Source organism: Cohnella sp. GCM10020058 (assembly GCF_042683485.1).
Lineage (GTDB): Bacteria > Bacillota > Bacilli > Paenibacillales > Paenibacillaceae > Cohnella.
The window spans coordinates 692058-749728 of sequence record NZ_JBHUJV010000001.1; the positions used below are offsets into that span (position 1 = coordinate 692058).

General features: G+C 57.4%; 54 protein-coding genes and 1 pseudogene (2 of these 55 cut by a window edge). 51 read left to right on the forward strand and 4 right to left on the reverse strand.

Annotated features, from left to right (window positions below):
* From ACFSR7_RS02680 to ACFSR7_RS02700, 5 genes are all read left to right on the forward strand, one after another.
* Nucleotides 1-56, forward strand: partial view of an S-layer homology domain-containing protein gene (locus tag ACFSR7_RS02680; RefSeq protein WP_378158870.1) — the 3' end only. It extends 4162 nt beyond the left edge of the window; 56 of the gene's 4218 nt are visible here — the last part of the coding sequence; the start codon falls outside the window, past its left edge; the stop codon is at nucleotides 54-56.
* A 146-nt stretch (nucleotides 57-202) separates the two neighbouring features.
* On the forward strand, nucleotides 203-2365 hold the full coding sequence (locus tag ACFSR7_RS02685) for a beta-galactosidase (RefSeq protein ID WP_378158872.1): 2163 nt from the start codon (nucleotides 203-205) through the stop codon (nucleotides 2363-2365).
* A 295-nt stretch (nucleotides 2366-2660) separates the two neighbouring features.
* Nucleotides 2661-4691 carry a right-handed parallel beta-helix repeat-containing protein gene (locus ACFSR7_RS02690; RefSeq protein ID WP_378158874.1) on the forward strand — a complete coding sequence of 677 codons (2031 nt, stop codon included), beginning with the start codon at nucleotides 2661-2663 and terminating at the stop codon, nucleotides 4689-4691.
* A 633-nt stretch (nucleotides 4692-5324) separates the two neighbouring features.
* The gene (locus ACFSR7_RS02695; protein ID WP_378158876.1) at nucleotides 5325-7562 is read left to right on the forward strand and encodes a GH92 family glycosyl hydrolase; all 2238 of its coding nucleotides are present in this window, start codon (nucleotides 5325-5327) and stop codon (nucleotides 7560-7562) included.
* A complete protein-coding gene (locus ACFSR7_RS02700; protein WP_378158877.1) occupies nucleotides 7549-9627 on the forward strand; it encodes a hypothetical protein in 2079 nt (692 codons plus the stop codon). The genes ACFSR7_RS02695 and ACFSR7_RS02700 overlap by 14 nt, the downstream gene beginning before the upstream one ends.
* 665 nt (nucleotides 9628-10292) lie before the next feature.
* Here the strand turns inward: ACFSR7_RS02700 and guaD are convergent.
* Nucleotides 10293-11657: a guanine deaminase gene (gene guaD / locus ACFSR7_RS02705; protein ID WP_378158879.1), complete on the reverse strand. Its 1365-nt coding sequence runs from the start codon at nucleotides 11655-11657 to the stop codon at nucleotides 10293-10295.
* 159 nt (nucleotides 11658-11816) lie between these two features.
* On the opposite strand from guaD, the gene ACFSR7_RS02710 reads away from it, so the two are divergent.
* The 44 genes and pseudogenes from ACFSR7_RS02710 to ACFSR7_RS02925 all read left to right on the forward strand — a co-directional run bounded on the left by ACFSR7_RS02710 (nucleotide 11817) and on the right by ACFSR7_RS02925 (nucleotide 53754).
* Nucleotides 11817-12353, forward strand: coding sequence for a hypothetical protein (locus ACFSR7_RS02710; protein WP_378158880.1), 537 nt, complete (start codon nucleotides 11817-11819; stop codon nucleotides 12351-12353).
* 607 nt (nucleotides 12354-12960) lie between these two features.
* A complete protein-coding gene (locus ACFSR7_RS02715) occupies nucleotides 12961-13635 on the forward strand; it encodes a sensor histidine kinase (RefSeq protein WP_378158882.1) in 675 nt (224 codons plus the stop codon).
* Between the two features lie 41 nt (nucleotides 13636-13676).
* Nucleotides 13677-14348, forward strand: a complete 672-nt coding sequence (locus ACFSR7_RS02720; protein WP_378158883.1) for a response regulator — start codon at nucleotides 13677-13679, stop codon at nucleotides 14346-14348.
* A gap of 211 nt (nucleotides 14349-14559) precedes the next feature.
* The gene (locus ACFSR7_RS02725) at nucleotides 14560-15312 is read left to right on the forward strand and encodes a YveK family protein (RefSeq protein WP_378158884.1); all 753 of its coding nucleotides are present in this window, start codon (nucleotides 14560-14562) and stop codon (nucleotides 15310-15312) included.
* The gene (locus tag ACFSR7_RS02730) at nucleotides 15293-15937 is read left to right on the forward strand and encodes a CpsD/CapB family tyrosine-protein kinase (protein WP_378158885.1); all 645 of its coding nucleotides are present in this window, start codon (nucleotides 15293-15295) and stop codon (nucleotides 15935-15937) included. The genes ACFSR7_RS02725 and ACFSR7_RS02730 overlap by 20 nt, the downstream gene beginning before the upstream one ends.
* Nucleotides 15938-16416: 479 nt before the next feature.
* Nucleotides 16417-17316, forward strand: coding sequence for a UTP--glucose-1-phosphate uridylyltransferase GalU (gene galU / locus ACFSR7_RS02735; RefSeq protein ID WP_378158886.1), 900 nt, complete (start codon nucleotides 16417-16419; stop codon nucleotides 17314-17316).
* Nucleotides 17300-17992: a sugar transferase gene (locus ACFSR7_RS02740; protein ID WP_378158887.1), complete on the forward strand. Its 693-nt coding sequence runs from the start codon at nucleotides 17300-17302 to the stop codon at nucleotides 17990-17992. The genes galU and ACFSR7_RS02740 overlap by 17 nt, the downstream gene beginning before the upstream one ends.
* 12 nt (nucleotides 17993-18004) lie before the next feature.
* A complete protein-coding gene (locus ACFSR7_RS02745; RefSeq protein ID WP_378158888.1) occupies nucleotides 18005-19264 on the forward strand; it encodes a glycosyltransferase in 1260 nt (419 codons plus the stop codon).
* A gap of 56 nt (nucleotides 19265-19320) precedes the next feature.
* Nucleotides 19321-20601: an O-antigen ligase family protein gene (locus ACFSR7_RS02750; RefSeq protein WP_378158889.1), complete on the forward strand. Its 1281-nt coding sequence runs from the start codon at nucleotides 19321-19323 to the stop codon at nucleotides 20599-20601.
* The gene (locus ACFSR7_RS02755; RefSeq protein ID WP_378158890.1) at nucleotides 20598-21821 is read left to right on the forward strand and encodes a glycosyltransferase family 4 protein; all 1224 of its coding nucleotides are present in this window, start codon (nucleotides 20598-20600) and stop codon (nucleotides 21819-21821) included. Before ACFSR7_RS02750 ends, ACFSR7_RS02755 begins: the two co-directional genes overlap by 4 nt.
* Nucleotides 21822-22877: a glycosyltransferase gene (locus tag ACFSR7_RS02760; protein WP_378158891.1), complete on the forward strand. Its 1056-nt coding sequence runs from the start codon at nucleotides 21822-21824 to the stop codon at nucleotides 22875-22877.
* Nucleotides 22874-23758: a glycosyltransferase gene (locus ACFSR7_RS02765; RefSeq protein WP_378158893.1), complete on the forward strand. Its 885-nt coding sequence runs from the start codon at nucleotides 22874-22876 to the stop codon at nucleotides 23756-23758. Before ACFSR7_RS02760 ends, ACFSR7_RS02765 begins: the two co-directional genes overlap by 4 nt.
* Complete coding sequence (locus ACFSR7_RS02770; RefSeq protein ID WP_378158894.1) at nucleotides 23755-25119, forward strand: lipopolysaccharide biosynthesis protein; 1365 nt, start codon at nucleotides 23755-23757, stop codon at nucleotides 25117-25119. The genes ACFSR7_RS02765 and ACFSR7_RS02770 overlap by 4 nt, the downstream gene beginning before the upstream one ends.
* Nucleotides 25120-25147: 28 nt before the next feature.
* Entirely contained in the window at nucleotides 25148-25708 is a 561-nt protein-coding gene (locus ACFSR7_RS02775; RefSeq protein WP_378158896.1) for an acyltransferase, read from the forward strand.
* A gap of 102 nt (nucleotides 25709-25810) precedes the next feature.
* A complete protein-coding gene (locus tag ACFSR7_RS02780; RefSeq protein ID WP_378158898.1) occupies nucleotides 25811-26788 on the forward strand; it encodes a polysaccharide pyruvyl transferase family protein in 978 nt (325 codons plus the stop codon).
* Entirely contained in the window at nucleotides 26785-28215 is a 1431-nt protein-coding gene (locus tag ACFSR7_RS02785; RefSeq protein WP_378158900.1) for a sugar phosphate nucleotidyltransferase, read from the forward strand. Before ACFSR7_RS02780 ends, ACFSR7_RS02785 begins: the two co-directional genes overlap by 4 nt.
* Nucleotides 28212-29552, forward strand: coding sequence for a UDP-glucose dehydrogenase family protein (locus tag ACFSR7_RS02790; protein WP_378158902.1), 1341 nt, complete (start codon nucleotides 28212-28214; stop codon nucleotides 29550-29552). Before ACFSR7_RS02785 ends, ACFSR7_RS02790 begins: the two co-directional genes overlap by 4 nt.
* Nucleotides 29553-29580: 28 nt before the next feature.
* Nucleotides 29581-32511 carry a chitobiase/beta-hexosaminidase C-terminal domain-containing protein gene (locus ACFSR7_RS02795; protein WP_378158904.1) on the forward strand — a complete coding sequence of 977 codons (2931 nt, stop codon included), beginning with the start codon at nucleotides 29581-29583 and terminating at the stop codon, nucleotides 32509-32511.
* 14 nt (nucleotides 32512-32525) lie between these two features.
* Nucleotides 32526-33824, forward strand: coding sequence for a sulfotransferase family protein (locus ACFSR7_RS02800; protein WP_378158905.1), 1299 nt, complete (start codon nucleotides 32526-32528; stop codon nucleotides 33822-33824).
* Nucleotides 33821-35764 (forward strand): asparagine synthase-related protein, encoded by a 1944-nt coding sequence (locus tag ACFSR7_RS02805; RefSeq protein ID WP_378158907.1) that lies wholly within the window; start codon nucleotides 33821-33823, stop codon nucleotides 35762-35764. The genes ACFSR7_RS02800 and ACFSR7_RS02805 overlap by 4 nt, the downstream gene beginning before the upstream one ends.
* 66 nt (nucleotides 35765-35830) lie before the next feature.
* Entirely contained in the window at nucleotides 35831-35959 is a 129-nt protein-coding gene (locus ACFSR7_RS02810) for a paeninodin family lasso peptide (RefSeq protein ID WP_282909749.1), read from the forward strand.
* Nucleotides 35960-36243: 284 nt separating this feature from the next.
* Nucleotides 36244-37206 carry an aldolase gene (locus tag ACFSR7_RS02815; RefSeq protein WP_378158908.1) on the forward strand — a complete coding sequence of 321 codons (963 nt, stop codon included), beginning with the start codon at nucleotides 36244-36246 and terminating at the stop codon, nucleotides 37204-37206.
* Nucleotides 37203-37508, forward strand: a complete 306-nt coding sequence (locus tag ACFSR7_RS02820; RefSeq protein ID WP_378158910.1) for a lasso peptide biosynthesis PqqD family chaperone — start codon at nucleotides 37203-37205, stop codon at nucleotides 37506-37508. Before ACFSR7_RS02815 ends, ACFSR7_RS02820 begins: the two co-directional genes overlap by 4 nt.
* Nucleotides 37508-37996 (forward strand): lasso peptide biosynthesis B2 protein, encoded by a 489-nt coding sequence (locus ACFSR7_RS02825; protein ID WP_378158911.1) that lies wholly within the window; start codon nucleotides 37508-37510, stop codon nucleotides 37994-37996. Before ACFSR7_RS02820 ends, ACFSR7_RS02825 begins: the two co-directional genes overlap by 1 nt.
* The gene (locus ACFSR7_RS02830) at nucleotides 37974-39146 is read left to right on the forward strand and encodes a nucleotidyltransferase domain-containing protein (RefSeq protein WP_378158913.1); all 1173 of its coding nucleotides are present in this window, start codon (nucleotides 37974-37976) and stop codon (nucleotides 39144-39146) included. The genes ACFSR7_RS02825 and ACFSR7_RS02830 overlap by 23 nt, the downstream gene beginning before the upstream one ends.
* A 15-nt stretch (nucleotides 39147-39161) precedes the next feature.
* Nucleotides 39162-40970, forward strand: coding sequence for an ABC transporter ATP-binding protein (locus tag ACFSR7_RS02835; RefSeq protein ID WP_378158915.1), 1809 nt, complete (start codon nucleotides 39162-39164; stop codon nucleotides 40968-40970).
* A gap of 43 nt (nucleotides 40971-41013) precedes the next feature.
* Complete coding sequence (cysC, locus tag ACFSR7_RS02840) at nucleotides 41014-41706, forward strand: adenylyl-sulfate kinase (RefSeq protein ID WP_378158916.1); 693 nt, start codon at nucleotides 41014-41016, stop codon at nucleotides 41704-41706.
* Between the two features lie 29 nt (nucleotides 41707-41735).
* Nucleotides 41736-42251, forward strand: coding sequence for a VanZ family protein (locus tag ACFSR7_RS02845; RefSeq protein ID WP_378158918.1), 516 nt, complete (start codon nucleotides 41736-41738; stop codon nucleotides 42249-42251).
* 665 nt (nucleotides 42252-42916) lie between these two features.
* Nucleotides 42917-43486 (forward strand): hypothetical protein, encoded by a 570-nt coding sequence (locus tag ACFSR7_RS02850; RefSeq protein ID WP_378158920.1) that lies wholly within the window; start codon nucleotides 42917-42919, stop codon nucleotides 43484-43486.
* A 513-nt stretch (nucleotides 43487-43999) separates the two neighbouring features.
* Complete coding sequence (yqeK, locus tag ACFSR7_RS02855) at nucleotides 44000-45169, forward strand: bis(5'-nucleosyl)-tetraphosphatase (symmetrical) YqeK (RefSeq protein ID WP_378158921.1); 1170 nt, start codon at nucleotides 44000-44002, stop codon at nucleotides 45167-45169.
* A 336-nt stretch (nucleotides 45170-45505) separates the two neighbouring features.
* Entirely contained in the window at nucleotides 45506-45982 is a 477-nt protein-coding gene (locus ACFSR7_RS02860) for a GNAT family N-acetyltransferase (RefSeq protein WP_378158923.1), read from the forward strand.
* A 24-nt stretch (nucleotides 45983-46006) separates the two neighbouring features.
* Nucleotides 46007-46333, forward strand: a complete 327-nt coding sequence (locus ACFSR7_RS02865; RefSeq protein WP_378158925.1) for a DUF3024 domain-containing protein — start codon at nucleotides 46007-46009, stop codon at nucleotides 46331-46333.
* 38 nt (nucleotides 46334-46371) lie between these two features.
* On the forward strand, nucleotides 46372-46887 hold the full coding sequence (locus ACFSR7_RS02870) for a DUF3841 domain-containing protein (RefSeq protein WP_378158926.1): 516 nt from the start codon (nucleotides 46372-46374) through the stop codon (nucleotides 46885-46887).
* Between the two features lie 525 nt (nucleotides 46888-47412).
* Nucleotides 47413-47838 (forward strand): NUDIX hydrolase, encoded by a 426-nt coding sequence (locus ACFSR7_RS02875; protein ID WP_378158928.1) that lies wholly within the window; start codon nucleotides 47413-47415, stop codon nucleotides 47836-47838.
* 78 nt (nucleotides 47839-47916) lie between these two features.
* The gene (locus ACFSR7_RS02880) at nucleotides 47917-48504 is read left to right on the forward strand and encodes a metallophosphoesterase family protein (RefSeq protein WP_378158930.1); all 588 of its coding nucleotides are present in this window, start codon (nucleotides 47917-47919) and stop codon (nucleotides 48502-48504) included.
* Between the two features lie 124 nt (nucleotides 48505-48628).
* Nucleotides 48629-49507, forward strand: a complete 879-nt coding sequence (locus ACFSR7_RS02885) for a class I SAM-dependent methyltransferase (protein WP_378158932.1) — start codon at nucleotides 48629-48631, stop codon at nucleotides 49505-49507.
* Between the two features lie 26 nt (nucleotides 49508-49533).
* Nucleotides 49534-50169, forward strand: coding sequence for a histidine phosphatase family protein (locus ACFSR7_RS02890; protein ID WP_378158934.1), 636 nt, complete (start codon nucleotides 49534-49536; stop codon nucleotides 50167-50169).
* A gap of 27 nt (nucleotides 50170-50196) precedes the next feature.
* Entirely contained in the window at nucleotides 50197-50697 is a 501-nt protein-coding gene (locus tag ACFSR7_RS02895) for a 2,4'-dihydroxyacetophenone dioxygenase family protein (protein WP_378158936.1), read from the forward strand.
* A gap of 60 nt (nucleotides 50698-50757) precedes the next feature.
* Nucleotides 50758-51012 (forward strand): annotated as a pseudogene (locus tag ACFSR7_RS02900) (hotdog family protein).
* A 123-nt stretch (nucleotides 51013-51135) separates the two neighbouring features.
* Nucleotides 51136-51708, forward strand: a complete 573-nt coding sequence (locus ACFSR7_RS02905) for a hypothetical protein (protein ID WP_378158938.1) — start codon at nucleotides 51136-51138, stop codon at nucleotides 51706-51708.
* 18 nt (nucleotides 51709-51726) lie between these two features.
* Nucleotides 51727-52173 (forward strand): GNAT family N-acetyltransferase, encoded by a 447-nt coding sequence (locus tag ACFSR7_RS02910; protein ID WP_378158939.1) that lies wholly within the window; start codon nucleotides 51727-51729, stop codon nucleotides 52171-52173.
* 18 nt (nucleotides 52174-52191) lie between these two features.
* Complete coding sequence (locus ACFSR7_RS02915) at nucleotides 52192-52560, forward strand: VOC family protein (RefSeq protein ID WP_378158941.1); 369 nt, start codon at nucleotides 52192-52194, stop codon at nucleotides 52558-52560.
* A 53-nt stretch (nucleotides 52561-52613) separates the two neighbouring features.
* Nucleotides 52614-53021 carry a DUF1801 domain-containing protein gene (locus ACFSR7_RS02920; RefSeq protein ID WP_378158942.1) on the forward strand — a complete coding sequence of 136 codons (408 nt, stop codon included), beginning with the start codon at nucleotides 52614-52616 and terminating at the stop codon, nucleotides 53019-53021.
* A gap of 10 nt (nucleotides 53022-53031) precedes the next feature.
* A complete protein-coding gene (locus ACFSR7_RS02925; RefSeq protein ID WP_378158943.1) occupies nucleotides 53032-53754 on the forward strand; it encodes an alpha/beta fold hydrolase in 723 nt (240 codons plus the stop codon).
* Between the two features lie 301 nt (nucleotides 53755-54055).
* On the opposite strand, the gene ACFSR7_RS02930 is transcribed toward ACFSR7_RS02925, so the two are convergent.
* The 3 genes from ACFSR7_RS02930 to ACFSR7_RS02940 all read right to left on the reverse strand — a co-directional run bounded on the left by ACFSR7_RS02930 (nucleotide 54056) and on the right by ACFSR7_RS02940 (nucleotide 56876).
* Nucleotides 54056-55030: a glycosyltransferase family 2 protein gene (locus ACFSR7_RS02930; protein ID WP_378158945.1), complete on the reverse strand. Its 975-nt coding sequence runs from the start codon at nucleotides 55028-55030 to the stop codon at nucleotides 54056-54058.
* Between the two features lie 264 nt (nucleotides 55031-55294).
* Nucleotides 55295-56509, reverse strand: coding sequence for an MFS transporter (locus tag ACFSR7_RS02935; protein WP_378158946.1), 1215 nt, complete (start codon nucleotides 56507-56509; stop codon nucleotides 55295-55297).
* Between the two features lie 85 nt (nucleotides 56510-56594).
* The gene (locus tag ACFSR7_RS02940) at nucleotides 56595-56876 is read right to left on the reverse strand and encodes an ArsR/SmtB family transcription factor (RefSeq protein ID WP_282909720.1); all 282 of its coding nucleotides are present in this window, start codon (nucleotides 56874-56876) and stop codon (nucleotides 56595-56597) included.
* A 170-nt stretch (nucleotides 56877-57046) separates the two neighbouring features.
* Between ACFSR7_RS02940 and ACFSR7_RS02945 the strand changes: the two genes are divergently transcribed.
* The gene (locus ACFSR7_RS02945; protein WP_378158948.1) at nucleotides 57047-57613 is read left to right on the forward strand and encodes a VanZ family protein; all 567 of its coding nucleotides are present in this window, start codon (nucleotides 57047-57049) and stop codon (nucleotides 57611-57613) included.
* Nucleotides 57614-57667: 54 nt separating this feature from the next.
* Nucleotides 57668-57671 carry the beginning of a glycoside hydrolase family 13 protein gene (locus ACFSR7_RS02950; protein ID WP_378158949.1) on the forward strand. It continues 1628 nt past the right edge of the window, so the window shows 4 of its 1632 coding nt (coding positions 1-4); the start codon lies at nucleotides 57668-57670; its stop codon lies off the right edge, out of view.

The window sequence follows — 57671 nt, forward strand, 5'->3', positions numbered from 1 at the left end:
GGCTGACGACGCGCGCCGAAGCTGCGGCCGTCGTGTACCGGCTCTTGGGGCTCTGACCATCGGAACAGGTTAACAAACGATTTCGCAGGCTTGCCGTCTGTCGGCGCGAAGCGGCGCAGTGCTATCATGAACCCAGGGCCCGCCTGCAAACGCTTCAAGGCGGCCGGCCCGAATCAACGACAAGCAGCGAGGTGCGATATCATTGCGGGAACAGGCATTTCTTCCGTTCGGCTTTCAATATTACAGATCTCCGACGCCTTATCGGGACCAGTGGGAATCGGATCTTAGGCAAATCGCCGAGATGGGCTTTAACTGCGTCAAGTACTGGGTGCAGTGGCGGGCGAGCTCGCCGACTCCGGGCGCTTTCGTTTTCGACGATATTCTGGAACTGATGGACCTGGCGCACAAGTACCGGTTGAAGGTCGTGCTGAACGTCATTTTCGACGTGGCGCCGGCCTGGTTTTACAAGCAGTATCCCGAATCGAAGATGATCGCGGCAGACGGCTCCGTCGTGGAGCCGCGCGCGCTCAGCTACAGGCAAATCGGCGGCGCGCCCGGCCCCTGCTATCATCACGAGCCCGCCCAGACCGAAAAGGATCGCTTCCTGGCCGCTGCCGTACAGGCGCTGTCGCACCATCCGGCGCTGTGGGTTTGGGATCTGTGGAACGAACCCGAGCTGACGACGGGCATCAAGCGCCAGCTTAGCTTTGACAATATGGTATGTTATTGCGACGCCTCGCTGAGCGAATTCGGAGCGTGGCTGGCGCGCAAATACGGCGACATCCAAGGGCTGAACGACGCTTGGCAGCGCAATTACGCGTATTGGTCCGAGATCGAGCCGCCAAGAGGGCAAGCCGTATTCAACGATCTCGTCGACTGGCGCCTGTTCATGTCCGACGCGCTGACCGACGATTTGAAGCGGCGGGCCGCCGTCGTGAAGCAGTACGACCGGGCGCATCCGGTCATGGCCCACACGGTGCCGTCGCCGATTTTTAATCTTATTACGGCGGGCTCCGACGACTTCAAGCTGGCGGAGCCGTGCGATCTGTTCGGCAACAGTCTGGGCTCTTCGGCCTGGTCGGCGGATCTGCTGCTGTCGGCGGCCAAAGGCAAAAAGGTCATCAACTCCGAGATTCACGCATTGCCCGGACACACGGCCATGAAGCCCAAAAAGCTTGAATTCCGCGAGCTGAAGCGGCACATTCTGATTCCGCTCGCGCGGGGTATTATGGGCTTCCTGTTCTGGCAGTACCGGCCAGAAGTCCTGGGACATGAAGCGCCGGCCTGGGGCAGCACGTATCTGGACGGCAGCGAGACGCCTTGGCTAAGAGACATGGCCGAGCTGAACCGAATTCTGCAGGACAACCGGGAAGCGATCGGGCAAGCGTCGCGGCCGTCGGACGGGATCGCGATCCTGTTCAGCCCGGACAACCAGATCGCGAACTTCGCCGCGCACGCGCATTTGGATACCTACAATGATTCGGTCCAGGGCGCGCACCGCCTGCTGCACGATCTGAACTACAAAGTCGAGTTCATCCACGAGCATGACGTGACGAGCGAAGGACTGTCGGCGTACCGCTGTCTCTGGATGCCTTATCCCCTTTACCTGAACGAACGGGTAACCGGCGTCATCCGCGAATGGGTGAAGGCCGGCGGGCTGCTCATCTCCGAATGCTCCTTCGGCGCGCTGACAGCGGAGAACGGCAGCCACAGCTACCAGGTGCCCGGCTACGGCTTCGACGAAGTGTTCGGCGTGCGCGAGACGTGGATTCACTCCGTGGAGCATCTGGATCACAGCTACCACAACGTGACGATCGAGTCGTCCGCATCCATTCCACTCGTGGGCAGACTGGCCGCCGGGGACGACGGCGACGCCGTTCAAGGGCACGGTTCCTATTACAAGACGGATATCGCGTTAAAAGAAGGCGTCAAGGTGCTGGCCGACTTTGCGGAGGACGGATCGCCCGCGATTACCGTCGCGTCCTTCGGTCAAGGGAAAGCCGTCTGGATCGGCACGCTGCTGGCCGCATCCTATCGGCAGGACGGACTGGCAGGCACGCTAAGTTTGATTCAAAGCCTGCTGACCGAAGAGCTGGGCCTTCGACCGTACGTCGAAGCGCGCGGCGGCACGATTCGGGCCGACATCTCCTCGTGGGCGGAGAACGGGAGCGCGCAAAGCCTGTTGTTCGTACACAATTGGGGAGAAGGGACATCGGAGGCGGAGGTCATCCTGCCGGGGGCCTTTGGCAGCGCGGTTCCATGGTTCGAGGATGGTGCGGTCGCGCTGGCGGCGAGCGAATCGGATCCCGCGAAGCTTCGCGTCCGCCTTGATGCCGGCGATTTCCAAGTTTACCGTCTGTCGTAGTCCGCAGCAGGCGAGCCCGTTCGTAACGTTAGCCCGAAATGTTCGGCCTTCGGTCAGAAGGTCCGGCTTTCGGGCTTTTTGCTTCTTCCTCCACCATTTCGCAGCATTGCCACCCCCAGAAACAAGGTGTCGACTAACCATTTCGCAGCATCGTCCCCTAACGAAAATGCGAGGAAGCGTTTACATTTTAAAGGCGCGAACCGTTGCGTTCGCCGCGCTTCATTCATTTGCAGACGGAAGGAGGGAGCAAGGCAGGGCAGCTTCGTCGAAGTTAAATATGAAGGAGGCCGAATCTATGTTCAAATCTATGCAAACGCGTAAAAGCTGGCTGCTCGCGCTCGTCGCGATGCTGATCGTGGCAGCCTTGCTGCCAGTGCAGGCTGGCAAGACGTATGCGGCCAACACGACGTATTACGTCGATTCGGCTTCGGGAAGCGATGCCGCGATCGGCACGAGCACGGGGACGGCGTGGAAAACGCTGGCGAAGGTGAACGGCGTCACGTTTCAGCCGGGGGACAAGATTTTGTTCAAGCGCGGGGGCGTCTGGAACGGACAATTGCATCCGCTCGGCTCGGGCAGCGCCGGCAACCCGATCACGATCGACGCGTACGGCACCGGCAGCCGTCCGCTCGTCAACGGCGGCAGCCTAGCCTCGGGCGCGGCCGTCTACCTCGTCAACCAGCAATATTGGGTCATTCAGAACCTGGAGGTGACGAACGACTCCGGCACCGACAACTCGGGCACGGCCACGACGGGCGGCGCGCCGCGCTACGGCATCTATATCGAGTCGAACGGCGCCGGCAAGCTCAATTCGTTCCGCATTGCCAACAATTACGTGCATAACGTCAACGGCTGCTTCAACTGCGGCGCGGTCGCGCCGCACACGAACGGCGGGATCAGCATGTTCGCGGCTGGGGCGAGCGACGGCTTCAACGGCGTCGTCGTGGAGGGCAACACGGTCGACCATGTCGGCCGCAACGGGATCAACATCTGGGACGCCAGCTACCATACGGGCGACCAGACGGTCGTCGTCGCCTCCCAACTCAGCACGGGGCTGACCGTCCAGAATAACAGCGTATCCTATACGGACGGCGACGGCATTCTCGTTTTCGGCTTCAAGGATTCGCTCATTCAGTACAACGTCTCGAACGGCGCGGGACAGAAGATGATCGCGGGCTTCAATATGAACGCCAGCGCCGGCATCTGGCCGACCCGCTCGATCGGAACGATCGTGCAGTACAACGAAGCGTACGGGACGCGGACGACCGATACGGACGGTCAAGGCTTCGACGTCGACCTGGGCCACTACGGCGCGATCGTCCAGCACAATTACAGCCATGACAACGAAGGCGGCTTCCTCCTGTTGATGGGGCCCTATACGAATACGAGCACGATCCGCTACAATCTGAGCGTGAACGACGCCTATGGCGGGCAAAAGGGCGTCATCACCTTCTCTTACGGCGTGCCGGAAGGGACGAACATTTACAATAACACCATCTACATCGGCTCCGGGCTTAAAAATCCAATCTATTGCGACGGCTGCGACGCCAGCACGCCGGGCAACTGGAGCTTCAAAAACAACGTGATCTACAATATGGGCGCGGGAACCTACTCATATCCCGCAGCGGGCGCCGTCATCGACAGCAACCTGTTCTACGGCAATCATCCCGCCAGCGAGCCAGCCGACGCGCACAAGCTTACCTCAAGTCCGCTGTTCGTTAGCGCCGGAAGCAGCGCGCCGGGCTTAAGCGCGGCCGCCGGCTACAAACTCGCCGCCGGCTCGCCCGCGATCGGCAGCGGCACCCTCGTCGCCGGCAACGGCGGCAAGGATTACTTCGGCAACGTCGTATCGGGAACGGTTGCACCGAGCCGGGGCTTCCACGAAGCCAATGTCTTCGCCGCGCCGACGACGCTGACGGATCCGGCGGCGGACTGGTCGGTATCGAGCGCGCATTCCGCCAACATGGCGTTCGACGCGACGAACCCGTCTTATTTTAACGGAGACGCCGCGCGGTTCAAGCGCAGCTCCACGGCGACCGGCTATGTCGTCTACAACTACGCGGGCGTGACCGGGTTTGCCGCGGACATTTACGAATTCGGCATCGATCTGACCAAGGTCAAGTTCTATTCGTCGCCGGACGGCACGACCTGGACGGTCGCGGCCAGCGTGCACACGACGCCTGCGGCTACGTCCGCGGGCTGGGCGTATACGCAATACGCGCCGGCAGCGACCCTGCCGGCAGGCACCAACTACTTGAAGGTCGAGTTCTCGGATACGAGCTCGGCATGGGGCACGCAGCTCGGGCAGATTGTACTATATAAATAGTATTATGGATCAAATTAAGCCTCGGGCTACGCGTCGCGACTAGCTACAAAGGCGGATTCGGGAACAACCGGCGACAGACGAGTTGCGATCAGCAGCGAGGTAAAGGCTAATACAGCTAGACTTGAGCGAATCGAATCCAAAATGGACGCGGCATACGAGCAAGTGGCGAAGAATAGCGAGCATGCAGTGGCGTTTAATGAGCTGGCTGCGACCGTGGCGAGCCTCAACGTTGACGTCAGGGTGTTAAAGAAGGCTGTAGCAAACTGAATAACAAACAAAGACGCCCGCGAAGGCGTCTTTGTTGTTTTAGTACGATTGACATAATCCTTAACGATCCTTGCACAATCAAATCAGCCTTATCAACGACCAATAGACGTAATGGATATAAATATTATATTAAATAGAAGAAACACATGTAAGCGGGACTGCCGCAGAGGTCCGACGACCTCGGGCGGTCCTTCTTTTTTCTACGGAGGCAACTTCCAGGCGATCAATTTCCTGTCATCCAACTTCATTGTTCAGCAAACGCTTTCGCAGCATTGCGGCATATGGAAGACGGCTTAAAAAAGCTATGCTAGAATGGCTTCAAATCCCGTGCGCAAACCGCATTGCGCCGAACCGGAGGTACTCTCGATGAACTTATTATCCTACGTGAATCCCCTGCAAGGCACGGATTCCGTCTATACGTACTCGAACGGCAATACGCTGCCGCTGATCGCGAGGCCCTGGGGCATGGCGGCCTGGAGTCCCCAATCCGACGAAGCCGGCGCCGGCTGGTTTTTCCACTCTTCGCACCGCCGATTCCAGGGCCTTCGGCTTACGCACCAGCCGAGCCCCTGGATTCAGGACTACGGGCATCTGATCGTTATGCCGCAGAGCGGTCCACTCTATCTGAAGCCCGACGCCCGGGCTGCTTCTTACCGGTCCCAGGAGATGATCGTCCGTCCGAACTACTTCCGTATCCGGCTGCCGCGCTACCAGGCGACGATGGAGCTGGTGCCGGGCATGAGAAGCGCAAGGCTGCGCTTCGCTTTTGGCGACGGACAGGACGCTCGGATCATCCTTTCTCCCTTTGCAGGGGATTCTTCCATTCGAATCGATGCGGACGGCCGCAGGATTACCGGCTTTACCCGGGCGCATCACGGTGAAGCGCATCCGAACTTCGCGATGTACTTCGCAATGGATTTCGATTGCGGCATCGTCTCCGACAAGAGCGGGACGTTCGCCGGAGACGACTATGCCCCAACGTCAACAGGGCTGACCGAGGGCGCAGGGGAGCGGATCGGCGGTTACGTCGGGCTGGACCTCCCCGCATCGGGCATCGCCAATGCCCGGATCGGCACTTCTTTCATCAGTCTGGAGCAGGCGGTGTGGAACATGGAGTCGGAGATCGGCGGCTTCAGCCTGGAGCAGCTTCGCGAGCAGACCGCGGCAGAGTGGGAGCGGCGCCTCGGCACCATCCGCGTGGAAGGCGACGACGCGGAGTCGCTGCGAACGTTTTACACCTGTCTCTATCGGACCTGCTTGTTCCCGCGGACCTGGCACGAGTACAAGCCGACCGGCGAGCAGGTTCACTTCAGCCCGTACGACGGGGCCGTTCATGCAGGTCCGATGTATACGGATATCGGCTTCTGGGATATTTACCGGACGAGTCTGCCGCTGTATAGCCTGCTGTTCCCGTCGCTGCTCGGCGAGATGATCGAGGCCTGGACCAACGTCTACAAGGAAAGCGGCTGGATGCCGAAATGGATGTCGCCTGCGGAGCGGAGCGCGATGCCGGGCACGTTGATCGATGCGGCGATCGCTGACGCTTATGTGAAAGGGATCGGCGGCTTCGACGTACAGGCTGCCTACGAGGGACTTCGCAAGCATGCGCTGTCGGCTGCTGCCGACGGGGTTCATGGCCGCACCGGCCTGAAGGATTATTTGCAATACGGCTACTTGCCCGCGAATTTGTACCATGAGAGCGTCAATAATGCGCTGGATTATCACTATGGCGACTTCTGCATCGCGCAGATGGCCAAAGGACTCGGCCGTGAAGAGGACTATCGCGTCTTTATGGACCGGGCGGCGAATTACAAGCGCCTGTTCGATACGGATACGGGTTTCATGCGAGGCGTTGACGATCGGGGGAAATGGCAGGAGCCGTTCGATCCGCTGCAATGGGGGGATCCGTACTGCGAGGGCGGTGCCTGGCAGTGCAGTTGGGCCGTGCCCCACGATATCGCCGGACTGACGGATCTGATCGGCGGCAGCGAAGCCATGACCCGCAAGCTGGACGAGCTCATGACGATGGCGCCTGACTTCCGGGTCGGATCGTATCGCGCGGAGATTCACGAGATGTCGGAGATGGCGGCGGTCGACTTCGGCCAGTTCGCGATCAGCAACCAGCCAAGCTTCCATATCCCGTACATGTACGCGGCGATCGGCAAGCCGGCGAGCACCCAATATTGGGTGCGGAAAACAATGAAGGAGCTGTTCGGCAGCGGTCCGGACGGACTGCCCGGGGACGAGGACAACGGCAGTCTCGGCGCCTGGTACGTCTGGGGGGCGATCGGACTTTATCCATTTACGCCTGGCGTTCCTGCGTACGTGCTGGGCAGCCCGCTGTTCAGTAAGGCGACGATACAGTTGGAAAACGGTAGGAGGCTGGAGATCGAAGCGGAGGCGTATAAAGCCGACCGGGTCTATTGGGACAAGCTGCTGGTAAACGGGGAGCCGTGGGAAGCATTGTCGATTTCCCACGAGCTGCTCGCTGCGGGCGCCGATCTTCGTTTCCATATGACGGACGCGCCGGCCGAGCGCATCGTGTCCGACGATGATCTGCCATATTCTATGAAAAACGAGGCTGCCCGCCATGACAAACCCTAATCGGTTGTTTGCGCCAGGCGATCATGTACCGTTGAGCACATTCGTCGCAATCGGCGAGTCCGCGCCGACCGAATCTGCGCCGATGGTCGAGCTGACAGCGAAGCCCGGCCTGCTGGCGGCGCTCGCGGAGGCAGGAGCGGTCTTCAAGGCGGCCGTCCTGACGGGAGAAACGGTTCGTTATGCCGATGCGTCGGAGGTCGATGCGGCGAGCGGCGCCGTTCGATTCGCGGGGGCCGGGGCGGGGGCGGGCTGCTATACGCTCGTTTGCGATGCGATGCGCCACGATTTTCCCGTCGTCACCAACTGGCGGGACAATCTGAACGACGGCAGGGGCGGTCCTGCGCCCGGCGGTACGGACGGCATCGGGGTGCTGCGGCTGAATGCGGATAACGGCACGCTTGAAGTTGAACTGGACGCGCTGCGCGATAGCGACCCGGCCAATCCATATTATTATCGCACGGACGCGCTGGCGTTGTTCGCGGGAGAAGAAGGGGGGCTGGACAGCCGCACGCCGGCTTACGAGCGATATATCGGCGAGACTTACAGCACCGTGCGCGTAGCGGAGGAGGTCGCGATCAAGCTGTCGGACGATGTGCTGCGGCAGACCGGTTATCCGGTTGTCGTGCGCCGTCCCGATACGGATGCGGACACGCTTGCTGGCGTTCCGGCTTTTCAGCTCGTGCACGGCTGTATCGTTGGACGGGGCGAGCATCGCAGCATGGCCAGCTATATTCTTCCGCCTTTCTGGTCGCCGCAGCCGGAGGCTTCCTATCCGGTGCTGTTCAGCGGCTTTTACGACCAGAACGAAAACGTATTTTCGACGGTCGGCCCGGCTTTATTGAAGGTGCTGGGCGAGGCGCTTTTGGAGACGGGAAGAGGCGCGATCGGCATCGTCTGGAACGGCGGCGGCTCGTTTGGCGCGCGCACGGTGCAGGGATCGATTTTTGAAAATCTCGACGACGTGATCGGGACGGCAATCGATCGCTTCGCGGCGGACGGCGAGGCGGTCGTGACCGTCGGCGGCTCGCGCGGCGGCATTGCGAGCCTGCTCGCCGCGGCGAATCCGGACAGCACGGTTTACAAGGTGAGGTATGCTGTCTGTTATAACGTGCCGCTCGCCTTCGACGCTTCATTAAAAGACATGGTTAATCCGACTTGTCCGGTGCTCTGGCGCGCAATTTGCGAGGATACGGGCTACAAGGATGCCTGGCGTCCGGGCTGGACCGATCCTGAAGGACAGACCGCGGTCGAGCTGTTCCTGCTCACGTTGACGGGCACGAGCGACGGGGAACGGATCGCGGCGGAGAGCAGTCCCGCGGCCGATCGCATGATTCGGGCGCTGCGGGAAAAAGGAACGCAGGTGTGGATGACGCACGGTACGCATGACGCGTTCACGTCCAGCTGGCTGGCTTACCGCTGGGTGGACCTTGCGCGCAGCGCCGGCGTGCAGGTACGCCACGAGATCGGGTACCGGTTCGGGCACAACAACTGCACGAATCCGTTTGCGAGCGCGGGCGAATGTTTGTCCGCCTTGCTCGAGGGAAGGGACTTGTTGCTGGACGGCAACTGGTACTATCGGCGGGCCGACGAGTCGCCGGAGGCCTGGGAGCTGGCGGAGCGCTTCGAGCCCGAGCGGCCGCCGGTTTATATGGAGGGGCCTAAGGTCGCGGTCGCGGGGCAGCAGGTTTTGTTTAATCTGTACGGCGAGCCGGACCTGGCGTACCGATTGACTTTGATTCCGGAGGACGACGCGCAAAGAGGGGCGCCGATCGTGTTGATGGAAGGGAACCTGGAACGGTTCGAGGGATACCGACCGCAGTTTTCTTTTGCACAGTCGCTGCAGGCGTTGCCCGAAGCGCTCGCGCCGGGGATGTATCGCTACGAGCTATCGATCCGCAGGCCCGGCGCCTGCGCATGGGAGCAACCGGCACCGCTCGCGCCGCAGCCGGGCGCCGAAGGCAGGCCGGGCCTCGAGATCGTCGGCGAGCTGCCGAACCTGGCCGACGATGCCTGGCTGGCCAGGACGACGAAGTACGCGATCGGCTGGGGGTTAAGCGAGTACTGATTAATTGAACGCCGCGCAAAAGTCCAATCGCCTTCTCTACAGAAGGCGATTGCGCCACTCCGCCGCGCAAAAGTCCCATCGCCTTCTCTACAGAAGGCGATGCCGCCAATCCGCCGCACAAACGCCCCGTCGCCTTCTCTACAGAAGACGATGCCACCAATCCGCCGCGCCAACGTCCCATCGCCTTCTCTACAGAAGGCGATTGCGCCAATCCGCCGCGCAAAAGTCCAATCGCCTTCTCTAAAGAAGGCGATGCCGCCAATCCGCTGCGCAAAAGTCCCGTCGCCTTCTCTACAGAAGGCGATTGCGCCAATCCGCCGCACAAACGCCCCATCGCCTTCTCTACAGAAGGCGATTGCGCCAATCCGCCGCGCAAAATTCCCATCGCCTTCTCTACAGAAGGCGATTGCGCCAATCCGCCGCGCAAAAGTCCAATCGCCTTCTCTACAGAAGGCGATGCCGCCCCATCGCCTTCTCTACAGAAGGCGATACCGCCAATCCGCCGCACCACCGTCCCATCGCCTTCTCTACAGAAGGCGATGCCGTCATTTTGCCGCGTCACCGCCCAATCGCCTTCTCTACAGCAGGCGATGCCGCCAATCCGCCGCGCCACCGCCCCAAACAATAAAAGCCATCGCCTCCACTACGGAAGGCGATGGCTTCTTTTATGCCCGCGTATGAACTTTCTCTCCTTGCACCCATACCTCCCGGATGTTCTCCGGACGCACAATGTACATGATCTTCTGGAAAATCTCGTGCAGCGGCTCGTCCTCGCTGAACACAGGCAGCTTCGCGCCGGCGAGCGCGATGTCGACGATCTGCGCGTCCCAGGCGTAGCCCTCCGCCAGCCGGCCGATCGGCAGGCTCAGCGCCTCGCCGCCGCCGGCGGTCGCCAGGTAAAAGGCTTCATCGATCGTAATGCGGGAGGCTGGAACGCCGCGCGTGCCCGCGGGGAGTGCGGGATTCACGCCGTCCTCCAGCATTCTGGACGAAATCACCGCCTGCCGGGCATTGTCGTACAAGCTTGGCGAATAGCCGCCCGAGACGTCGGAGCCAAGACCGATCTCGACGCCTTTTTCCATCCAGCGGGCGATCGGGATGACGCTGTTGGCAAAGTAGGCGTTGGAGATCGGACAGTGGCTAATCGCCGTCCCCGTCTCGGCGAAAAGCGCCGCATCTCCTTCGTCGAGGAAGTTGCAGTGCGCCATGACGGACTTGTCGCCGAGCAGACCGAAGTCGCGGAGCGCGACGGCGTCGCGTTTGCAAAGCCGGTCCTGCACGTACCCGTGCGCCCAGTCGCTCTCGCTGCAGTGGGACTGAACATGCGTATCGTGCTTCGCGGCGAGCGCGCCGAGTCCCTCTAACGCCTCGTCCGTACAGCTTGGAATGAACCGTGGCGTCACGACGGGATATACGCCTTGCTTGACGTTCTTCGCCAGCTCCTTGACCGCAATGATGAACGCTTCGGTATCCGCCAGCGCCGCTGCGGCATCGGCATCGCGGTAGTACGCGGGATTTTGCGCCGGATCGTCCATGACGACTTTGCCGACCAGGCCGCGCTGCCCCTTCTTCGCGCAGATTTCGGCCAGCAGCAGACTGGCTTCCTTGTGGATCGTGGCAAAATAAAGAGCGGTCGTCGTGCCGTTGGCGAGCAGAGAGGCGACAAGGTCGTCGTATACCTCGGCCGCAAAGCTCAGATCCGCGAACTTGGACTCCAGTGGGAACGTGTGCGTATGCAGCCAGTCGTAAAGCGGCACGTCAAGCGCCGTGCCGGACTGCGCCCACTGCGGCGCATGCACGTGAAGATCGACGAAGCCGGGCAGCAAATATTGTCCCGGCGCCAGTTGCCGATAACGGTCCGTTTCCGCGTATTCGCTTCGAACAGCCTCGTAATCCGGAGCACCCGGGGCTATTGTCCTCGCGATCGCGCCATCCGCATTTACGCAAAACAAATGGTCCTTTAAAATATCGATTTCTTTCGGAGATCGGGCGGTAAACGCCGTTCCCTGAAACACATGCGCATAGTTCATCGTTTGTTCGTCTCCTTGCCATTTCGCATTTGAATTTTTATCATTATAGGGAATCTGAATCGGTAAGTCCATGCAGCGGCAACATCGTTGTGCGTGCGACCGATAGAAGGCGATCCGTTAGGCCATGCTAGCCAATGACATTGCAAGGAGGGATTGAGGATGAAGCCGATTGCAGGACAGGTGCCTTTTGGATACGAGCCGCCGGTCAAACGAGAAAAAGGAACGCTCATTTATTATGATACGTTCGAAGAGATGACGGACGAAGCGCTCGGTATTGCCGCCGAAACCGCCAAGGCGCGTTCGTTTGCGCGGTTTGTGCTCTATCCGATCCACGAAGAGACGGCGAGGAGAATGTCCAAGGCGCCTGTGAGCGCCTATTATAAGAGGGAAAAGCGGTTGATTGAATGGGTCAGGGAGCGGGAATCGGGCGAGCCCGCACCGGAGATCGACCGCTGGGAAGGCAAAAGAAAGAAGTATACGCCCATGGAGGCCGCGCTGCGCCACTTGACGGAAACGCTGCCAGGGCCGCATTTCGTTTATATGACGCCGGCTACGGCGAATCTTTTCGCTTCCTACGACGTGTTTGACGGCTGGATTGCGAAGCTGCGGCTTGTACTGTCGGCCGCGCCTGCCCATCCGGCGCCGAAGCTCGTTCAATATCGCAGCCGTTGGAGCCTGGCGTGGGAGGACGAATAGCGCTCCTGCGAGGCATGACTGACGAAAACGATTACATTTTGTCAAACATAAGCCCATATCCTCCTTGGATGAGGGCTTTCTTTAATGGTACGAACTGACGCATGAATCCGCTTACTTTCTCTCATGATTCTCATACAAAGCCGCGCCCAGCTTCAATTTCACGCCGCATTGTTCTAAGAAGCTTAAGTCGTAAAAACGCTTTATCATAGAATTAATACAGAATATGGATTGAGATTAAGAAATTCACTCAATCCTAATGAAGTGAAAAACTAGGTCTTAAGAACTATAATCTTGATATCAAGACATATAGCCTTGCAAATTATGTCATTCGCAAATTCGACTTGGAGTCCGCACTATGGCATACGTCTCCCACCGAAAGATTGGGTAATTATGGATCGAAAAGCATCCACTCGCACCCCCGGTCATGACCGAAGGCACATCAAACCTTATCTAACTACCCAGTCAATAATCGGTACTCCCGTAGCATGGGCATGTCAATTTCGGCAAGGTATGTTGAAAATGAACGTCGATGCCTAGAAGTGAGGGACCCTGACGAAAAGATTTGAAATTTCTCATTATAATACATGACGGGAAAGGCGATGATGGGATGGCCATGCAGAGCAAGGTGGAACCGTACTTACTGTTCGAGGAACGCAACCGGATCGCAGAAGAACTCCACGATCGCATTTGCCCGCATCTGTTCGGCATCACCTACGCGGTGCATTCCGCGGAGCACGATTGGGAAGGCATGACAAGCACGCAGCATCTGGCGCTGCTGCGCGACATTCAGGAAGCGGCGGCGGAAGCGACGCGGGAGCTGCGCAAGACGATATACGATCTGAGCGTATCCGACCATGGAGACGTCTCGTGGCTTGGCGGCGTGGAGTCGCTGCTTGCGAGCCAGGCGAAGCTGAGCGGCGTCCGGATCCGGTTCAGGCCGCCTGCGCCCGACCGTCGGCTCAGCGTGCATCATCAGAAGGCGCTATACCGGATCATCGCCGAGGCGAGCGCCAACGCAATCCGCCACGGCGATTGCAGCGCGATCGACATCAAGCTGACGCTGCGGCCTTGCTCGGCCACGCTCCGGATTGCGGACAACGGCAAGGGATTCGACGTCGGCGGTACGCTGCAGCGGGAAGAAGGTTCGGGCTTCGGTTTGAGCAATATGAAGACGCTCGCCGCCGCACTCGGCGGCAGCCTGCAGATCGACAGCGAAGAAGGGAACGGTACGCGGATTGTTGCGCGCCTGCCGCTGTCCGATGTGCGCGAGGAGAAGAACTAAAGGGAATAGAGCGACGAAAAAGCTTTTAAGGAAGTGATGACATGAAAATCGTAATCGTTGACGATCATCCTCTCGTCCGCAAAGGACTGAGAGCCGTCCTGTCGGGAGAAGAAGGCATCGAGATCGCGGGCGAGGCCGAAACTGTACTAGGCGCACTCTCGGTCGTAGAGACGACGAATCCCGATCTTGTCATATTGGATATCCGGCTCGGGGCAGACTCCGGCTACGACCTGGTCCGGTCGCTGCGGGGGCTGCACTGCCGGTTTATGATGCTGACCTCCTCGGCTTCAGAGGCCGACATCCGCAGAGCCAAGGAGTGCGGAGCGGACGGCTATGTGCTCAAGGACGCGGCGCCCGACGAGCTGCTGCTTGCGATCAAGATGATCGGCCGGGGGCGCAAGTACTTTGATCAAAGTCTGCTCGGCACGCTGCTGCGCAAGGAGTCCGACGATCCGCTCGAGAAGCTCACTCCGAAGGAGCGGGAGGTATTGGTCGCGCTCGGGGAGGGCTTGTCCAATAGCGCCGTCGCCAAAAAGCTGGTCATCAGTGAGTTCACGGTCAAGAAGCACGTAAGCCGGATTTTCCAAAAACTGAACCTGACCGATCGAACCCAAGCCGCGTTGTTCGCGCAGTCGCAAGGCATCGGCGACTTCGAACCGCCGGATATTCGCACGGAGGGCGGCTACGCCCTCCCGAATGGTACTAAAGTATAATATCCATACCTACCGACGCGGCACGATGGTAGCTTCCGAAGAAGAAGCAAAATCATCCTGCCGCGTAATAGTTTTGAAAGTCGCGGGCGATTTACAATTAAAACAGGACGGGGCAGGGGAGGCCAAAACGGAAGCGAATATCGGAAGATGAGTCAGATTATTCTGATATTTATTTCTTTTTCAAAAAGAATTCAGCATCGGAGGAAGCGTTTTGGAAATTCAACGGTATTGGAGCATCGTCAGGAAAAGGCTCTGGCTGATTGCCTTGATTACGATCGTCATGTGTACAGCGGTCGGTTATTATACGCAACAGGTGAGACCGACTTATCAGGCAGCCGCAAAGCTGATGGTGTATAAGAGCGATGTCCCCGGCAGTACGACCTCAGCGCCCGACACAGGCGCGATCAACTCCAACATATTGCTGATCAAAACCTTCAAGCAGCTGATCCTCACACCCCGAATTTTGGACAAGGTCGTCGCAGCTTATCCCGATCTTCATACTTCGGCCGGAGAGCTGGCCGGAAAGATCGGAATCTCGTCCGTAAGCGAGACGCAGATCATGACTGTCATCGCGACGGACAACTCGTACGCCAGGGCAGCCAACATGGCTAACGCCGTGTCGAAGGTATTCCAGTCCGAGATTCGCACGCTCATGAATCTGGACAACGTATCCGTCCTCAACTGGGCCGACCCGGAAGAAAGGCACGGTCCGATCTCCCCTAATCCCGCTAAAAACGTCGCAATCATGTTTGTCCTGTCGATCCTGATCGGCATCGCACTCGCCTTTCTGCTGGAACATATGGACAACTCGGTCAAGACGGAGCAAGAGGTACGCGCCAAGCTGGGACTGCCGCTGCTGGCCGACGTGCCGCGGATTCGCAACCGGGACTTGATCGGACCGGACGATTCGGAACGAACGACGATGGGAGCGAGGGGGAAGCCGAATGTCACGCTGGATGCGTAAACGTGGATTGATCGCAGCGCAGAATCCGAAGTCGGCGGCCGCAGATACGTACCGCAGGTTAAAGACCGGCATCGAATGGTCGGTCCGGGACGAGGGCATGAAGACGATCGCGATTGCATCTGCCGAACCGGGGGAAGGCAAGAGCACCACTTCCTCCAACATCGCGGTTGCTTATGCCAAGGCCGGCCGGCGCGTACTGCTGCTGGATACGGACCTCCGGTCGCCGGTACAGCATCAAATCTTCGATCTGCCGAACGATGCGGGGCTGAGCACGGCGCTGGCCGGGAAAGGCGAACTCGATCAGGTCGCCCGCCGGACTTCTTATACCAACCTGCAAGTGGTATGCGCCGGACCGATGCCGCCGAATCCTTCCGAGCTGCTGGATTCGGAGGCCATGACTGCGATGCTCGAGGCAGCCAAGGCGCGCTTCGATATCGTCATCGTCGATACGACGTCGATGGCGGCCGCATCGGACGCGATGATCGTCGCCGACAAGTGCGACGGCGCCGTCCTCGTCATCCGCAAGGGCAAGACGAAGATGGACGCGGTGCTGAAGGCGAAGGAGACGCTCTCGTCCGGACGGGTCCGGGTCGTAGGCGCGGTATTTAACCGCCGGGGGCGCTAAGAAGACTTGATGGCACCAAGGGCGTTGCAGGCACTGTAGCAAGAGATGCAGGGAAGCTTCGATGAATCGATGCGTGTTCCAAGGAAATGTCTCCTGCTCCTTTATCACTGGAGGCACTCGGCCATGCTGTGGGTCAGCGGACCTTAGACGTTAATCGTCAGGGGTGTGGCGTGAGGATGGGTTCAATGCCCGTTCAAGTTTCATTTGGAGCGGAGCAGCTCGGTTTCTGCAGGGCGTTAGTTGCTAAAAGGCAGCTAATTGCCGGCTGGGAGCCGGGTCCGATCCAAATAGATGTTAAAAGGCATGTAATCAAGCCATGGCTCGGTCAAATGAGCGATAATGCCGAAATTAGCTGCCTTCTGAACGCTATTTCGTAATGGATTCCATACGAATCCGAATTAGATGCCTTTTAACACTTATTCACGATGCAAGAATTGTACAAGCATTTCTAAAGAGAATGACGGATGGGGTGAGAGCGTATGAAAAAAGTGAGAAAAGCGATTATTCCTGCGGCAGGCCTCGGCACGCGCTTCCTGCCTGCCACGAAGGCAATGCCCAAGGAAATGCTGCCGATCGTCGACAAGCCGACCATACAGTACATCGTAGAAGAAGCGATCGAATCCGGAATCGAAGATATTATCGTCGTGACGGGCAAAGGAAAACGGGCGATCGAGGATCACTTCGACATCGCCTTCGAGCTGGAGCACACGCTGGAGGAAAAGGGCAAGCTCGACATTTTGAGCAAGGTTCGCAAGTCGTCCAACGTCGAGATCCACTACATCCGGCAAAAAGAAGCAAAAGGCCTCGGACATGCCGTCTGGTGCGCACGCAACTTCATCGGCAACGAACCGTTCGCGGTGCTGCTGGGCGACGATATCGTGCAGTCGGACACGCCGTGCACGCGGCAGCTGATCGAGCAGTATGAGCAGACCGGCAAGTCGGTCATCGGCGTACAGGCGGTCGGTACCGACCAGACGAACCGTTACGGCATCCTCGATCCGATCGAGCGGCGCGGACGTCTGTACCAGGTGCGTCGTTTTGTGGAGAAGCCGCCGCTTGGACAAGCACCGTCCAATCTGGCCATCATGGGCCGCTACGTACTGTCGCCGGAGATCTTTGAATTTCTCGGCAAGCACGAGGTGGGCGCCGGCGGCGAGATTCAATTGACCGATGCCATTCAGCGGCTCAACGAAGCGCAAGGCGTTCACGCCTACGACTTCGAAGGCATGCGTTACGACGTCGGCGAAAAGCTCGGCTTCATAATGACGACAATCGACTTCGCACTGCGCGACGAGGAGCTCAGGTACCGCCTGATGGACGGGCTCGAATCGCTGATTAGGCGCGAGAAAGTGGGGGAAAGCCATGGCTCTGCGGTATGACATGGAGCTGGTCGCTCGCCTGACGGACTTCGAACGCAAGCGGATCGCGGCCCAAAACGACGGCAAGCTGGCGATGTATACGTCGGTCAAACGCGCCATGGACGTTGCGGGCTCCCTGTTCGCAATCGCGCTGTTCAGTCCGATCTTCGCGGTTACGGCGGCGATGATCAAGCTGGAAAGCCCGAAGGCGCCGGTCTTTTTCCAACAGACGCGCATCGGCAAAAACGGACGCAAATTCAAAATGTACAAGTTCCGCTCCATGGTGCCGGACGCCGAGCAGAAGCTCGCCGCGCTGCTGGCCCAAAACGAGATCAAAGGCGCGATGTTCAAGCTGAAGGACGACCCGCGCATCACCCGGATCGGGCGGTTCATCCGCAAGACGAGCATCGACGAGCTGCCTCAGCTCGTGAACGTGCTCAAGGGCGAGATGTCGCTGGTGGGTCCACGGCCGCCGCTGCAAAGAGAGGTGGAAGAGTACTCGGACTACGATAAGCTTCGGCTCTCCGTAAGCGGAGGCTGCACGGGACTGTGGCAAGTGACAGGACGCAGCAACCTCAGCTTCGAGCAGATGGTGGAGCTGGATCTGGAATATATTCGCAAACGGAGCATTCGGGGGGATCTGAAGATCATTTTCCGGACCTTCAAGCTGCTGCTTGGGGCCAAAGACGCTTTTTAAGGGTGGCGACAGATGAACAAGATTTTGTTTATTACGAATCGGCTGCCTTTTCCCGGCACGGACGGCCGCAAAAACATGCTGCTGCAATACGTTCGGCACATGAAAGAGATTTACCCAGGCAGCGAGATCGTCAACCTCTCGTTCGTGGACGACCCGAAATACTTATCCCAACGCCCGCCGGAAATCGGCAGGCTGGCGACGCTAGAGCCGCCGGGCAAGCTTGAAAAGCTGTACAACATCGTCGTCCATTCGCTGATCCGGCGCAAGTGGCCGCTGCAGGTATCGGTGTACTACAGCCGCAAGACGCACCGCAAGATCCGGGACTTCGTCCGCGAGGAGGAGCCGGACTTCGTGCTCTACGACATGGTGCGCGTGGCCGAATACCTGGCGCCGGGCCAAGGCCGCAAGGTGCTGAGCTACGACGATCTCCTGTCGCTGCGCTACCGCCGCCAGCTCGACTGGTTCCAGTACATCCCGTCCGTGCTCGGCGGGTTCTCGGACAAGCTGCCGAGCGGCCTGAAGAAGTTCGCGGACCTGAAGTTCGTCCAGAAATGGCTCATTTCCTTCGAGAGCAAAATGCTGGGCAAGTACGAAAAGCAAGTGGCCCCGCGATTCGACCATCTGATCTTCACCTCCCCGGCCGAAGCGCAAAACTTCAGGAAAACGACGCGTCACGAATCCTGCCACGGCGTCCCGATGAAGGTCGAGCCCGACGTGCGGATGCAGGCCAGAGGCTCCCGGCTTTACGACAAAAACAAGGTCGTATTTGTCGGAAAAATGGACATTCCCCACAACAGCTCGGCAGCCGTGTACTTTTGCGAGCGCGTCTGGGCTCGAATCAAGCAGAGCAACCCGGCAGCGGTCTTCTACATCGTCGGCAAAAATCCGACGGCCGAAGTACTGCGCCTGCAGCGCGACCATCCCGGCGTTATCGTCACCGGCGAGGTGGACGACGTCAAGCGGATCGTCGGCGACTCCGCCCTTATGATCGCGCCGCTATTGTTCGGCACCGGGATCAAGACCAAAATTCTCGAGGCGATGTCCTGGGGCGTACCGGTCGTGACCAATGCGATTGGCAGCGAAGGCCTGGACGCGAACAACGGCGAGGACCTGTTCGTATGCGAATCCGAAGACGAGATGGTGCGCAGCGTACTGCTGCTGATGGGCGACAGCGAGATCAACGACAGCATATCGGGCAATTCGATCCGTTACGTGAGCCGCCGGTTCAGCGGGTCGGCGACCCGTAAAAACATGGAGCTGATCCTATCCTAGCGCGGGATCGCGGCGAGCCGATCGATCTCGTCCGCGCTTCGGTCGTCGCGCTGTTTTTGTTCTCGCTGGCGGTCATCACGTATGACAGCTTGCCATACTTCGCTTTCTCGGTCTATCGCCCGCTGGCGATGTTTCCGATGTTCGCCGCCTCGCTCCTGCTGTTGTTCACCGACTTCAAGTTCCGCCCCGGAGACGTGCCGCTTCTGATCTTCGCCGCTTACAGCATCGGGCATTCGCTGATCGCATCGGTCGGCGGAGACATGGGCGCGAGCCTCAAGCATGCCGTGACGCTGTTGTTCGGCATATCGATGTACAGGGTGTCCATGTATATCGCCGAGCAGGCCAGAAACGATCCCGCGCTTCGCAGGCAGATCGCGATATACCTGCTCGTCGGCTTCGTGCCGCCGCTTGCGGCGGGCATGCTGCAGCTCGCGGACGCTTACTTGATCCGCAGCGGCTTTTCCGGCGTGCTGACCGGCCTGTTCTCCGAGAAGGTATACAAGGGCCGCATCCAGCTGTTGTCCGGCGAGCCGTCCTGGGGCGGCATTCACCTGCTGACCGGCGGTTTGCTGCTGCTCTATCTGTTCAAGGAAGGGTACCGGAAAATTACGCTTGCGCCGCTGATCGGCTGTGTCGTGCTGCTGGTGCTTTCGTTTTCGGCCTACGCCTACAGCGTGCTGTTGATCGCGCTGCTCGTCTATGTGCTCATCGCGAACAAGTATCGCTTCCGCATGCTGCTCGCGCTTGGCGCCATCGGGCTCGTCGTCGTCGTCGGGGTTCCGTTCCTGCTCGAGACGCTGAAGGTCAGCGGTTATTTCACGGACCGGTTCCAGTTCGATTTTCCGCATCTGCTGCGGTCGGACAATTCATTTTTTATCCGCGTCATTTTCCCGGCCATCGGCTTTATGGAGTTTTGGCATCATCCGATCTTCGGCGTCGGCGGCGGATATTATTACCGCGAGTTCGCGGAGCTGCTGCGCGGACATTTCGATTACGGCATGAAGTTCACCGAGGTCGCCAATCTCGTGAACGACCATCCGGAGATGGCCACCTCGCGCAATATGTGGTCCAAGCTGTTTGCCGAGGAAGGACTGCTCGGCGCGCTGCTGTTCCTCGGGTTCATGACGGCCGCACTCCGCAGCTCGCGCCGCCATCCATACGCCCAGTTCGCGTTCGCGTTATGCGTTTCGCTCGTTATGAATTTCGATTCCTACTCCTTCGTGAACTTCTGGCTGCTGATCGGATGGATCCGGGGCGGGTTTTTTGAAGGAAGGCCGGACGTCCGGGCGGCAGAATGGGATACGCAGAACGATAGGGAGTTGAGACGTACCGCATGAAAATCGTCATTGTAAACAGCTTGTATACGCCTCATATCATCGGAGGGGCGGAGATATCGACGCAAATTCTGGCGGAGACGCTCGCTTCCGTCGCCGACGTTCACGTGCTGACGCTCGGCGGGCACGGACGCGCGGAAGGCGTCCGGGAAGAGCGGATCGGCGGCGTCACCGTACACCGGATGCCCCATGGCAGCCTGTATTGGATCGGCGATTCCAAACGTCGGGGCGTCCTGATGCGGACCGCCCGCAGGCTGACCGATCTGTACAATCCGCGGATGAACGAAGCGGTGCGGGAACGGCTGGCCGCCATCAAGCCTGATCTGATCCATACGCAAAACCTGTCCGGGTTCGGCGCCGGCATCTGGACGGCGGCCGTCGGCCTGAACGTGCCGATCGTGCATACGCTTCGCGACTATTCGCTGCTGTCGCCGGTCAGCTCGCCGATCAAAAATCCGCTGCTGGCGCGGTTGTACGCGATGACGACAAGCGGCTACAGCCGGCATGTGTCCGCGGTCGTAGGGATCTCGTCGCACATCTTGAAGCGCCATACGGGTGCGGGACTGTTCCCGGCCGCCGCGCCGAAGGTCATCCCGAATGCGGTGGAGGGCGGCATCGCCGCCAGCGAAAAGGACTTCGACAGACGTCCGCTTCGCATCGGCTACTTCGGTCGGATCGAACCCGAGAAGGGCGTGCGCGAGCTGATCGAAGCGGCGATGTCGCTTCCGCCGGACGTCGTCGAGCGCATCGTCGTCTGCGGAGAAGGGAGCCTTCGCGCGAAGCTCGCCGACGATTGCCGCGAGGACGCGCGCTTCGTATTCCCCGGCAAGGTGAAGCCTGCCGAGGCGCGCCGCTTGATGGGCGAAGCCGATGTCAGCTTCGTTCCCTCGGTTTGGGAAGAGCCGTTCGGCCGAGTCATCATCGAGTCGTACCAGGTCGGTACGCCGGTGTATGCGACGGACGTGGGCGGCATTCCCGACGCGGTATACGATCCCGAGGAATTTCTGTTCCCGCCGGGCAGCGCCGCGGCGATCCGGGCCAAGATCCTGTCGTATCACTCGCTTCCGGGCGAGGAGAAGCGGCGCATTCAGGCGGCTTGCCTCAAGCACTGCCGAGGATTCACGCAAGCGGCGCTGCTCGACCGGCATCTGGACCTTTATGATCAGACGCTGGCCGGCGGCGAATATACGCCGGTCAAGACCGCCGTCGGGCAGGTGCATTAAATGAGCGAACCTACTGTCTACATGTGGCCTAAGTCGAACCCGCACAACAAATACACCGATCTGCTCGCCAGGTCGCTCGAACGTCGGGGCCTGCGCGTCGAGCATTATGCCAAGGGCTCGCAGTTCAAGCCGCGCCGGGGAGATATCGTCCATATTCACTGGCCGAGCTACACGTACCAGGCATCCACATTTCCGCTGACCGTCGTCAAATCGCTGTTTTTTATTTTTCTGCTCTACTGGTACAAATTCCTCGGGGTGCGTCTGTTCTGGACGATCCACAACATTTGGCCGCACAAAGGCCGGTCGCGCTGGGACTTTTTCGTCCGCAAGCGGCTGCTCGGCCTCTGCGACGCCGCGTTCGTGCTCAGCGAGTCGTCGAAGCGCGAGGCCGCCGAGGTGTTCGGCGCCCCGGAGGACAAGATCGTCGTGACGCCGCACGGCCATTATGACGATGCCTATCCAAGCCGCGGCATCGACATCCGGGCCAGATTCGGCATCCCGAAGGAACGGTTCCTGTATCTGTTCGTCGGCAGGATCAACCGGTACAAAGGCGTGGAGCAGCTCGTGTCGGCATACCGGTCGCTCGAAGATTCGAACGCCGCCCTGCTGATCGCGGGACAGGCGGATACGGGCTACGACCTCGGCTTCATCGGCGAGGGCAAGACGGGGGATGAAGCGGGAGCGATCAAGCTTCACTCGTCGTTCGTAGACGACGGGGAGCTGGCCGACTATCTGCTCGCGGCCGACGCGGTCGTGCTGCCTTACCGGCAGATCACGACGAGCGGGAGCGCCATCCTGGCGCTGACCTTCGGCAAAGCCGTCGTCGCGCCGCGGCTCGGCTCGCTCGGCGAGTACGTGTCCGAAGGCTGCGGCGTCCTGTACGATCCCGACGACAAGGACGGACTGCGCAAGGCGCTGCGCGATGTGATGAACATGGACCGGCAGAAGACGGAGCGCCGGATCGCGGACAAGCTCAGGGAGCTCGACTGGGACCGCATCGCGGATCGGATGCTCGCCGTCTACGCCGGCCGGATACCGCAAGAGGTGAACGCATGAAAGCAACGGTAGCGATATGCACGCACAATCGGGCCGCGGATCTGCGGGAGGCGCTGCTCAGCCTGCTGAAGCAGCGGTTCGATTCCTTCGAGGCGATCGTCGTGGACAACGGCTCGACCGATTCCACGGCGCAGACCGTGCACGAAATCGAGCGGATGGTCAGCTTCCCGGTCCGCTATATCTACGAGGCGAAGCTTGGCCTCTCCGTCGCCCGCAACCGGGCGATCCGCGAGTCGCAGGGCGAGTACGTGCTGTTCCTGGACGACGACGCGGTCGCGTCGGAGGACTGGATCGCCGGCATCGTCGCCCTGTTCGAGCGGGATGCCCGCATCGGCGTCGTGGGCGGCAAGATCGAGCCGGCCTGGGAAGGGGAAGCGCCCGCCTGGCTTGCGCCCGAGAACCGCACGCTCTATACGATCCTCGATTATGCGGAAGACATCGTGGAGATGAAGCGGCCGCATATTCCATTCGGGGCCAACGTGGCGTTCAGGCGCTCGGCGCTCGATATGGCGGCGCTGTTCCGCGAGGACCTGGGACGCGTCGGGAGCAACCTGCTCTCGAGCGAGGAGGGGGAACTGATCGACCGTATCCGCACCCGGTATTCGGTCTACTACACGCCGTACGCCTCGGTGCTGCACAAGATTCCGCGCAGCCGCATCAGCCGCAAGTGGCTGCTGAGACGCATCTACTGGCAGGGCGTCAGCAGCGCGGTCAGCTCGAAGAGCAAAATGCGCGTGTTCGCGCGGTCGATCGTGAAGGTGCCGATCATCGTGCTGCTCTCACTGCCGGTTCTGTACGACAGGCGGCGCGTGTTCCGCAACGTCAGCCGGATCGCCTACAACAACGGGCAGATCAGCGGCGTGCTGGGCACGTACGAATGAGCAGGATCAGCCGCCTGTGGAGCGGCGGAGGCGCGCTCTCGGCCATTATGAAGACGAGCGCCGCCAACCTGATTATCGTGCTGCTCGGCACCGTCACTTCGATCGTAACGGCGCGGATGTTCGGCGTGGCAGGCAAGGGCGAATTTTCGGCGATCCTCTTCTGGGCGACCTTGCTGGCCGGCGTCTTAAGCTTCGGGCTGCCGACGTCGCTGATCTTCAACCGGCGGACGCATCCCGCACATGGACCGGCATACGTGAGAGCCGGCTTCCTGTTCCAGCTGCCTGTATGCGTGATCGCAGGCGCGGTCGCCTGGTTCTGCATGCCGGCCTGGCTTGGCAATTACGGCGACCACATCGTGGCCATTGCGCGGTGGTATACCGTACTCACGCTGCCGCTGCTGCTTATGGTCAACCTGCTGTCGGCGCTCGCGCAGAGCATGGAGAACTTCGGGCTGTACAACGGCATCCGGCTGTACGTGCCGCTGAGCAACCTGATCGGTCTGCTCGCGCTGTGGGCTAGCGGGTATTTGAGCCAGTTTTCCTCGGCGCTCATGTTCCTCGTCACGAGCCTGTGCGTCGTCTGCTGGGCCTTATACCGGCTGAGACGGGAGCTGGCGGTGGGCTGGTTCGGAAAAAAGGAAGCTGCGGCCGCAGACGGCGCCAAATCCGGCGAGCGCGGTCCGATCAAGTCGCTGTTTGGCTACGGCACCCGCGTATACGGCGTCGAGCTGCTCGGCACGCTCTACATGCAGTGCGACAAGCTGATCATCCTGTCGCTGCTCGCGCCGCGGGAATTCGGCCTGTATACGGTCGTATACACGCTGTCCCGCGTGTTCAACATCGTCCAGACCGCTATCTCGGGCGTTGTGTTCCCGAAGGTGACGGGACTCTCGCAGGAGGAGGTCGTCGCCAAGGTCAGCCGGGCGTTCCGGCTTTCCTTCCCGCTCATGCTCGCGGCGCTCGTGCCGGGCGTGATCGTCGGCCGCTGGCTGCTCGGCTTGCTCTACGGCGAGCCGTTCCTGGCGGCGGACACGGCCTTCTATCTGCTGTCTCTGGAATGCGTCGTCGGCGGCGGCTCCTGGATTCTCGCTTCCTCCTTCAACGCGATGGGGCGGCCGGGCCTGGTCGTCACCAGACAGGCGATCGCGCTGGCGCTGACCGTCGGCCTCTGCTTCTTGCTCGCGCCGGCTTACGGGCTTAACGGCATCGCGCTGGCCATGCTGATCGGCGCCTTCAGCCGGATCGTCATCTCGGTCGCGGCCATGAAGATCGTATTCAAAGCGCCCGTCTCGGGCGTACTGTTCGATAAAGAGGACTGGCGCTTCCTGGCGGGCCGCCTGTCCAGGGCTGCGCAGTCTTGACCTGGCAAGGAAGGACGACATCACAGACATGCAGCTCATGCAGCTTCAGGGCATTTCAGTAAAAAACGTTTGGAAGCAAGGCTGCAGAGTGCTGCGCGGCGCGCTGTTCCGCCGCAAGACCGCCTTGTGCGGACGCTGGCTGCGGGTAGCCGGCGGCGTGAGGGTGTCCAAGACGAGGCGGTCGAGGCTCGTCCTCGGCAGCTACGTCCTCCTGTACAGGGACATCGGATTGTTTCTGGATTCGGAGGAGGCCGTCGTCGAGATTGGCGACCATACGTTCCTCAACCGGCGGAGCGAGGTCATGTGCAAGCGGCACGTCAAGATCGGCAGCCACTGCGCCATCTCCTGGGACGTCACGATTTCGGATACCGACTATCACGCGCTGGAAGGCTCGGAGGCGACGCGGCCGGTACATATCGGGGATCGGGTGTGGATCGGCAGCCGAGCGACCATCCTCAAGGGCGTCACGATCGGCGAAGGCGCCGTCATCGCGGCGGGCGCAGTCGTCTCGAAGGACGTGCCGCCCCGTGCGCTCGTGGCGGGCGTCCCGGCGAGAGTCATACGGGAGAACGTGAACTGGTCCCTTTAGAGGGACGAACTGGGACGAACCGCGCAAGACAAGCAACAACGGAAGCACCGATCATGCTAGCAACGATATAAACGCGTAGCTACACGCGAAGGAGACAAGCGGATGGAGATCGCGACCTTATCGGCTCACCCGATGGATGAGCTCAAAAACCGGCTGAGGCTCATACTGAACGTCATTCCGCCCGGCTCGAACATCTATTATATCGACTATCCCGTTTATTCCAACGGCGGCGACCTGCTCATTATGAAAGGGACGGAAGCCTTCTTCAGGGAAAACGGAATTCGGGTGCGGGCGCGATACAGCGCGTTCGATTTTCCCGACGGGCTGAGCGTGCCGAAGGACCATATTCTCGTGCTGCAGGGCGGCGGCAACTTCGGCGATCTGTACCCCGTGCACCAGAAGCTGCGCGAGCGGGTCGTCGCCGGCTATCCGAAGAACCGGGTCGTCATTCTGCCGCAGACGATTCACTACAAGGACGTGCGTGAGTTCGACCGGACCGCAGATATCCTGAACCGCCACAAGGACGTGCATCTGTTCGTTCGCGACACGCTGTCGCTGGATATGGCGAAGGACAAGTTCAAGCACTGCGGCGTCTATCTGTCCCCGGACATGGCGCATCAGCTGTGGCCGATCCGCGGCGGCGGTGAGCCGGCACGGGATCTGCTCCGCTTCATGCGCACCGATATCGAGAAAACGGCCGGGCAGGACGGGCTGACGCTCGATGGCACGGGCGACGATCTCGATTGGTCGACGCTGTACAGCCGTACGGAGCATCGGTCGATCCGCGCGATCGGCAAGGTGCTGCGCATTTCCAAGGGCAAGCTGCCTGTCGGGAAGTTCTGGATCAGGTACTCGGACCGGCTCGTGAGCAAGGCGGTCGAGCGGTTCGCGCAGTACCGTACCGTGCAGACGTCCAGGCTTCACGGCCATATCCTGTCCTGTCTGATGGACAAGCCGAACGTCTTGTACGACAACGCGTACGGCAAAAACGGCCGCTACTACAGGACCTGGACCCAGGGCATCGCATCGGCCAAGCTGGCGGCGGAGCCGACGAACATGAAGAGCGGAGGGATGGCATGAAAATCGTGCTCCTGTCAGGCGGATCGGGCAAGCGGCTCTGGCCGCTGTCCAACGATTCCCGCTCCAAGCAGTTTCTGAAAGTGCTCAAGGATCCGTCAGGCCGGCCGGAATCGATGATCCAGCGGGTATGGCGGCAGCTCGGGGACGCCGGGCTGCAGGATCATGCCTACGTGGCGACGGGCAAGTCTCAGGTTGAGATTTTGTACGGCCAGCTCGGCAGCGATGTCAGACTCATCGCCGAGCCGTCGCGCAGGGACACGTTCCCGGCGATCGCGCTCGCGGCGACGCACCTGTATGCGATGGAAGGCGTAAGCCTCTCCGAAACGGTCGTCGTCATGCCGGTCGATCCTTACGTCGACGGCCGGTTTTTCGCGGAACTCGCGAAGCTCGAACGTGCGCTGGACGCTTCCGGCGCGGATCTGGCGCTCGTCGGCGTGCAGCCGACGTACCCGTCCGAAAAGTACGGGTATATCCTGCCCGGATCGAGCGCCGCAGGTGAGGACGGGAGCGTCGGCACGGCTGCCGACGCGCATGAAGGCGGCCAAGCGCCGTTCATGACCGTACGCGGTTTCCGCGAGAAACCGGCAAAAGCCGAGGCCGAGGCGATGATCTCGGAAGGCGCGCTGTGGAACTGCGGCGTGTTCGCATTCAAGCTCGATTTTCTGATCAATATTCTCATTGCCCACGAGCTGCCGATCCAGCATGAGGAGATGGCGAGGCGTTACGACACGCTGCCTCAGATCAGCTTCGACTACGAGGTCGTCGAGAAGGCGAACCGGATCGCAGCCGTTCGCTACGATGGCGACTGGAAGGACTTGGGCACCTGGAACACGCTCACCGAGGAGATCGCCGAGCCGCTTACCGGCAAGGGCACGATCTCGCCGCAGACGCGGGGCGCGCACGTCATCAACGAGCTGGACGTCCCGATCGCGGTGCTCGGCTTGTCGGACGTCATCGTGGCCGCGAGCCCGGACGGGATCCTCGTCGCGGATAAGGCGCTGAGCCCAATGGTGAAGGACCTGCTTAAGTCCGCGGATCAGCGGCCGATGTACGAGGAACGGCGCTGGGGCAGATACCGCGTGCTGGACTATGCAGTCTATCCGGACGGACGCGAGGTGTTGACCAAGCGGATCACGATCGCGGCGGGACGCAACCTCAGCTATCAGTACCATAGCCTGCGGGACGAGGTTTGGACCGTCATGGCGGGCAGCGGCACCTTCGTCCTGAACGGACGCATCTCGTCCCTGGCAGCCGGCGACGTCGTCCGGATTCCCAAGGAAAGCATGCACAGCGTGCGCGCGGAGCAGGATCTCGAGATCATCGAGGTTCAAACCGGAACGCTCCTGATCGAGGAGGATATCGTCCGGCTGGAGATGGTCTGGGGAGAAATCATGGAACTATGCGAGTCACAGGAGGGATCCATTTGAAAATCGCGGTAATCGGTACCGGCTACGTCGGACTCGTGTCGGGGATCTGCTACGCCGAGCTCGGACATGCGGTCGTCTGCGTCGACAAGGATCCGTACAAGATCGCCACGCTGCAGAGCGGAGGCATACCGATCTACGAGCCGGGTCTCGAGGAGCTGTCGCGCAAAGGCGTTGCGGCGGGCAAGCTGCGCTACACGCACGATCTGGCGGAGGCCGTGCGCGGCGCCGATCTCGTCGTTATTGCGGTCGGCACGCCGCCGCTGCCCAGCGGCCAGGCTGACCTGTCCTATATTGACGCGGCGGCCGCGGAGATCGCGGACGCGCTCACCGGCTATGCGATCGTCGCCGTCAAGAGCACCGTCCCCGTCGGCACGAACGAGCGGGTGCGCGATCTGATCCGCGCCAGGACCACCGTGCCTTTCGACAGCGTGTCGCTGCCGGAGTTCCTGCGCGAAGGCTCGGCCGTGCGCGACACGCTCGAGCCGGACCGGGTGGTCATCGGCGCCGACTCGCCGGCCGCCGCCGAGCGGATCGCCGAGCTACACCGGCCCCTGACCCAGCAGGTCATGGTGACTGACATTCGGAGCGCGGAGATGCTGAAGTATGCCTCGAACGCGTTTCTCGCGACCAAGATTTCGTTCATTAACGAGATCGCCAACATCTGCGAGAAGGTCGGCGCGGATGTGGCGGAGGTCGCCGCGGGCATGGGGCTCGACCGGCGGATCGGCACCGCGTTCCTGAACGCGGGCATCGGCTACGGCGGCTCCTGCTTCCCGAAGGATACGCGGGCGCTCATCCAGATCGCCGGCCACGTGGAGTACGAGTTCAAGCTGCTGCGCTCGGTCGTCGAGGTCAATCAGGACCAGCGCATGCGCATCGTACGCAAGCTCGAGACGATCTTCGGCGGCGAGCTGCGCGGCAAGACGGTCGCGGTGTGGGGGTTGTCGTTCAAGCCCAACACGGACGACGTGCGCGAATCGCCTGCGCTCGAGATCATCCGGCATCTGGTCGACAGCGGCGTAATCGTGAAGGCGTACGACCCGATCGCGACGCCGAGCTTCCGCGGATTGTTCGGGGACGGCAGCGTCGTCTGGTGCGACGGCGCGCTCGAAGCCGCGCGCGGCGCAGACGCCTTGTGCCTGCTCACCGAATGGGAGGAGTTCGCGAGAACAGACCTGCACAGCCTGCAGGAGACGATGCGACAGCCCATCCTTATCGACGGGCGCAACGTGTTCAAGGAAACGGATCTTGCCGGTACGGCATTCGTCTATTATTCGATCGGCCGCCCGAGCCTGAATCAAGGCGTCAGAGAGGAGATGCCGATCCTCCAGTATTAAAGGCACGGTCCAAAGGAGCTTCGTCATCATGAAAAGAAAAACGATCTGGCTCCTGGCATACGGCATGCTCGTCGTCGTGCTCCCCGCTCATTCGCAAGGGGACAGCCCCGGCAGCTACGAGATTGAAGTCGACGACCTTGCCGATTGGGGGCAGACGTACGGGCATTCCGAGACGCTCGCGCTGCGAACGGTCGCAGGCGGCGCACAAGACGCCACCCGCGTCGCACCGAGCGGCGCGGCGGGCGAGGAGCTCGTCTACAAGACGAAGGGCAATATGCGCTCGTTCACGGTTCAGACTTACGGGGGCGCGAGCGTCGCGAGCGGCGGGCTGCAATTTCTGGTCTCGGCCGACGGAGAGACGTACCGGAGCGTGACGCCGGACGTACACGAGGATCCGGGCGAATCCAAGGCCGTGACCTACGCGTCCAGGGGATTCCCGCTCGGCACGAAGTATCTGAAGATCGTGTTCGAGGGCGGTAGCGCCGGCGCCGCGCCTGAGATCGGCGAGGTCGTGCTGAACGACGCCGCCGGCATCGAGGCCAGCAAGCCGTCGGGCGCGGTATTGTACGGCAGCATGATCATGCTGACGCCGAAGGAGGAGGACGAAGCCGTCTACTATACGACGGACGGCAGCGACCCCCGCACTTCCGCGACGCGCAAGCTGTACGGCTCGCCGATCACGGTCGCGAGCGAGACGCTGCTGAAGACGACGTCGGCGAAGCCGGCGAGCGGTCCGGCGAAGGCGACGGACGGCGTGTCCACGTATTCGTACACGCCGTACCCGCTCGTCTCGCCGCCGCCGGGCATTGACGACAAGCTGGACAACTTCAATCTGACGGCCGTCCGCGCCAACGTCTATACGGCGACCGACAATCCCGCCTACTACGGCGGAGACGGCCGCCGAGCGGTCCGGGCGACGCTGGGGGCCGGCGTGCTTCTCTATAAGACCGAATACGAGATGACTTCCTTTTCGGTCAGCAGCTATTATTTTGCCGGCCTTCCGCTGAGCAAGCTGAAATTTTACGCCTCTTCCGACGACGAGACGTACAACGAGGTCGCCGCCGAGGCCTATCCGGCCGGCATTCCCGTGAAAAACTGGCAGCCGTACGCATACGAGAACATGTCTCTGCCGGCAGGCACGCGATACCTGAAGATCGAGCTGCTGGGCAAGGACAAATCCTGGACCCCGCAGGTGTCCAGCGTGGCGATTAACCTGAACACGGCTTCAGTGGCGCTGACGACGTCCAAAACGAAGGGCGGCATGCTCGCTTCGCTCGCCGCGGCGACCGAAGGGGCCCGCATTTACTATCGGCTGAATGAAGGAGCGGACTTCCTGCCGTATACGGCGCCGATCCCGCTGCACGGGTACTACCGGCTGGAAGCGTATGCCGTTAAGGAAGGGCTGCAGCCGAGTCCCATCCGCAGCTATACCATCAATGCGAGCGATGATGTAAAGCTTGACCGGTTCGGCCAGATGGAGGACGCGAGCTTCACGGGCAAGGTGACGTCCGAGTCGCAGCTGGCGGCGGACGCGAAGGCCGACGCGGCTTACTATGCGAGCCTCCAGCCGCCGGCCGGGCGAGACGCCTACGGCGGACTGGCCGGCAGCAAGGAAAAATACGGCTTCAAGGCGACCGGCTACTTCGCAATTCAGCGCCTTAACGGCCGCCCGGTCATGACGACCCCGGCGGGCAATCTTTATTTCAGCCTCGCGGTCAACGGCGTGACGCTGAACGAGACGTATTCGCTCGTAAAGGGCAGGGAGACGCTCTACGAAGCGGTGCCGCCCTATGCCGGCGAATACAAGCCCGCCTGGTTCGGGACGGACAGCTTCTCGTATTATGCGGCCAACAAGTACCGCAAGACCGGCGCCTTCCCGACGGAGCACGACGTCTACATGGAAGCGATCGGGCGGCTTGCAAAGTGGGGCTTCAACGGCATCGGCGGTTTCTCTCCGGAGAAGTACGGCGAAGAGGGATTGTTCCCCTACACGCGCATGCTGCCGCTAGACAGCATGAGCTGGGCCAAGATCAGCGGCCTGTCGATCTTCGACATCTATGCGACGGGCGCCGAGGCCAAGCTGGACAAGGCGTTCGCCCAGGCGGTCGCGCCGTACAAGGACGACCCGATGCTGGTCGGCTACTTCATCGGCAACGAGTACGATTTTCACAAATTCTATCAGGTCGTGCCGGGCCTCAAGGCGAGCAAGGCGGCGATCAAAGGCCGGCTCGTGCAGCGTCTGGCGTCCAAGTACGGCACGATCGCCTTGTTCAACAAGGCATGGAAGACGAACTTCGCCTCGTTCGACAGTCTGAAGGAAGCCAAGCTGCCCGTAGAAACGACTGCCGCCTGGAGCGATATGAACGGGCTGTTCGCGGAGTATTTGGACCGCTTCTACGGCACGGTATCCAAGGTGTTCCGCAAGTACGACCAGCATCATCTGCTGCTCGGCGACCGGTGGACCGTGACGGCCTTCCGCGATACGAAGCTGCGCGGCATGATCGGCGCAGCCGAAGGCAAATACGCGGACGTGATCAGCCTTAATTATTACTCGTACAACGTCGAGACCGATTTGCTGGCCGATCTGCACGCAAAGGCGGGCAAGCCGATCATGATGAGCGAGTTCGGCTACGGCACGTCGGAGCAGGGACTCGCGCAGCTCATTCAGAACGCGGCGTCGAACCAGGCGCAGCGCGGCATCCGGTACCGCAATTACGTGGAGGGCGTCGCGTCGCTGCCGTACGTCGTCGGCGCCAACGTGTTCAACTACGTGGACCAGGCGGGCCTTGGCCGTCACTGGCAGGGCGAGTGGGGCGAGCATTACAATTCGGGTCTCGTCAATGTCGCAGACCGGCCGTACAAGGACTATGCGACGGCGGCGAAGGCGACCAACGACGACATCTACCGGATCATGCTCGGCCAGCGGCCGAAGTATTTCTACGAATTCAACAAGAAGTGAAGGAGGCGCCCCGGATGGTCGACGCAAGCGGCAACAACCTCGTATTCCTGCTGTGCACGCCGCGGAGCGGCAGCTCCCTGGCCACGGTCATGCTGCAAAATCACAGCAGGGTGTATGCGGCGCAGGAGATGTGGTTCCTCATGAGCCTGCTCGACCTGAAGGCGGCGCAGCGGCGGGCGTACGGCGGCGGAGCGATCCTCGAGCGGTTTTTCGGCGGCGTGCTGCCCGAAGACGCGTTCGCGGACGCGTGCCGGTCGTTTGCGGTCGAGGCGTACAACGGACTCCTGCGCGGCAGCGATGGCGCGGACATCGTCGTCGACAAATCGCCGAGATACTATTATCTGCTGGAGTTCCTCGACGCGCTGTTCCCCCGGTCCAAGCGGATCTGGCTGCTGCGCAATCCGCTGGACGTGCTCGCTTCGTACAAGAAGCTCGGCGCGTCGCGCGGAGGCGCTGTGGACCTTGCGGAATTGCTCACGGGCTCCGCGTTTGATATCAAGGCCGCGGATCTGACGATCGGACTGCTGCGTTACATGCAATACTTCGCTGCGCCCGATCCGTACGCTTACCGGCTGCGCTACGAAGCACTGGTCGCGGATCCCCGCGGTCAGCTGGCGGGCGTGAGCGAGTTCCTCGGCATCAAGTACGAGGAGGGCATGGAGCGGTACGGCGAGCGGATGGGGACGGCGAAGTCGGAACTGTACTTCAGCATGGGCGTCGGCGATCCCAACGTCGCGGACCATGCCGCGCCGCACACGAAAGCCGTCGGCTCCTGGAAGGAGACGCTTACGAAGAAGGAAGCGGAGCTGTACGTTCGCTTGCTGGGCGCAAAGACCTTCGAGGGCCTTGGCTACGGCGAAGCGTTGGCCGAGGCGGAGCGCTGGACCGGCGCCCGCTTCGAACGCGAGCCGGAGGAAGCGCTGCTGGCGCTGCGGGAGAAGCAGCTGACCGACTCGACGGGGAACCGGTGGGAGCCGGCGTACGCGATGCGGAGCGGGGGCGTTGGCGAAGTAAAGGCAGCGGATGGCGCTAAGGATAGAAATGCGGATCGAGCTGTGGATAGAGTTGCAATTTCGGCGATGGCGGATGAGGCGAAAGAGGTTCGTGCGGCGGATGCGCGCGTACACCAGCTGCAGATGACCGTCCGGGCGCTGGAAATGCGGCTCGAAGCCGGCATTCGCGAACAGCGTCATCTCCGCGCGCAGCTCGGCGCAATGAAGCGGAAGGCGGATTGGCTGAAGTCGGCCATTCCCTTCGGCAGGCGCCTGTCTCGGTTCGCATCGGCCTACATGGCCGGCGGAGGGAAGAAATGAGCGCGCTGGCAGGTTTGATCCGCTTTGACGGCCGGGAGGTCGAGGCAGCGGACGGCGAGGCGATGATGAACGCCATGTCGCGTTACGTCGCGGACGACGTGCGCACCTGGCACGACGGACCGGCGTTTCTCGGATGCCGCATCCGCTGGATTACGCCGGAATCGGTCGGCGAGCGGATGCCGGACGGCGATGCCGGCGGCGGTTCGGGCGGGCGGCTGCGGATCGTCGCGGACGCGATCCTCGACAATCGCGGCGACCTGTTCGAGCGGCTCGAGGTACCGTCCGCCCGCAGGTCAGCCGTGACGGACGGCGAGCTGATCCTGCTCGCGTACCGCAGGTGGGGACGGCTCGCGCCAACGCACTTGATCGGCGACTTCGCGTTCATGATCTGGGACGAGACCCGCAGGGAGCTGTTCGGCGCACGCGATCTGTTCGGCAGCCGCTCGCTCTACTACCACATCGGCACAGGGCGTATCGCCTTCGCCACGACGATGGCTCCGCTGCTGGCGCTGCCGGACATCGGCGGCAGGCTGGACGAATTGTGGCTCGCCGAATTCATGGCGATTCCCGAGATGTTCGAGTCCACCGACGCCGGCGCTACGCCGTATGTCGGCATTCGCCAGGTGCCGCCGGGACATTCGGTCGTTTTCGTGGATGGCCGGGCAAGTTTCGAAGCCTACGGCTCGATCGAGCCGGACAAGCCGCTGCTTCTCAGGTCGGACGGCGAGTATGAGGAAGCGATGCGCGACGTCTTCGGCGAAGCCGTCCGCGCCAGGCTGCGCACGCATCGCGAGGTCGCGGCGACGCTCAGCGGCGGCCTCGATTCCGGCGCGGTCGCAGGCTTCGCGGCGAGGGCGCTGCTGCAGGAGGGCAAGACGCTCCACGCCTACAGCAGCGTGCCGTCCAGCGGCTTCGCCGATTGGACGCCCGGTCATGCGGCGGCCGACGAGCGTCCGCACATCTCGGCCACGGTAAGGCATGTCGGAAATATCGACTCGTCGTACATGGACTTCGAGGGGATCAGCCCTTTGAGCGAAGTGGACGAATGGATCGATCTGCTGGAGTCGCCTTACAAGTTTTTTGAAAACTCGCATTGGCTGAAGGGCATTCACGAGCGTGCGGGCAGTCGGGGAGCGGGCGTCCTGCTCACCGGCGCGCGGGGCAACTTCACCGTCTCGTGGGGGCCTGCGCTCGACTACTATGCGCAGCTCTTGAAGCGCATGAAGTGGATGCGGCTGTCGCGCGAGCTGCGCATGTTCGGTGCGAACAAAGGCATCGGCCGGCGGCGTCTGCTGTCGACCTTGGGGAAGATGGCCTTTCCGGCGCTCTCGGGCGGCCGGCGCGGCGGCGAAGAGCCGGACTTGCCGGCGATGCTTATCCACCCCGACTTCGCGCAGCGCACGGGCGTATTCGCCAAGCTGCGCGGCGGCGGAGGCGGATCCCGGGCGGCGGATCCCTTCTCGCTGCGCAGGGACAAGCTTGCCAGCCTGTCGGCCGCGAACAAAAACGGCGCGACCGCGACCAAGCTGTCCCTGCGCTACGGCGTCTGGGAGCGGGATCCGACTAGCGACCTGCGGGTCGTAAGGTTCTGTCTCTCGGTGCCGGTCGAGCAGTACGTGCGGGACGGCATGGACCGGGCCCTGATCCGCCGCGCGGCGAAGTCCGTGCTGCCTGACGAGGTCCGGCTCAACCAGCGGATTCGGGGCGTCCAGGGCGCGGATTGGATCCACCGGGCGGCGCCGATGTGGCCGCACTTGCAGGACGAGCTGCGGCGGCTCTGCAGCGATTCGGCCGTCGCCGGCTACCTGCACGTCGACCGGATCCGCGCAGCCGCGGCCGGGATCGGGCGGGAGCCCCGTCCAGAGCTCGCTTTTCACCCGGAGATGAGGCTGCTCCTGCGCAGCGTGATCTTGTACAGATTCATTAAAAGGCACGCCTGACGATCGGAGACGCCGGTCGCGCCTTCCGGCGCAAGGACCCGGCTTTTGAAAGGAGGTGAACGCACAATGGCAAAGCAACAATGGCAAACGCCCGAGCTCGAAACGCTGAACGTCAGCGAGACGATGTACGGCAAAGGCATGACGAACATCGATTTCGTCACTGTCGAAGACATGGACATCTACACGCCGAGCTGATTATGCTTCAAATTTTAAAGTGTCCTTATACAGTCCGAAAGCGGACTGTATAAGGACTTCTTTATCCATTCGCCAAGGCTTGAACGCAGTTAGAGGCACGAGTATGCACGTAAATACAGTTTAAGGACGCATCCGATGTTACTGGAAAAGGATGCACGAAATTCTCGGTTTGCGGTTATCCCGTTCGCTACAGCGCAGGGAAACCGGCAAATCTTTACCCTTGGCCATATCCGCTTTAGCGGTCGAAATAGTCATCCCATTTTACGAAAAAAGGAGCGATTACGATGATCGATGCGGCTTTGGCCGAACGAACGGCGACGACGACGGTCTACAGGGCTTTCGGTCTCGACATGGCGAGTACGATCCGACTGCCCGAATTGCCACCGGCAGTTGCAGGGCGAACGGCAGGATCGCCGGACGTGACGATCGATACGGCCGATCCGGTTACGCTCCGGGAGGAGCTTGAAGCGAGCGGCAGCAACTTTTCGCTGACGCGCGAAGGCAGCCGCTTTCTCTTCCTGATCCCGGATACGGCCGTCTACTGCATCGACGAAGGCCGCCATATCTCGGTCGCGCCGCTGCCGGGCGCCGATCCGGAGAAGGTGCGCGTGTACCTGCTCGGCACCTGCTTCGGCGCGCTGCTGTTGATTCGCGGGCTGCTGCCGCTGCACGGCAGCGCGGTCGTCATCGGCGGCAAGGCGTACGCCTTCGTCGGCGATTCGGGCGCGGGCAAGTCGACACTAGCCGCGGCGCTCGTCGGCATGGGACATCGTCTGCTCAGCGACGATGTCGTAGCTGTCATGGCGGGCGTGGACGGCAAGCCTTACGTGATGCCCGCCTATCCGCAGCAGAAGCTGTGGCGGGAAAGTCTGGACGGTCTCGGGATGCATGCCGCTCCTTACCGTACCATTTACAGGGAGACCGAGAAGTTCGCCGTGCCGGTCGCCGAGCGCTTCGGTTCGGACCCCGTGCCGCTGGCAGGCGTGTTCGAACTGGGGCGGGCGGAGGGAATGCGGATCGGCGTCTCCCGAATACCGGTGCTCGAGCGGCTGCGCGTCATGCTGCAGCATACGTACCGGCAGGCGCTGATTCCCCGGCTCGGTCTCGTCGACTGGCATTTCCGCGCGGCATCGGGCATTGCATCCGGCATCACGGTCGGTCGATTGTCCAGACCGTCCGCCGGGTTTACGGCGAGAGAGCTCGCAGAGATCATGATTCAATTCGACAAGGGGGGCCTACCGGTATGATCGAAGCAGGCTTGAAAGATACGCACGATACCGAGCAGATCGTCGTGCGGGCAGAGGGCAATATGGCAAGCGACATGAACGGCGAAAAGGTGATGTTCAGCACGCGCACGGGCAAGTACTACAATCTCGGCGCCGTCGGCGGACGGATCTGGGATCTGATCGAGGAGCCCATCGATATCGGCCGGCTGGTCGATACGCTCGCCGCGGAATACGAGGTTGAGCGGGCGACGTGCGAACGGGAGGCGTTTGCTTTTCTGCGTCAGATGTATCGGGAGTCGCTAATCGAGGTGCGTCCGTCCTGATGCGGAGCCTTAGAAAGTTCATGGGCTGGCCCGCCGCGCGACGGCGGCTCATGCTGGAGGCGCTCGTCTATCTGGCGTGGGCGCGAATTCTGAAGGCGCTGCCGTTCGGCCGGCTCGCGCCGAAGCTGGGGCGGCCGATGACGGAGACGCCGCACGTGCACGATCTGAGCGCCGAGCGCGTCGTGCGAAGCATCTCGGAAGCGGTGCGGACGATGAGCCGCCACACGTTCTGGGAGAGCCAATGTCTCGTCCAGGCGCTCGCGGCCAAAAAAATGCTGGAACGGCGGAGCATGGACAGCACGCTTTATCTCGGCACGGCTAAGGACAAGCAAGGGAACCTCATCGCGCATGCATGGCTCCGCAGCGGCCCGGTTTATCTGACGGGCGCCGGGGAGCGGCGATTGTTCACGACGGTGGCTGTATTCGGCACGGACTATTCGACTGAAAAGATAGAAGGTGCGAGGCATGAATCAAACATTCGAGCTTGATACGACTGCTTTTCCCAGAGAACTGACCGCGATGCTGGCGGCGATGCGCAGCGATGCCGCGCAGGAGGAAAAGGCGCAGCAGGCGCCTCCGTTGCCGAACATCGATTGGAATCAATTCGTGAAGCTGGTCCGTCATCACCGGGTCTATCCGCAGATCCGAGGAGATCGGGACGGCACCGGCTTGATTCCGTCCGATGTCCTGCAAGCCCTGGGCGGCGACTACCGTCAGAACACATGGCGGATGCTTCGGCTGAGCGGCGAATTGGACCGGCTGTGCAGGTCGCTGGGCGAACGGGGCGTACGTTCGCTGGCGCTTAAAGGTCCGGCGCTTGCCCGGCAGCTGTACGGAGACATTTCGCTGCGGACGTCCAAGGACCTGGATATTCTCATCCCCGTCGGCGATCTGGAGCGCGCGGAGCGTCTGCTGCTGGAGCTCGGCTATCGGGCGGACGAGCCGATCCCGCGCGGACTCGGAGACTGGAAGTGGAAGATCCATCACGTCTCCTTCACGAATCCGCAGTCCGGGATCCAGGTGGAGGTGCACTGGCGCCTGAACGGCGAAAACGGCAAGGAGCCGTCGTTCGAAGCGCTCTGGCGGGATCGGCAAGCCTGCGCGCTGTCCGACGCTGTCTATATGCCGGGCGACGCGCACCTGTTCATGTACCTGGTGACGCACGGCGCACGCCACGGCTGGTTCCGGCTGCGGTGGCTTGCGGACATCGACCGCATGGTCGGGCGCGAGCTGGACTGGAGCGCGATTATTCCGCTGCTGCGGCGCTACCGCGCGCTCGACCAGGCGGGGCAGGCGCTCGTGCTGGCTTCGGGACTTTTGCATACGCCGGTTCCCCGCGAGATGAGCCGTGTGCTCGCCGGCGGTCGAGGTCCCGAACTGGCCGATCGCGCGCTCGGTTTTATCCGCGATACGGTCGTACTGACGACAGATCCGAGTGCCGGAGAAGTGTCGCGGATTTACAAGCGTTATTTGTTCGAACTGAAGACGACGCGCCAAAAATGGGGCTATGCGATCAGCCGGCTGTATCCCAGCTTCCGGGATACCAAAGCGCTGCCGCTGCCGCGCTCTTTGTATTTTCTTTATTTTCCGCTACGGCCGTTCGTCTGGCTGTGGAGACAGGTTCGTCAGGAGACTTGAGGACGGAGTGAGGCGATGAATGAACTGCGGTTTTATTTGAACCGGCTGCGCAGCTACGCGGGAATGCGCCTGTACGCCCAGTTGCTCGCGATGGTCGCGCTCGGCCTGTTCGACGGCATCGGCATCTACATGCTCGCGCCGATGCTCGGACTGCTCGGCTTGATCGGCACTGGCGCGGGAGGCACAGGAAGTCTCCCTTTTGCCGGCGAGGCGCTGTCCGCGCTTCGCGAGCTGCCGGCGCACCTTGCCCTGCCGGTCCTGCTGGCTGCCTACGTGCTTATCGTGACGCTGCAGTCGCTGCTGCAGCGGGCGCAGAGCATTCGCGGCACCCGGCTGCAGCAGGGCTTTATCCGGCATCTGCGACTCACGCTGTATGCGTCGCTGATGCGTTCCGATTGGATCTTTTTCCTGCGTCGCCGGCGATCCGACTTCCATCACCTGCTCACGTCCGAGCTGGCGCGGGTCAGCCAGGCGACTTACCTGTTTTTGCAGCTCGCTTCCTCGCTGGCATTTACGGTCATCCAGATCGGGATCGCCTTTTGGCTGTCGGCCAAGCTGACGGCGGTCGTGCTCGCGAGCGGGGCCGCGATCGCGATCGTCATGCGCCGCAAGATCCGGCGGGCCAAGGAAGTCGGCAACCGGACGAGCGAGCTCTCGCAGCAATATTACGCGGGACTGACGGACCACTTCAACGGCATCAAGGACATTAAGAGCAACCGTCTGGAGGACTCTTATCTCGGCTGGTTCCGCGGGCTGACCGGGCGGATGGAGGCTAACTTTATCTCCTTCGCACGGCTGCAGGCGACCACCTCGAGCTTGTACAAGATCTCATCCGCGGCGTTGATCGCCTTGTTCGTGTATCTGGCCGTCGAGGCGCTGCACGTCGGCGCGGGCGAACTCTTGCTCATTGTCGTGCTGTTCGCGCGGCTGTGGCCTCGCTTCGCCCAGATTCAATCGAATGCGGAGCAGATCGGCTCAGCGATTCCGGCGTTCCGCAGTCTGCGCGAGCTCGAGCGCGAATGCGCCGAAGCCCGCGAGGCGGGCAGCGACGGAACCGTCGAGCGCGCGGAAGGGCTGCAGGTCAGGACGGGAATCGAGTGCCGCCACGTCTACTTCAGGTACGGCGACGACCCGAACGCCGATTATGCGCTGCGTGACGTGTGCCTCCACATACCGGCGGGCAAGATGACGGCAATCGTAGGCAAGTCTGGCGCAGGCAAAAGTACGCTCGTCGACCTGCTGATGGGGCTGCTTGAGCCCGAGCGCGGATCGGTGCTGATCGACGGTCTGCCGGTGACGGGCGAACGGCGGCTCAATTTGCGACATGCGGTGAGCTACGTTGCACAGGAACCTTTTTTGTTCCATGAGAGCATTCGCGACAATTTGTTAGCTGTACGGCCCGAAGCAAGCGAGCAGGAGTTGTGGGAGGCATTGCGCTTCTCGGCTTCTGAAGAATTCGTCAGGCGTCTGCCCGAAGGGCTGGACACGGTCGTCGGCGACCGCGGCGTCCGGCTGTCGGGCGGCGAGCGTCAGCGTCTCGTGCTGGCGCGCGCGATCCTCAGGAAGCCGTCGATTCTCGTGCTGGACGAGGCGACGAGCGCGCTCGACACCGACAACGAGGCGCGCATCCAGGAGGCCATTGACCGGCTCAAGGGAAAAATGACGATCATCGTCATCGCGCACCGGCTGTCGACCATCCGGGGGGCGGATCAAGTCGTCGTCATGGAGCAAGGAGAGGCGATCGTGCGGAAAGACGGCCGCGTAGGCATGCAGGATGGCCATCCGGTCGACGGCGTCGTCGAATGGCCGGCAGGCGTTAGATAAGCGCTCGCGAGATGGCTGGCGGGCGACTCCGGGAGGAATTCGAATGAAAATTAACGAGACGACCGCAGAAGAAGCTGGCGTGTCCGGCAGAGCGGCAGGACGAGGAGATAAGCCTGTCGGCCAAGTAACCTGGCAGCGCCCAGGCGTTTCGCGTGAGGATCGAGAGCGCAAAAACAGGCACTCCGGCCGCGTACTCTGGTTCACGGGACTGCCGGGATCCGGCAAGTCGACGCTCGCCTTTTCGTTAGAGCGGGAGCTGCATGCCCGCGGCATCGCCTGCTACGTTTTGGACGGCGACAACGTCCGCCATGGACTGTGCCGCGATCTGGGGTTCTCCGAGGGCGACCGGCGGGAGAACTTGCGCAGAGTGGGCGAGGTGTCCAAGCTGTTCGTCGATGCGGGAATCGTCGTACTGGCGGCGCTCGTCTCTCCGAACGCCGATGACCGGCAGATGGTCAGAGATTTGTTCGAGGAGGGCGATTTTGCGGAAGTCTACGTTCGCTGTTCGCTCGAAGAGTGCGAGCGTAGGGACCCCAAAGGGCTCTACAAAAAAGCGCGAAGCGGCTTGATTCCGAGCTTTACGGGCATCGGCGCGCCGTATGACGTCCCCGAGCGGCCGGAGCTGACGATCGATACGCAGACGGAATCGGCGAATGAATCGGTCGCCGCCTTAATTGAATATCTGGAAGCGCGCGGCGATCTGCTCGGCAGGCTGACCGAAGCGGGGCAGGTCTAGCGGCAGAAAGTAGAAAGGAGAAAGGCATCATGACCGACAAAATCAGTTGGAGGCGTCTTGTAGCGCTTGTCCTTTTGTGCTGCGTCGTTGTTGTCATCTTCAAGTTGTCGTCGCAGCCTTACAGCAAGCAGACGATTCAGCCGCTTCTATTTCGAACGTTATCCTTTGAAAAGGCAGAGCGGTTGCTGCCGCCGGGCTTGGACATCCATTACGACGGCAAGGAATATCGCCGGGACGTCAATCCGTACGGGATGATCGAATTCGCGTTTCGAAAGGGCGCTCACTTGTTCGTCTACGGCGTGCTTGCGGCCGTGACCGCGCTTGTGCTTCGATTGTTCCGATTGCGCCCGTCTGCCGCGGCGGCGCTGTCGATGGCGGTCGTCGGACTCGTCGCGATTCTCGACGAATGGAACCAGCGCTATTCCTCGGCCCGTACGCCGACTTATCAAGACGTGCTCGTCGATCTCACTGGCGGCGCGATCAGTCTTGCTGTATGCTTCGGGATCTCCGCGCTGTACCGGCAATTGCGAAGCGTCCGCCGGTAAGTTCTCGTCATTTTCGTAAAAAGAGCGATCCGCCTGGCGCGGGTCGCTCTTTTTTGGCATGAAAGAAACCTGATTATAGGCGGCGGCGATTCGTGGACAGGCAGGCACGCGATCGGCGCGCGGGCGTTTTTCGGAAGTTTTTCGGAAGTTTGGCGGGGCGAAAAAGCCTGCATACGGACATGTATTTTCTAGCGAGCCGCGACACTCGATGAAATACCTGCAAATGTGCAGGTAAATTCAAAGCACAAGCCGTAAACTGGGCCTTTGGTGGAAAATACCTGCGTATTTGCATCTTTTCCGACCAAAAAGGGAGATATCGGCGAAAATAGCTGTATATTTGCAGGCATTGCGGCGAAAGAACGACGCGGAAAAAGATACGCGAACCCATCAGAACGTCTGTCGAATGGGTTATAGTTAGTCGTTCTGCGCGATTCGAGTTTCGGATATCCGCCAAACCTCAAAGGACTGTCAGGGCGATCTTCCCTGACGGAGGTTTTTTGGCTTGCGCATATCCTTTTTCACGCTATCGGATGTCGGGCAGGCCTACCGTTTCTTTGGGTTTTCCTGAATATGTTATTTATGATATAACGGAGGTAACATCATAACTCGGCGGCTAGGCGCAATCTTTACGGTATTTGGACGGCTGCCGCGAATGGAGGTTAAAGATGCACCGTTTCGTTACCGTTTTCATGCTGGTGATTTTCGTTTTTGCAGGACTCGTTTCGTTTCCGCCATCCAGAGCCTCCGCGTGCAGCTGCGTCGATTCGAGCATCCCGAAAAAACTGGAAGACTCTTCAGCCGTTTTCGTGGGCAAAGTGGTCCATAAAGGATTCTCCAGCTTTTTCACCGCGAGCGAGACGAGACAATATTCCTTTAAGGTGGAGCGGGCGTGGAAAGGCGTAGCGACCAAAAGAGTCACGATTCAGAGTATCGACGGCGATGCCTCGTCATGCGGTACCGGTTTCAAAAGAAATCAAACTTATCTCGTATTCGCCTATCAGGATGAGCACAAGCAGCTGCGGACCAGTCTTTGCAGCGGCAACATCCCGCTGACCAAGGCCGACGATGCGATCGCTCAGCTTGGCAAAGCAGAGATCGAAGGCGCCGCTCTGGTTGACGGCAATGGCGGAGGGGATCCGTCCTTGAATCTTTTCTTATATATATCGGCCATCGTGCTCGTCGCCGCGGCGGGAATCTATGTTTGGAAGGTATACAGACGTAAACGGATGCGGTGATCTTTAACGAGAGTATAGCAAAACATAACGATCAATCAAGAAGGAGTTTTATGGACAAGTTTAATGATAAAGTTACGAGTTGTTTGTAATGTGGATCTACAATATTTTGATTTTGCTGCCCTTGTCTTATTTTAAAGAATTTCTGCTTAGGAAGATAAATATAAAAGTAAACGTTCTATACTCGTCTATTTTGTTGGGAGGGCTTAGTTTTTTAGCAGGATTTTGTATACTTTTTCTTTTGTCCCATGATTTTAAATGGATGTTTCTCTTCTTAGTTATTCCCGGGACAGTTAGTGGATTAATTTATCCAAGCATCGAAAAATGGGGATGATTAACTTTTTTGTTCCAATAACCTTCATTAAAAGTATACTATAAAGAAAACCGGAGGCTCGGCAATGAATTGGAACGGCAGAAGGTAACATTCAAAGAGCAGGATATTAAAGATCGGATCACCAGGCATCAGGTATAGAACCTTGGTGCCTTTTTTTTAAGCTAATTGCAGAGGTGAGGTTTATGAACCAAGCACTTAAAGCCTATGAAATCCCGTTGTCCGGGGATTTGACGAGGGACATTGAAGCGTTTTTTAAGCTGCATGACGATGTTGAGACCCTTCAACATACATTAAAGGTCGCAGCGGAAGCTCGAAAGGTGGCGGAACTTTATGATGTCGATCCTGCGAAGGCTGAGCAAGCAGGTTTGTTGCATGATATAAGTAATGTAATTCCGGTAAGAAACATGCTAGAGACCGCGAAGCAGCTTTCAATCGACATTCTGGAGGAGGAGCTAAAGTACGAGCGAATTTTGCATCAGAAACTTTCGAGAGCGATGGCAGAGGCCATTTTTAATATGACGGATCAAAATATTTTGTCAGCAATCGAATGCCACACGACGTTAAAACCCGATGCCGAATTGTTGGATAAGGTGTTATTTATTTCGGATAAAATTTCATGGGAGCTGCCAGGTGATCAAGCGTACTTGTTAGAAATTAGAGATCAGGTTTATAATCAAAAACTCGATAAAGGCGTGTTTATATATCTGGATTCTATTTGGAAAAATAGATCAAAATTGAAGCTAGTACATTCGTGGCTGATCCAGGCAAGAGAACAACTTTTGACAGTCCATCATACGATAAAATTTATAGATCAAGAGCTTTGGGCAACGCTGAACGATTACTCTACTTGGTATGATTTAGATTCTGATGTGCTTCGTTATACGCCTCGAACAGGGTGGAGTTTGGAGCAAATTTTAGAGCATGTTACATTAACGAGTCACTTCCTGTTAATTTTGATTCGGAAAGGAAGGAGTAAGGCTAAGGAACTTGCATTAAAAGCAGACTTGGATCAAGCGCTTTTAAATTATCGATATAATCTTGGGGAGCTCGATGAAATCGCGAAGCATAAATCATTTGAATGGATACGACCAGAACATATGGAACCGCGAGGCGAGAAAACGATAGCAGAAATTAAAGTACTCATGGAAGCGCAAATCAACGAGTGCCGGGCAATCCTTAACGAAATACCTAACGGCGAAGGTACTTTATATAAGACCACGATGACGGTAAATCATCTTGGGAAAATCGATGTTTATCAATACATTTATTTTCTATGCCAGCATGCCAAACGTCACCTTGTCCAAATGCATGTTGTAATGGAAGAGTTCGACAGGCTCAACGGCGCTAAGTAGTCCTCGTCAAATTACAAACGAAGAATGGGATCAATTCGTTATAAAGACCGCTGATCAAGAGCAGTGGATTATGGACGGCAATTATTCGAGAACATTGAATTTGAGATTACGACGCGCCGATACGGTTATTTTTTTAGATATGTCCACATGGTTGTGTTTATATCGAATTATTAAACGAAGAATCAGATTTCACGGGAAAACGAGACGTACTGGGCCAAATCATGCATTTCAAAGATAATAAGAAAATCATTATTGTAAAGACGAGAAAAGAAGCGAAGGAGATTATGAAGCAATTCATGTAGCAACTGAGTAAAAAGGAGGGTGGGGAGGCGTAGTATGTATGTTCAAAGAGCCCTTGAAAGCAGAGATCTGGATACGATTTGCACGTTTCCTCAATCCGAAGAGGAATTATTTTATGTAAGTCCCAGATTTGTTTTCCCGCTGACGCCGGAGCAAATAATGAATTTAGTTAAGGATCGATTCGATCCAACCGTTATTGTCGATAGCGATACGCAAGAAGTGGTGGCATATGCTAACCTTTATAAGGGGGAAGAGGACAGAAGCTTCTGGTTGGGAAATGTGATTGTATCGCCTGACTACAGAGGAAAAGGGGCATCTCAGTATCTATTAAACGTGATGCTCGAAAAAGCTAAAGTTAATTTAGGAGCAAGTCAGCTAAATCTAGCTTGTCATAGTACGAACGCAAGAGGGTTAGCCTTTTATTCCAAGTTCGGTTTTAAACCTTTTGATATGAAATCAAATAGCATCGGAGCAAATAAATTTATTACAATACATATGAAATATCAATGCTAGCATTTGAAAATAAGGAGCACGCACATGCTGGATTCATTTACTAAAAAACGGATCGAAAAAATTCTGAACAATTATATGGATAAGAAGATTCCTAATCACTTGAAGCATGAAATACAAATTAAATATAAGTTCAGAGGCAATACGGTTACTTTATCGCAAGAGAAACCTTCTTATATGCCCGGCGAACGTGTAGAATTTCCGATCGCGCAATTCAGATTCGAGGATAGCCATTGGAAAGTTTACTGGCAGGACAGCAGAAATAAATGGCATTTTATCGATGACATTGAGCCCGATACGAACTTTGAAACGCAACTAAAAGCGGTGGATGAGAACGGGATATTTTGGGTTTAGATATTTAAACATTTGAAAGTTAATTGAGGGAGTATTCCATGAAGCTTTGGACAATCCAGCATATTGAAGCGTGGAAGAGGGCTCAATCGTTAGGATATCTCACCGGTAATCCAGAATATGCTATTTTGGGATTTGAAGATAGCTATGCTTGGATGATGGGACAAATGAAGCTTAAACTTGCCCAGTATAAACAGGAGCATCCAGTTTGGTTATGGACCGCAAGGCCTACTTTAAGAATAGGAAGCAAATTAAAAAGAGGTCATCCTGGAATCTTACTGAAAGTTGAACTTGAGCCTGATGAAATATTAATATCGGACTTTATGGCTTGGCACGTTGTGCTCAATGATCAATTTCTCGCCTTTACTGAAGCAGAGGATGAACAATACGATTCCGGAAAATCGAGAATAACAAAGGAACAAAGCTGGACTAGAATTTTCGAATATGAAAAATTAAGACAATTTGAATACTGGGAAGGTACAGATCTGCTGCAAGCTGTTACTGGGCGAATTGAAGTTTCTAGAATTAAAATCATAAGAGAATTTATCGCAAAGTAATACCGAATGGTATTTAACTTAAAGGATGATAAATTGAGACCCTTATCAAATACCCTCAAATTCAAAATACGGGTAGGAACCAGATTTACGAAAATAAGCTTGCTAATCGTGGCGGTAGGAATAGTCGTACTGTTTCTTTTGGATAACGACTTGAGCTCATTGACAACTGCGGTAGCATTGTTGTTGACCGGAGGGACATTAGTCTAAATAAGTATCGTTCGAGCGAACAAGAAATTGATTTTAATACAGACAGGCTATATGGCAAAAGGAACCTATAAAGAATGGAAGAAATCGTATATTACATACAATGAAAATAATTTAGTCTATTTAGTTTATTCCTACGTTGATCGAAGTAAAAAGAAAAGAAACGTTTATGTGCTATCATCCAGTATGGATGCCATGGATGAAGTGACGGTTTTTTATAATGAAGATGACAGCGTTGTCCTAGAGTATTTACCCGGTAGGCCGCGCCTTATAAATAATGAAATTAAGGGTTAGGGCGTTCATAAAGCGGGGGGTGCAATGATGAATCCGCCAAAGCATATCGTTTCTGCAGCTGCTATTGTAATTAATGATAAAAATGAATTGTTACTCATCAAAGGACCCAGAAGAGGATGGGAGATGCCTGGGGGACAGGTCGAAGTTGGCGAATCCTTAAGTCAGGCTGCCATTCGGGAAACAAAAGAAGAGTCAGGAATAGACATCGAGATCATTCAATTTTGCGGGATTTTTCAGAATGTAGGAAACTCGATTTGTAACACCTTATTTTTAGCCAAACCCGTTGGCGGTGATCTGATTCGGACGGTTGAAAGTCTGGATTCTGGTTTTTTCCCGCTCGAGGAAGCGTTGGAAATGGTGACTTGGAAAAATTTTAGGAAAAGAATTGAGCTTTGTCTGAATCCGGCAGCCCAACCCTTCTGTATTGAATTTACGGACGAAAATAATATTTGAAGCTATAATACCACTACCAATATTTAGGTGTAGTGGTATATTTATTTTGTGTGCGATAAATCTTTTGGTGGAGGATTAATGAAAATATTAGTTGTCTCCGACGAAGAATCGAAGTATTTATGGGATCATTTCGATGCGACTAAATTTAAAGATATTGAATTAGTTATTTCTTGCGGCGATTTGAAGGCGGAATATTTATCGTTCCTAGTGAGTGTGATCCATGCGCCTTTATTTTACGTTCACGGCAACCATGATTCTGATTATAAATTGAATCCTCCCGAGGGCTGTCAGTGCATTGAAGGTCAGATTGTTACTTACAAAGGTTTGCGATTCCTTGGACTCGGCGGAAGTCACAGATACAGCGCCGGCGGCCATCAATATTCTGAAAAGCAAATGAATTGGAGAATATCCAAAATAAAACCCCGCCTGTGGTTTCATAAAGGTATCGACATTTTAATTACGCACGCTCCGGCGTACAAGCTTGGAGATGGGGAGGATTTATGTCACAAAGGCTTTGTCTGTTTTAGAGATTTTATGGATGCATATCGTCCGAAGCTTCTGTTGCACGGACACCAGCACTTAAACTATGGAAGAAATGAAAGGATTCATCACTATCATCATACAAAGATCGTGAATGCATTTGGATATTACGTAACGGAGATTTAGGTATAAAAAATGAAATGGAAAGTATCCGTGCTTCTCGTTGAGTATGATGAAAATGGCGTTCATTATAAATTGCCGGTAATGACGACGGTTATCTCGCGTAGGAAACAAGGCGCGGAGTGCGATCATGTCCGAATATGAATGGGATAATCGGATCGAATATCTTAAACAAACGCGCGGGCTGTATTACAACGATGATTACCTTGAGTTTTTAATTCAAAAAGTTTGGAAAATTAATGAGCCCGTTAAAGTCGTTGACTACGGATGTGGATACGGATACCTCGGCCTCAAACTGCTGCCCATGCTCCCGAAGGGCTCGAGTTACACGGGCGTAGATAAAGGCGAAGCGTTGATCGAAAAGGCAAAAGAGATCTTTGCTAAACAACTGTATCCAACTGAATTTATACGAGGTGACGTCGAGGAACTCGATCTGCAGGAAGCGTATGACATCGCGATTTGCCATGCCTTTCTGTTACATATGAAAAACCCGGAGAATACGCTTAGGAAAATGGTACAAAGCGTCGTTCATCATGGAAAAGTCATATGCTTCGAGCCCCATTGGATTGCCAACATGTCTAACTATCGATATGAAGGGCTGGAACAATCGAAAGTGATTCCATTAGGGATATTGCAAAAGCTATTCGAAAAAGACGGCGAGCGACATGGCAAGGACGGGAATATCGGAATTCGTGTTCCGGCATTATTAAGTCAACTGGGATTAAAGAACATTGAATGCAGAGTGAGCGACAAAGTAAATTTCTTGGACCCGACGGCCGATCTCGCTTCTAATGAAGAACTTTTCAACTCGTTAGCGGCTGAAGGAATCGGGCATCCACCTGGAGATAGGAAGGAAACTTTAGACCGACTTGTTCAAAGAGGTTTAACGGCGGACGAAGCGAAGAGCCAGTATGAAGCAGAACTGTTGCTTTCAAAGGAGTTTAACATTCGTTCGTGGCTCATTTATGCGCCCAATATGAAGATTTCGTTTGGGACTGTTGTTAAATAATTCGCATGATTTGGAGGAGCATCAAAATGCCATCGAAAACCATCATTTATTTAGTGAGGCACGGACAAACGGAGTGGAATGTAGAGCAAAGAATGCAAGGTCACCGGGACTCTCCTTTAACAAAATTGGGTGTCAGTCAAGCTGAATGGTTGGAGGAGGCGCTTCGACAAGAACCGATCGACGTTGCCTATTCAAGCTCCAGCATGCGGGCGCGCAGAACGGCTGAGATTATAAAGGGAAAAAGAGAGTTACCTATTACGGATTGCGATGATTTTAAAGAAATCAGGTTGGGTGCCTGGGAGGGCAAAAGTCAGTCTGAGCTGAAAGCTAACGATTCCGAACAACTCCATTATTTCTGGAACGATCCTGCGCAATTTTATGTACCCGGAAGCGAAAGATTTGAAGATGTTCAGCACCGCGCGATCCGAAAATTAAATGAGATCGTACACACCAACGAAGGACGTTCCATTTTAATCGTAACGCATACCGTGGTCGTAAAATTAATCATGGCTCATTTTGAAAAAATCCCCTTAAAGGAAATGTGGAATTCGCCTTATATTCACCCGGCTTCTTTATGCAAAGTCGTAATTGAAAGCAGTAACGCAGAAGTTATGTTGCACGGCGACATTAAGCACTACAAGGAAGAGCCATCTGCGGGTTAATTCATTTTTGCAAATCGAGGTGATGGAATGAGTCACTTAATTAACGATGCTGTTATCAAATTAGCAGAAAGTCTCCAATTGTCCGAGAAAGTTTTTAATATTGATGAATTACCGTGGGTTCCATTTGATGAAGGAACTGCAAATTGTTACTTTAAACCGTTGAGATTCGATCTGTCGACTGGCACGTGGATCTACCTTTTCAAAATAAAAAGCAATACAGTATTAGCCCGACATCGACATACCGGCGGCTCCGTCATTGGATATAACCTACAGGGACAATGGAGATATGAAGGACGAGACTGGATTGCAAAACCAGGAACATTTATTTTTGAGCCGCCTGGAGATATACATACATTAATAACCAATCAAGAAGAAGTGATTACATTGTTTATTTTAGGCGGTTCACTTCAATATTTTGACGATAACGATCAGATCATTGGGCAGGACGATATCTACAGCGTTTTAAAGAAGTATATGGACTATTGTGGGGCAACGGGGATTGAAGTTAATAAGGAACTTATTTATTAAAATGTGGGCCGTAACTATTAAATTGCTATTTATTTCTGCAAGTTAGGAGAGCAATAAATGATCGATATTCAAAGTGTACTCCCGCATCGTTATCCCTTTTTAATGATCGATCGAATTACAGAAGTGGAGCAATGGAAATGGGCAAAAGGATATAAAAACGTTACCTGTAACGAATGATTCATTGTCGGACCTCAATTGTATTATGAAGTTGTGAGGGACAGAAGAGGATTTGTTGTGGGAAAAGCAGAAGCGACTGTGGGTAATCAGGCAATTGTTAGAGCAGAGGAAATTATGATTTATATTCAAGGTTCTTGAAGACGTATGTGGTGGGTATCCTTACGCGAGTTTTGAAGAAAAGGAGCAACCCGTAATGACAATGTCTGAATATTATCCAACAGAAATTTTCCGGCGTGGTGCTAATCGCGGGACTATTTTTGAATGAGTTCGGAACCGGTAATTCATTCGATTCAACGTGATCTGTTTCATTACTACGAGGCGAAGACAGGTCCTTTTAAAAACTTATCCGCTCTCAAGCTTTCGGAAGCACAAAGCATCATTCACGTCTTAAGAGAAGAAAACACTGTTTTTGCGAGCAAAAGAACGGAAGATTATTTGCAAATCAGGCGCGAGTTAGAGGAGAGAGCCCGGACGATCTTTATTCGGAAGGGCGGCAAGGCCACAAACAACTACCCGCACTATATGACTTTGGGGCCATGTGAGTGGCTAAAAGACTGGTATGCCGACGGCAAGCAACTGAAGATTCCGCTAAATGCGTTTGATCCCGCTACGCTCAGTTTTACATACGGCGATCTTTTTCCGACGATGAGGTTTAAAGATGGCAAGCCGTATAGAGAAAATGTCTATACGCTGTATGAAATTCAACAAATCATTAAGCAATATGGTTGGCCTCAGGAGTGGAATCATGACGGGAAGCAAGGGCCCGAGCGATATATTGAAGTGCAGGTTTGGAATGACGATGTTATTCGGCATTACGTGCGTACAAAACCATAAGATTAGGGGACTGACCTGATGGTTTTATCGTTAGGCTCGGCTACTGAACGCGACGCGGATGTTATTGCTGAAATGAATTTTCAACTGATTCAGGACGAAGGCAGCCAAAATCCAATGAACCTTTTTCAATTGCGGGAGAGGATGTTGGGTTGGCTGAGGGACGGATGGAACATAGATTTGTTTTTTAAGGAAGAAAAAAGGATTGGATATGCGGTATACAAGCTTCAGGTCGCCCCCTTTGATGATATTGAAACAGAAGTATACATCAGGCAGTTTTTTATTAATCGGGATGAAAGAAGCCAAGGCTATGGTCGTGATGCGATAAACTTGTTAAAGAAAGACCGATTCGGCGGAGCGACAACCATGATTATAGATGTGCTAGAGACAAATCCGGCAGGAAGGCGTTTTTGGGAGAAGGTCGGATTTAAAGCTTATTACACAAATATGAGGAAACAGCTGCAATGATAAGGGGGATAAAACTTCATGATCACACGTTTTCACCATGCGCAAATTACAATTCCTAAAGGTCAAGAAGACCAGGCCAAAGCATTTTATTGCGGCGTGTTAAAGCTGAAGGAAACCCCAAAACCGGAATCGCTGCTCGGCAGAGGCGGTTTTTGGGTCGAGGTTGGCGATCAGCAGCTTCACATCGGAACGGAAGACGGCGTTGACCGTCTGATGACCAAGGCGCATCTGGCTTATGAAGTAGAGGACTTAAGCGCCATTGAAGCCATATTAAAGGGAAACGGAATCGAGATTTTAGAATCGGTGCCGATTGAAGGATTTGAGCGGTTTGAATTCAGGGACCCTTTTGGAAATCGGGTTGAATGTATAAAGGCGATTGGTGCTTAGAAAAGTAAAGCTTCATGGAAGCTTAATCCATATAGGAAGGAGTGAATCTCACAATGTACGAACTTAAAACGAAAGCCACGGACTCTAGCGTCATTGAATTTATTGAAAGCGTGAATCATCCACAAAAGCGGCAGGACGCTTATCGGCTGCTGGATATTTATACGGAAACGACAGGGTTAGAAGCAAAGATGTGGGGGCCAAGCATTATCGGATTTGGCTCGTATCATTACAAGTATGCGTCAGGTCATGAAGGAGACGCGCCGCTCGCCAGCTTTTCTCCTAGAAAAGCGAAGATTAGTCTTTATCTATCAATGAATGAAAACGATCGAGCATTACTGTTAAATCAGTTGGGCAAGCACACGTCCGGTAAGGGTTGCGTGTACATCAATAAGTTAGACGACGTTGATATTGAAGTTTTAAAGGCATGCATTATTCAATCGATGAACTTTCTAAATGAATAGGAGGACGTCCATGGAGCTTGTTTCCGAATATTCCGATTTACACGGTCTGCACATTCATTATCTGGACACTCTCCACGAATCGGATGCTTCATTGATCCCCATCCTAGTCTGCCCGGGGCTATCGGAGACTGCAGAGGAATACCAAGACTTCATGGCCGCCATGCTGCCGAGAAGAACCATCGTTCTTTCCTTTCGCGGAAGAGGCCGCAGCGATACGCCGCTCTCAGGCTACGATCTGCAAGACCATGTGGCGGATATCGAGTCAGTCGTACAGCAGCTGCAACTGACGCAGTTCCACCTTTACGGCTATTCGCGCGGCGTATCTTATGCGTTGGCGTATACCAGGCTCCATTTCGACCGAATTGCTTCTTTAATCGTACAGGACTACCCTGCGGAGCATAAGGCGATGACTGCAGAGTGGGCCAGCTCCTACATCGAAGACTACTTAATCCCCATGAATCGATTAACGTCAAATATCCGCGCGGAGGCCGTTCACGGCATTCAAAAGGACTCCACCGCCTGTGAAATTACATTTTCATTCGAGAAGCCCGCACTTGTTATGAGAGGATTGCTGGCGGATTCTTTGATTTCCGACGAGGAGTTGGTGCCTTACAAGTTTCATTTCCTTAACTTGCGAATCGAGGAGTTTAGCGAGAGCGGTCACAACATCCGAGGGTCTGAAAAAGAAAAGCTGGATCGGACGATTATAGACTTCTTGGCTTGCGTCCGATGAGGGGAGGACGGCGAAGTGACGTTCGATTGGTCTGCGGCGATCGCTCAGATCTTTGTGTTAGGGATGTTGGTTCTGATCGTTTATTTTCTGTTCCGCATCGGTAAACGGAAGTAAGGATGTCTGTCCGAAACCAAAGTTTGCGTTAGGAAACATTCAGATCGGCAAGCGGGTCGTACAGGATACCGAGCACGTATCCGAGACCGTACGCCGCTCAACTGCCGAAGCAGCAGGGGGAATGCATCGAAAAACCGGGGCAGAAGAGGAAGAGCCCCGGTTTTTTTGCTTGCAGATCAAGAAGGGCTCAGTGCCGCAGTCTCCGCACGCCGAGCAGCAGCGCGAAGAGGACGGCCAGCCGCTTCGGAGAAGGCAGCGCCGAGCCGAAGCGGTTGAACGGCCGGGCCATCATCTGCAGGGCCGCCGATCGCTGCCTGGCATGGGCCAGCGCGATCGAATATTCCAGCACGGTCTGCTGATATTTTTTAACGAGCAAGCGCCGCTGCTCGTGCGTCAGCCGCTCGCCGAATACGTGAATCATATAGGCGAGCCCTTCGAACTTGCTCTTCACGTTTTCCAGCCGCTTCGCGGTCTGCTGCCCCGGGTGGACCCGGCACGAACCCAAATACTCGGTTAGAAAATAGCCGCTGAGCCCTCGTGCGCCGAGCGCGAGCATCAGCATATAGTCCGGTACCAGACCGCCGCTCGGCTGGAAAAACCCGACCCGCTCGAGCGCGCCTTTTCTGAACAGGCTGAACTGCAGCGAAAAAACGCAAGCATTGTAGCGAAGCGTATGAGAGAGCACATCCGTGTAGGGCTGGCTGCTCATCGCGGTTCTCCCGCTATAAGCGGCAAAGTCTCGGCTCTGCTGGGAGAGCCTGTTCCCCGATTCGTCCATGAAGTAATGATTGCTCGACACGAACCCGCATTCCGGATGCGAGAGCAGTGCCGCCTCGGCTAATTCCAAAAACCGCGGTTCCCACACGTCATCGTCATCGAGCATCGCGACAAAGTCGCCGGTAGTGGCGCGGAACGCTTGCTGCCGGTTCTTCAGCTGGCCGATCCGCACATCGTCCGAAATGCTCGCAATATGCTTGATCGCGATCGCCGGGTACATCGCCCGAATCTCCTTGACGGTCTCGAAGGTGGGCGCGTCCCTGCCGTCCTCGCTGACGACGATCTCGTCGGGCATGCGGGTTTGCGCGCAGATGGACAGCAGGGTTTCTCTCAAAAAATGCGCACGTTTGTGCGTAGGTACGGCAACGCTGATCTTCACGGACATCGCCAGACGCTCCTTGGGAATGATACGATATGTATCATCATACCACGCGCTTTCTTTTCTGCCAACGTAAGATTACCAGGTCTGCAACGATCCGAGCACGTGCATGTAAATAACGATCTCGGCAGGTGGATCTGCCCTTGGAAGGAAGGAGAGCGCATCGGCATTGCGTGCGGGCGGGCCGTCGGTTTGCTGGCGCGGCGTAGGTGACGGAATGGAAATAGCAAGAAGCCGCGGCCATGGACCGCGGCTTCTGTGCATGCGAGCTCAGCTCAAATCCTGGGCGCCGAGCTTTGCCGCCAGCTCCGCTTCCTTCCGGCGGATGGCGGCCGAGGCCGGCCTGAAATAGCCGAAAGCGGAAGCTGCGACCAGCGCCGCGACGGCGACGCCTGCAGCGCCGATCCAGCTGACCGCGGCGAGCGAGGTCTGCTCGACGATGACGCCGCCGATGCCCGCGCCAGCCGCCATCGCGAGCTGCAGCACGGAGCTGTTCAGGCTCAGCATGATGCTGGAGGCTTCCGGTGCTAGCGTGATGAGGTGGTACTGCTGCGTCGGGCCGGACGACCAGGCTGCGAATGCCCATAGCATGAGCAGCGGAATGACGAAGGCGGGGGAATGGGCCAGCAGCGAAAGAAGGACGAGGATGGTTGCGTGAAGCGTCATGCCGCCTACGAGCGTGCGGCGGTAGCCCCACTTGTCGGTGCTGAAGCCGCCGAGCTTGGAGCCGACGAGGCTCGCGACGCCGAGCGCGAACAGGCCGATGCTGACGCCACGTTCGCTCAGGCCGGTAATGTCGAGCAAGAACGGCGAGATATACGTGTAGGTGATGGAGTAGCCGCCGATCCAGAATAGCGTAATGAGCAGCGCGACGGCGATCTTCGGGTTCGCCAGCAGCCGGACCTGCTCGCGAAGCGGGATCGGGCGCTCGTTTTCCGTCTGCGGCACCGTATAGGCGACAAGCGCGATGCCGAGCACGCCGAGGAGTCCGATGGCGCCGAATACGAGCTGCCAGTTATACAGAGAGGAGATGAGCCTGCCCAGCGGTACGCCGACGATCAGCGCGGTGCTGAAGCCCATGACGAGCGTGGCGATCGCACTGCCTTGCTTCTCGGGCCGGGCGAGCTTGGCGGCGACGGTGAGCGACGTCACGACGAATACGCCGCTGCTGAGCGCCAGGACGACGCGGGACGCGATCAGGAAGCCGTAGCCGGAAAACGCGAGCGCGGCGAAATTGCCGACGACGAATACGGCGAGCGCGTAGATCATAAGCCGTTTGCGGTCGACCTTGGCCGTCGCGGCCATCAGGAAGGGCGTGCCGAAGGCGTAAGCCAGCGAATACACGGTGATCAATTGCCCCGCTGCAGCCAGCGAGACGCCGATATCGGCGGCGACCTTGTCCAGAATGCCCGCTATGATGAATTCGGACGTGCCGACGAGGAAACTTACGATAGCCAACATATAGATTTTCCAAGCGTTACTCATATTCCCCAGCTCCCTTAAATTTTATATTTCTAAATTTATCGAAATAAAGAGCGAAAGACGACCTGCCGTGCGTGCCGAAAGCCGGCTAACCCAACAGGTAGGGCGCGTACTTGCGCGCGACGTCCTTGTTGACGCTGTAATAAATGTAAGTGCCGTCCTTGCGGAGCTGGAGCAGCCCACTCTCCGTCAGCTGCTTCAGATGATGGGACAGCGTGGAGCCCGCCACCGACTCGAGCTTGCTGTTAATGTCGGAGCAGCAGAGCGTCTGTTCCTCCGTGAGCAGCATCGCGATCTTGATGCGGGTCGGTTCGCCGAGTGCTTTGTATACTTTCACCGCTTGCTTGACTTCCTCGTTGTCCGGGACCATCGCTTGCTCACCGCCTTATTCATCGCAATTTCTAAAATTATAGAAATAAGGTAACATGCCGACAATGATTTGTAAAGCGCCCGATTTAAGAAAAACTTAAAGCCGTTCCTTCCATTTCATTTAAAAACGGACGGTAAGATGGGATCAAAGCCAAGATAGGAGCGAATCTCATGACAACCAGACCTGCCGCAAGCCTTGCCCCCGCGATTCGATTTGGCGCAGCCATGCTGCTCATCTGCTATTTGTACGTGCTGGTTAAAATCATTCTATTCAAATTCGGCGAGGTAAGCGTACCTTATCTCGGACGCCAGCTGCTCGGCGCGCTCGACCGGCCCGGCAATATGCTGTACCGGTGGCACGCCGCCAATCTGACGCCGTTCAGATCAATCTCCATGTATCTCGACCGTTTGGATCAGCCTTACGATATCGTCAACCTGTTTGGCAATATCGCGCTTTTCGTCCCGCTTGGCATATTCGTCGCGCTGCTGAGCCGAAGCGGCTGGACAAGCGCGGCCGTTCGCGCCTTCGGGGTGAGCCTGGCGCTCGAATGCGCGCAGATCGTCTTCATGATGGGCAGCTTCGACGTGGACGACCTGATCCTGAACACGCTCGGCGGCCTGATCGGCTACGGACTGTGCCGCATGCTGGCGCACGGTCTATCCGGCGAAGGGCCAGGAGACGTTCGGAGCGTCCGACAGGAAGCCGCTATTTTAGACGGAATGCCCGGAAAAGGGTAAAATAGGTTGCGAAGCAAGAAGCGATGCAGCTTATAGGAATCGAGGCGATTCGGCGTGC

Bases quoted from the DNA above. Each gene is read 5' to 3' on its own strand.
- ACFSR7_RS02795 (WP_378158904.1), top strand. From the start codon at position 29,581: ATGAAAAGAAAAACGATCTGGCTCCTGGCATACGGCATGCTCGTCGTC.
- ACFSR7_RS02935 (WP_378158946.1), bottom strand. From the start codon at position 56,509: ATGAGTAACGCTTGGAAAATCTATATGTTGGCTATCGTAAGTTTCCTC.
- ACFSR7_RS02895 (WP_378158936.1), top strand. From the start codon at position 50,197: ATGAGTCACTTAATTAACGATGCTGTTATCAAATTAGCAGAAAGTCTC.
- ACFSR7_RS02715 (WP_378158882.1), top strand. From the start codon at position 12,961: ATGGCCATGCAGAGCAAGGTGGAACCGTACTTACTGTTCGAGGAACGC.
- ACFSR7_RS02880 (WP_378158930.1), top strand. From the start codon at position 47,917: ATGAAAATATTAGTTGTCTCCGACGAAGAATCGAAGTATTTATGGGAT.
- ACFSR7_RS02815 (WP_378158908.1), top strand. From the start codon at position 36,244: ATGATCGATGCGGCTTTGGCCGAACGAACGGCGACGACGACGGTCTAC.
- ACFSR7_RS02785 (WP_378158900.1), top strand. From the start codon at position 26,785: ATGAAAATCGTGCTCCTGTCAGGCGGATCGGGCAAGCGGCTCTGGCCG.
- yqeK (WP_378158921.1), top strand. From the start codon at position 44,000: ATGAACCAAGCACTTAAAGCCTATGAAATCCCGTTGTCCGGGGATTTG.
- ACFSR7_RS02810 (WP_282909749.1), top strand. From the start codon at position 35,831: ATGGCAAAGCAACAATGGCAAACGCCCGAGCTCGAAACGCTGAACGTC.
- ACFSR7_RS02695 (WP_378158876.1), top strand. From the start codon at position 5,325: ATGAACTTATTATCCTACGTGAATCCCCTGCAAGGCACGGATTCCGTC.
- ACFSR7_RS02775 (WP_378158896.1), top strand. From the start codon at position 25,148: ATGCAGCTCATGCAGCTTCAGGGCATTTCAGTAAAAAACGTTTGGAAG.
- ACFSR7_RS02825 (WP_378158911.1), top strand. From the start codon at position 37,508: ATGCGGAGCCTTAGAAAGTTCATGGGCTGGCCCGCCGCGCGACGGCGG.
- ACFSR7_RS02905 (WP_378158938.1), top strand. From the start codon at position 51,136: ATGAGTTCGGAACCGGTAATTCATTCGATTCAACGTGATCTGTTTCAT.
- ACFSR7_RS02700 (WP_378158877.1), top strand. From the start codon at position 7,549: ATGACAAACCCTAATCGGTTGTTTGCGCCAGGCGATCATGTACCGTTG.
- ACFSR7_RS02940 (WP_282909720.1), bottom strand. From the start codon at position 56,876: ATGGTCCCGGACAACGAGGAAGTCAAGCAAGCGGTGAAAGTATACAAA.
- ACFSR7_RS02910 (WP_378158939.1), top strand. From the start codon at position 51,727: ATGGTTTTATCGTTAGGCTCGGCTACTGAACGCGACGCGGATGTTATT.
- ACFSR7_RS02800 (WP_378158905.1), top strand. From the start codon at position 32,526: ATGGTCGACGCAAGCGGCAACAACCTCGTATTCCTGCTGTGCACGCCG.
- ACFSR7_RS02885 (WP_378158932.1), top strand. From the start codon at position 48,629: ATGTCCGAATATGAATGGGATAATCGGATCGAATATCTTAAACAAACG.
- ACFSR7_RS02890 (WP_378158934.1), top strand. From the start codon at position 49,534: ATGCCATCGAAAACCATCATTTATTTAGTGAGGCACGGACAAACGGAG.
- ACFSR7_RS02690 (WP_378158874.1), top strand. From the start codon at position 2,661: ATGTTCAAATCTATGCAAACGCGTAAAAGCTGGCTGCTCGCGCTCGTC.
- ACFSR7_RS02830 (WP_378158913.1), top strand. From the start codon at position 37,974: ATGAATCAAACATTCGAGCTTGATACGACTGCTTTTCCCAGAGAACTG.
- ACFSR7_RS02740 (WP_378158887.1), top strand. From the start codon at position 17,300: ATGGCTCTGCGGTATGACATGGAGCTGGTCGCTCGCCTGACGGACTTC.
- ACFSR7_RS02770 (WP_378158894.1), top strand. From the start codon at position 23,755: ATGAGCAGGATCAGCCGCCTGTGGAGCGGCGGAGGCGCGCTCTCGGCC.
- ACFSR7_RS02915 (WP_378158941.1), top strand. From the start codon at position 52,192: ATGATCACACGTTTTCACCATGCGCAAATTACAATTCCTAAAGGTCAA.
- ACFSR7_RS02765 (WP_378158893.1), top strand. From the start codon at position 22,874: ATGAAAGCAACGGTAGCGATATGCACGCACAATCGGGCCGCGGATCTG.
- ACFSR7_RS02875 (WP_378158928.1), top strand. From the start codon at position 47,413: ATGAATCCGCCAAAGCATATCGTTTCTGCAGCTGCTATTGTAATTAAT.
- ACFSR7_RS02865 (WP_378158925.1), top strand. From the start codon at position 46,007: ATGCTGGATTCATTTACTAAAAAACGGATCGAAAAAATTCTGAACAAT.
- ACFSR7_RS02720 (WP_378158883.1), top strand. From the start codon at position 13,677: ATGAAAATCGTAATCGTTGACGATCATCCTCTCGTCCGCAAAGGACTG.
- guaD (WP_378158879.1), bottom strand. From the start codon at position 11,657: ATGAACTATGCGCATGTGTTTCAGGGAACGGCGTTTACCGCCCGATCT.
- ACFSR7_RS02835 (WP_378158915.1), top strand. From the start codon at position 39,162: ATGAATGAACTGCGGTTTTATTTGAACCGGCTGCGCAGCTACGCGGGA.
- galU (WP_378158886.1), top strand. From the start codon at position 16,417: ATGAAAAAAGTGAGAAAAGCGATTATTCCTGCGGCAGGCCTCGGCACG.
- ACFSR7_RS02925 (WP_378158943.1), top strand. From the start codon at position 53,032: ATGGAGCTTGTTTCCGAATATTCCGATTTACACGGTCTGCACATTCAT.
- ACFSR7_RS02780 (WP_378158898.1), top strand. From the start codon at position 25,811: ATGGAGATCGCGACCTTATCGGCTCACCCGATGGATGAGCTCAAAAAC.
- ACFSR7_RS02850 (WP_378158920.1), top strand. From the start codon at position 42,917: ATGCACCGTTTCGTTACCGTTTTCATGCTGGTGATTTTCGTTTTTGCA.
- ACFSR7_RS02945 (WP_378158948.1), top strand. From the start codon at position 57,047: ATGACAACCAGACCTGCCGCAAGCCTTGCCCCCGCGATTCGATTTGGC.
- cysC (WP_378158916.1), top strand. From the start codon at position 41,014: ATGAAAATTAACGAGACGACCGCAGAAGAAGCTGGCGTGTCCGGCAGA.
- ACFSR7_RS02845 (WP_378158918.1), top strand. From the start codon at position 41,736: ATGACCGACAAAATCAGTTGGAGGCGTCTTGTAGCGCTTGTCCTTTTG.
- ACFSR7_RS02755 (WP_378158890.1), top strand. From the start codon at position 20,598: ATGAAAATCGTCATTGTAAACAGCTTGTATACGCCTCATATCATCGGA.
- ACFSR7_RS02860 (WP_378158923.1), top strand. From the start codon at position 45,506: ATGTATGTTCAAAGAGCCCTTGAAAGCAGAGATCTGGATACGATTTGC.
- ACFSR7_RS02930 (WP_378158945.1), bottom strand. From the start codon at position 55,030: ATGTCCGTGAAGATCAGCGTTGCCGTACCTACGCACAAACGTGCGCAT.
- ACFSR7_RS02745 (WP_378158888.1), top strand. From the start codon at position 18,005: ATGAACAAGATTTTGTTTATTACGAATCGGCTGCCTTTTCCCGGCACG.
- ACFSR7_RS02870 (WP_378158926.1), top strand. From the start codon at position 46,372: ATGAAGCTTTGGACAATCCAGCATATTGAAGCGTGGAAGAGGGCTCAA.
- ACFSR7_RS02920 (WP_378158942.1), top strand. From the start codon at position 52,614: ATGTACGAACTTAAAACGAAAGCCACGGACTCTAGCGTCATTGAATTT.
- ACFSR7_RS02805 (WP_378158907.1), top strand. From the start codon at position 33,821: ATGAGCGCGCTGGCAGGTTTGATCCGCTTTGACGGCCGGGAGGTCGAG.
- ACFSR7_RS02760 (WP_378158891.1), top strand. From the start codon at position 21,822: ATGAGCGAACCTACTGTCTACATGTGGCCTAAGTCGAACCCGCACAAC.
- ACFSR7_RS02710 (WP_378158880.1), top strand. From the start codon at position 11,817: ATGAAGCCGATTGCAGGACAGGTGCCTTTTGGATACGAGCCGCCGGTC.
- ACFSR7_RS02730 (WP_378158885.1), top strand. From the start codon at position 15,293: ATGTCACGCTGGATGCGTAAACGTGGATTGATCGCAGCGCAGAATCCG.
- ACFSR7_RS02820 (WP_378158910.1), top strand. From the start codon at position 37,203: ATGATCGAAGCAGGCTTGAAAGATACGCACGATACCGAGCAGATCGTC.